The 44,332-nt window shown below is 36.5% G+C and carries 42 protein-coding genes (1 of these 42 only partly in view); 16 read left to right on the top strand and 26 right to left on the bottom strand.

The window, feature by feature from the left end; genetic code table 11:
• Positions 1–146: 146 nt before the first annotated feature.
• Together J2Z82_RS08300 and J2Z82_RS08295 are read right to left on the bottom strand one after the other, a co-directional pair.
• Positions 147–1,208, bottom strand: a complete 1,062-nt coding sequence (locus J2Z82_RS08300) for a CAP domain-containing protein (RefSeq protein WP_209480333.1) — start codon at positions 1,206–1,208, stop codon at positions 147–149.
• 233 nt (positions 1,209–1,441) lie between these two features.
• Positions 1,442–1,870, bottom strand: coding sequence for a CBS domain-containing protein (locus J2Z82_RS08295; RefSeq protein ID WP_209480332.1), 429 nt, complete (start codon positions 1,868–1,870; stop codon positions 1,442–1,444).
• A gap of 157 nt (positions 1,871–2,027) precedes the next feature.
• Between J2Z82_RS08295 and J2Z82_RS08290 the strand changes: the two genes are divergently transcribed.
• Positions 2,028–2,393, top strand: a complete 366-nt coding sequence (locus J2Z82_RS08290) for a YugN family protein (RefSeq protein ID WP_209480331.1) — start codon at positions 2,028–2,030, stop codon at positions 2,391–2,393.
• Between the two features lie 179 nt (positions 2,394–2,572).
• Complete coding sequence (gene ytvI, locus J2Z82_RS08285; RefSeq protein WP_209480330.1) at positions 2,573–3,631, top strand: sporulation integral membrane protein YtvI; 1,059 nt, start codon at positions 2,573–2,575, stop codon at positions 3,629–3,631.
• A gap of 30 nt (positions 3,632–3,661) precedes the next feature.
• On the opposite strand, the gene J2Z82_RS08280 is transcribed toward ytvI, so the two are convergent.
• The 7 genes from J2Z82_RS08280 to cyoE all read right to left on the bottom strand — a co-directional run bounded on the left by J2Z82_RS08280 (position 3,662) and on the right by cyoE (position 10,262).
• Positions 3,662–4,117 carry a DUF420 domain-containing protein gene (locus J2Z82_RS08280; protein WP_209480329.1) on the bottom strand — a complete coding sequence of 152 codons (456 nt, stop codon included), beginning with the start codon at positions 4,115–4,117 and terminating at the stop codon, positions 3,662–3,664.
• A gap of 74 nt (positions 4,118–4,191) precedes the next feature.
• Positions 4,192–5,091 (bottom strand): cytochrome c oxidase assembly factor CtaG, encoded by a 900-nt coding sequence (ctaG, locus tag J2Z82_RS08275; protein ID WP_209480328.1) that lies wholly within the window; start codon positions 5,089–5,091, stop codon positions 4,192–4,194.
• Between the two features lie 250 nt (positions 5,092–5,341).
• Complete coding sequence (gene ctaF, locus J2Z82_RS08270; RefSeq protein ID WP_209480327.1) at positions 5,342–5,665, bottom strand: cytochrome c oxidase subunit IVB; 324 nt, start codon at positions 5,663–5,665, stop codon at positions 5,342–5,344.
• Positions 5,666–5,668: 3 nt separating this feature from the next.
• Entirely contained in the window at positions 5,669–6,292 is a 624-nt protein-coding gene (locus J2Z82_RS08265; RefSeq protein ID WP_209480326.1) for a cytochrome (ubi)quinol oxidase subunit III, read from the bottom strand.
• Between the two features lies 1 nt (position 6,293).
• Entirely contained in the window at positions 6,294–8,147 is a 1,854-nt protein-coding gene (ctaD, locus tag J2Z82_RS08260) for a cytochrome c oxidase subunit I (RefSeq protein ID WP_209480325.1), read from the bottom strand.
• A 54-nt stretch (positions 8,148–8,201) separates the two neighbouring features.
• Entirely contained in the window at positions 8,202–9,254 is a 1,053-nt protein-coding gene (gene coxB / locus J2Z82_RS08255; protein WP_209480324.1) for a cytochrome c oxidase subunit II, read from the bottom strand.
• A gap of 66 nt (positions 9,255–9,320) precedes the next feature.
• Complete coding sequence (gene cyoE / locus J2Z82_RS08250) at positions 9,321–10,262, bottom strand: heme o synthase (protein WP_209480323.1); 942 nt, start codon at positions 10,260–10,262, stop codon at positions 9,321–9,323.
• A 505-nt stretch (positions 10,263–10,767) separates the two neighbouring features.
• Here cyoE and J2Z82_RS08245 point away from each other — a divergent pair.
• Complete coding sequence (locus J2Z82_RS08245; protein ID WP_209480322.1) at positions 10,768–11,676, top strand: COX15/CtaA family protein; 909 nt, start codon at positions 10,768–10,770, stop codon at positions 11,674–11,676.
• Positions 11,677–11,860: 184 nt separating this feature from the next.
• Here the strand turns inward: J2Z82_RS08245 and pyc are convergent, their stop codons facing one another.
• From pyc to J2Z82_RS08230, 3 genes are all read right to left on the bottom strand, one after another.
• Positions 11,861–15,304: a pyruvate carboxylase gene (gene pyc / locus J2Z82_RS08240; protein ID WP_209480321.1), complete on the bottom strand. Its 3,444-nt coding sequence runs from the start codon at positions 15,302–15,304 to the stop codon at positions 11,861–11,863.
• Positions 15,292–16,479, bottom strand: coding sequence for a putative lipid II flippase FtsW (gene ftsW / locus J2Z82_RS08235; protein WP_209480320.1), 1,188 nt, complete (start codon positions 16,477–16,479; stop codon positions 15,292–15,294). Before ftsW ends, pyc begins: the two co-directional genes overlap by 13 nt.
• A 261-nt stretch (positions 16,480–16,740) precedes the next feature.
• On the bottom strand, positions 16,741–17,040 hold the full coding sequence (locus tag J2Z82_RS08230; protein ID WP_245251242.1) for an Fpa/YlaN family protein: 300 nt from the start codon (positions 17,038–17,040) through the stop codon (positions 16,741–16,743).
• 148 nt (positions 17,041–17,188) lie between these two features.
• Here J2Z82_RS08230 and J2Z82_RS08225 point away from each other — a divergent pair, with 148 nt between their 5' ends.
• Entirely contained in the window at positions 17,189–17,677 is a 489-nt protein-coding gene (locus J2Z82_RS08225) for a hypothetical protein (RefSeq protein ID WP_209480319.1), read from the top strand.
• A 976-nt stretch (positions 17,678–18,653) separates the two neighbouring features.
• On the top strand, positions 18,654–19,253 hold the full coding sequence (locus J2Z82_RS08220) for a YhcN/YlaJ family sporulation lipoprotein (RefSeq protein WP_209480318.1): 600 nt from the start codon (positions 18,654–18,656) through the stop codon (positions 19,251–19,253).
• Positions 19,254–19,711: 458 nt separating this feature from the next.
• On the opposite strand, the gene J2Z82_RS08215 is transcribed toward J2Z82_RS08220, so the two are convergent.
• Positions 19,712–20,014, bottom strand: a complete 303-nt coding sequence (locus J2Z82_RS08215; protein ID WP_209480317.1) for a hypothetical protein — start codon at positions 20,012–20,014, stop codon at positions 19,712–19,714.
• Between the two features lie 140 nt (positions 20,015–20,154).
• Between J2Z82_RS08215 and J2Z82_RS08210 the strand changes: the two genes are divergently transcribed.
• Positions 20,155–20,358: a YlaI family protein gene (locus tag J2Z82_RS08210; protein WP_209480316.1), complete on the top strand. Its 204-nt coding sequence runs from the start codon at positions 20,155–20,157 to the stop codon at positions 20,356–20,358.
• Positions 20,359–20,391: 33 nt separating this feature from the next.
• Here the strand turns inward: J2Z82_RS08210 and J2Z82_RS08205 are convergent, their stop codons facing one another.
• The gene (locus tag J2Z82_RS08205; protein WP_209480315.1) at positions 20,392–20,697 is read right to left on the bottom strand and encodes a YlaH-like family protein; all 306 of its coding nucleotides are present in this window, start codon (positions 20,695–20,697) and stop codon (positions 20,392–20,394) included.
• Between the two features lie 159 nt (positions 20,698–20,856).
• Between J2Z82_RS08205 and J2Z82_RS08200 the strand changes: the two genes are divergently transcribed.
• A complete protein-coding gene (locus J2Z82_RS08200; protein WP_209480314.1) occupies positions 20,857–21,027 on the top strand; it encodes a DUF5325 family protein in 171 nt (56 codons plus the stop codon).
• A gap of 14 nt (positions 21,028–21,041) precedes the next feature.
• Here J2Z82_RS08200 and J2Z82_RS08195 read toward each other — a convergent pair whose 3' ends face one another.
• Entirely contained in the window at positions 21,042–21,851 is an 810-nt protein-coding gene (locus tag J2Z82_RS08195) for an inositol monophosphatase family protein (RefSeq protein WP_209480313.1), read from the bottom strand.
• Between the two features lie 162 nt (positions 21,852–22,013).
• Positions 22,014–22,205 (bottom strand): hypothetical protein, encoded by a 192-nt coding sequence (locus tag J2Z82_RS08190; RefSeq protein WP_209480312.1) that lies wholly within the window; start codon positions 22,203–22,205, stop codon positions 22,014–22,016.
• A gap of 209 nt (positions 22,206–22,414) precedes the next feature.
• On the opposite strand from J2Z82_RS08190, the gene J2Z82_RS08185 reads away from it, so the two are divergent.
• Positions 22,415–23,032, top strand: a complete 618-nt coding sequence (locus tag J2Z82_RS08185; RefSeq protein WP_209480311.1) for a YktB family protein — start codon at positions 22,415–22,417, stop codon at positions 23,030–23,032.
• Between the two features lie 364 nt (positions 23,033–23,396).
• Here J2Z82_RS08185 and J2Z82_RS08180 read toward each other — a convergent pair whose 3' ends face one another.
• The 4 genes from J2Z82_RS08180 to J2Z82_RS08165 all read right to left on the bottom strand — a co-directional run bounded on the left by J2Z82_RS08180 (position 23,397) and on the right by J2Z82_RS08165 (position 26,055).
• Positions 23,397–23,669: a UPF0223 family protein gene (locus J2Z82_RS08180; RefSeq protein WP_209480310.1), complete on the bottom strand. Its 273-nt coding sequence runs from the start codon at positions 23,667–23,669 to the stop codon at positions 23,397–23,399.
• A gap of 14 nt (positions 23,670–23,683) precedes the next feature.
• Positions 23,684–24,643 carry an NAD(P)H-dependent flavin oxidoreductase gene (locus tag J2Z82_RS08175; RefSeq protein ID WP_209480309.1) on the bottom strand — a complete coding sequence of 320 codons (960 nt, stop codon included), beginning with the start codon at positions 24,641–24,643 and terminating at the stop codon, positions 23,684–23,686.
• Between the two features lie 264 nt (positions 24,644–24,907).
• Positions 24,908–25,012, bottom strand: coding sequence for a GapA-binding peptide SR1P (locus J2Z82_RS08170; protein WP_209480308.1), 105 nt, complete (start codon positions 25,010–25,012; stop codon positions 24,908–24,910).
• Between the two features lie 158 nt (positions 25,013–25,170).
• Positions 25,171–26,055 (bottom strand): polysaccharide deacetylase family protein, encoded by an 885-nt coding sequence (locus tag J2Z82_RS08165; protein WP_209480307.1) that lies wholly within the window; start codon positions 26,053–26,055, stop codon positions 25,171–25,173.
• Positions 26,056–26,418: 363 nt separating this feature from the next.
• Here J2Z82_RS08165 and J2Z82_RS08160 point away from each other — a divergent pair, with 363 nt between their 5' ends.
• The gene (locus J2Z82_RS08160; RefSeq protein WP_209480306.1) at positions 26,419–27,927 is read left to right on the top strand and encodes a glycine betaine uptake BCCT transporter; all 1,509 of its coding nucleotides are present in this window, start codon (positions 26,419–26,421) and stop codon (positions 27,925–27,927) included.
• Positions 27,928–28,625: 698 nt separating this feature from the next.
• Here the strand turns inward: J2Z82_RS08160 and lpdA are convergent.
• The 5 genes from lpdA to J2Z82_RS08135 form a co-directional block, all read right to left on the bottom strand.
• Positions 28,626–30,032, bottom strand: coding sequence for a dihydrolipoyl dehydrogenase (gene lpdA / locus J2Z82_RS08155; protein WP_092493089.1), 1,407 nt, complete (start codon positions 30,030–30,032; stop codon positions 28,626–28,628).
• Positions 30,033–30,035: 3 nt separating this feature from the next.
• The gene (locus J2Z82_RS08150; protein WP_209480305.1) at positions 30,036–31,349 is read right to left on the bottom strand and encodes a dihydrolipoamide acetyltransferase family protein; all 1,314 of its coding nucleotides are present in this window, start codon (positions 31,347–31,349) and stop codon (positions 30,036–30,038) included.
• A gap of 23 nt (positions 31,350–31,372) precedes the next feature.
• Positions 31,373–32,350 carry an alpha-ketoacid dehydrogenase subunit beta gene (locus J2Z82_RS08145; RefSeq protein ID WP_209480304.1) on the bottom strand — a complete coding sequence of 326 codons (978 nt, stop codon included), beginning with the start codon at positions 32,348–32,350 and terminating at the stop codon, positions 31,373–31,375.
• A 3-nt stretch (positions 32,351–32,353) separates the two neighbouring features.
• Positions 32,354–33,436 carry a pyruvate dehydrogenase (acetyl-transferring) E1 component subunit alpha gene (gene pdhA / locus J2Z82_RS08140; protein ID WP_280922982.1) on the bottom strand — a complete coding sequence of 361 codons (1,083 nt, stop codon included), beginning with the start codon at positions 33,434–33,436 and terminating at the stop codon, positions 32,354–32,356.
• Between the two features lie 411 nt (positions 33,437–33,847).
• A complete protein-coding gene (locus J2Z82_RS08135) occupies positions 33,848–34,540 on the bottom strand; it encodes a YkyA family protein (protein WP_342453612.1) in 693 nt (230 codons plus the stop codon).
• Positions 34,541–34,716: 176 nt separating this feature from the next.
• On the opposite strand from J2Z82_RS08135, the gene def reads away from it, so the two are divergent.
• The 3 genes from def to rnjA all read left to right on the top strand — a co-directional run bounded on the left by def (position 34,717) and on the right by rnjA (position 37,723).
• Positions 34,717–35,268 (top strand): peptide deformylase, encoded by a 552-nt coding sequence (gene def, locus J2Z82_RS08130; protein ID WP_209480303.1) that lies wholly within the window; start codon positions 34,717–34,719, stop codon positions 35,266–35,268.
• A gap of 574 nt (positions 35,269–35,842) precedes the next feature.
• The gene (locus tag J2Z82_RS08125; protein WP_209480302.1) at positions 35,843–36,052 is read left to right on the top strand and encodes a DNA-dependent RNA polymerase subunit epsilon; all 210 of its coding nucleotides are present in this window, start codon (positions 35,843–35,845) and stop codon (positions 36,050–36,052) included.
• Between the two features lie 3 nt (positions 36,053–36,055).
• Positions 36,056–37,723 carry a ribonuclease J1 gene (gene rnjA, locus J2Z82_RS08120; RefSeq protein ID WP_209480301.1) on the top strand — a complete coding sequence of 556 codons (1,668 nt, stop codon included), beginning with the start codon at positions 36,056–36,058 and terminating at the stop codon, positions 37,721–37,723.
• Positions 37,724–38,033: 310 nt separating this feature from the next.
• On the opposite strand, the gene J2Z82_RS08115 is transcribed toward rnjA, so the two are convergent.
• A complete protein-coding gene (locus J2Z82_RS08115) occupies positions 38,034–38,696 on the bottom strand; it encodes a potassium channel family protein (RefSeq protein WP_209480300.1) in 663 nt (220 codons plus the stop codon).
• 318 nt (positions 38,697–39,014) lie between these two features.
• On the opposite strand from J2Z82_RS08115, the gene J2Z82_RS08110 reads away from it, so the two are divergent.
• The 4 genes in view from J2Z82_RS08110 to cydC are tightly spaced (at most 29 nt apart) and all read left to right on the top strand, a layout consistent with a single transcriptional unit that may run on beyond the window.
• Complete coding sequence (locus J2Z82_RS08110) at positions 39,015–40,361, top strand: cytochrome ubiquinol oxidase subunit I (protein WP_209480299.1); 1,347 nt, start codon at positions 39,015–39,017, stop codon at positions 40,359–40,361.
• Positions 40,361–41,374: a cytochrome d ubiquinol oxidase subunit II gene (locus J2Z82_RS08105; protein WP_209480298.1), complete on the top strand. Its 1,014-nt coding sequence runs from the start codon at positions 40,361–40,363 to the stop codon at positions 41,372–41,374. The genes J2Z82_RS08110 and J2Z82_RS08105 overlap by 1 nt, the downstream gene beginning before the upstream one ends.
• A gap of 29 nt (positions 41,375–41,403) precedes the next feature.
• On the top strand, positions 41,404–43,137 hold the full coding sequence (gene cydD, locus J2Z82_RS08100) for a thiol reductant ABC exporter subunit CydD (RefSeq protein WP_209480297.1): 1,734 nt from the start codon (positions 41,404–41,406) through the stop codon (positions 43,135–43,137).
• Positions 43,134–44,332 carry the 5' portion of a thiol reductant ABC exporter subunit CydC gene (gene cydC, locus J2Z82_RS08095; RefSeq protein WP_209480296.1) on the top strand. Its footprint extends 520 nt past the window's final position, so the window shows 1,199 of its 1,719 coding nt (coding positions 1–1,199); its start codon is at positions 43,134–43,136; the stop codon falls past the right edge of the window. Before cydD ends, cydC begins: the two co-directional genes overlap by 4 nt.

Here is a 44,332-nt window from a genome sequence, read left to right as displayed (position 1 = left end):
GCAGGAACATTAATATCGGAAAATTCAATCATCTATCTCAGACATTGAAATTAATTATTTGACTAAGCTATAGTTTTTTTATGCAACGCTAGTGATAGTCGCTAAACAACGAAAAAAACGCATCAAATGCGTTTTTTCAATCAATATTATTTTTTCAAGAAGTTTTGTGTGTAGTAAAATCGAAAAACTCCTACTCCTAAGTGTGTATAATCCTTCTTCAGTAATGCCTCCCTGTGTCCTTCACTATTTAACCAGCCATGCATAGCTGATGGTACATCCGGATATTGTGCAGCAATATTCTCTCCGGCTGCTTGATAAAACACTTCTTGTGTTGCTAACCGCTCTTTTAAGCCATCCCCATTCAAGGCATAATGAGAGAAGTAATTATTCTCAGCCATATCCTTACTATGATGATAAGCAACTTCGCTAACGGTTTCATCCCATTTTAAAGAGGTTTCTCCATATTGATTTCGAAGAACGTTTGTTATATTAAAAACTTGCTTTTCCATTCCTGATTCTATCTTTTCCCATTGTTTATCCGAGTAATTAGGTTTTTCAGGTAAATCACCACGGTATTCCATCTCATAAGGACGGTGCTGTAACAGTATGTCCGCAGATAACACACGAATAGATGACAATTTATTTGTAAATGTATCAAAATATAATTGCATATAGATATCATCTGTTAGCTTGACTAGTGGTCTTCCTTGTATTTCTTCATCCTTTAAGCGAAATGTATAGGAATTAAGTTTCTTACTGTAAGATACCTCATTTGTAATAGAAAGTTCATTCTTCACCGTTTCATAGTCTTGCCCGATTTCAATAGGTTCAAGCGACAAATCATTTCCAACAGCATAGATTGATCTAACTTCATCACCGACTATTCCAAATTGAATATGTTGTTTTTGCTGATCCGTGTATACCCACCATTCATAGCCATATCCGCTCTGATCTCTTCTTACTGGCTCTCCGAATGCTTTAATTAATTCATCCGTTGATTTATCTACCCACTGAAAAAGATCTCCCTTCAAAGGAATAGTTGATCTCTCCTCAGGTATTTGCTTAGTCTCCAGCATATTCTTCTTTGTTTCAAAAATGCTGCTGAAGTCATCTATCGCCTGTTTGGGTGATAGATCATTTTTTTCAAAAAGATAATAGCCACCAATTAAGAGTAATATTAATAGTGCAACTACTTGAATAAACCGCATATACGCTTCCCCTTCTATTCAACCTTTTATTATTAACTATATGTAAGAGATTCCAAGTACATTCTCTTTTCTCTATTTTTTTCAATAAAATGAACTAACCTAAAAGTGTTTTTATCCTCTACTTTGGAGTGCTAGCTACAGTTCAATTATGTAGGAAAATTAGTTATGCTTTATTAACTACCTATTAAAAAACAACCGTATATGGATTATACGGTTGTTTTTATTATACTACATTAATGGAGTTCTGGTCGTTCAGAAATTTCCTCAAGAGCATGGCCTGCAGCATCATTTGATTTATCTTCAAGTGAAAGATCCCCTAACGAAACAATGCCTACGAGTTTACCATTATCAACAATAGGTAAACGTCGAATTTGATTTTCAGCCATTAATCTACTTGCTTCCTCTACTGAAGTATCTGGCGAGGTAAAATGCAGCTTATCACTCATAACTTCTTGTACCTTTGTTGTGTCTGGCTTCTTATCAGCATACCCTCTTAAAACCAAATCACGGTCAGTAATCATCCCCAGAAGTTCCTGATCAGCAGAACAAACTGGAATAACACCAACATTCCTGTCTTTCATCTTTATAGCTGCATCATGTAACGTATCATCTTTTAGACAAACAACTATGTCCGTACTCATAATTTCTTTAGTAGCTTTCATTACACTTCCTCCTTAGCGAATTTTATAGTATCACTTATTATTCATTCCCAAATTAACAAATATCTTTCATATATCCGTTTAATTTTCTTTTCGATTGCAACTTGGGCTATTTAGTATTATTATTATTATGTGAGGAAAAAGATGTGAGGTGGATAAAATGAGATTAGAAAATACAGGAATTGAAGATTCTATTGTTGATGTAAAACCATTAGATCACCTGATGGGAAAACACGCATTTATTCGTGGAGGCCAGTGGGATTACGAACGTGTAACCTATGACTATAAAATTGGTTCCAAAGAAAAAAACATTACATACTATATTCGTATTTTAGGTTATGCAGTTGAAGGTGATGTCGACCGTGGTAATGCTGTTATTAAACTTTCAACACCGTTACTTGGTAAACATTATTACCCACATGGTGTAGAATATGGCGAACATGAAAATTTCCCTGAAAACTTAGTAGAACGTGCAACTAACCTTGTATCAAAAGTAAAAGAAGAAATTGACATATATAAGAAATAAACAAATAAAACATACAGGTATCTAATAATTATACAACCAACTGCTCAGTAACTAACAAGTGCAGTTGGTTTTTTTAATAACACAATCCCGTTATGTTTAACTGTTCAAACCGTGTAATTAGTGCTATATTTTTCATATACATATTTATCCTATATAAAGAAAGGAGACATCAATTCACATTGTTTCGATCTATTTCAAAACGTCAATGGACATTAATTTTTTTAACTATATTTCTTATTCTAGTCTTTTACTTCATACTACCCGTCTCTATACCTTTAATAGTTGCATTAGTAACAGCCTTAATTCTTAACCCTTTAGTACGAATTCTACAGAGAAAGGGAAGAATAAGTCGAAAAACATCAGTAATTATTGTGTTCCTATTATTTTTGGTGTTCATAGGAATTTCTGGATCATTCGTCGTTACAAAAGCAGTTACTCAAGTTGTTAATTTTGTGGAAGATATTCCTACACACTTTAATGAGCTAAACAGTGTATACGCAGATTGGGAATCAGGTTTTGAAAATTATACACAAAGTCTACCGCCAGAATTTACTGATCAGATTTCCGATAGTATTGAGTCACATCTAACTAACTTAAGTAATGCAGCAAAAGAAAAAATCACCATAGAAAATATTGCACAAATCTTTGCCCAAGTTCCACAGTATTTAATCAGTTTTCTTGTCTACATAATTGCACTGTTTTTATTTATGCTCGAATTACCGTTGATTAAAGCAAAATTGTATAATTTAATGACAAAAGAGACTGCTGAAAAGGTTTCCTTCATGAACAATAGGCTATCAAGCGTTGTACTCGGATTCCTGAAAGCTCAATTACTTGTCAGTGTTATTATTTTCCTTGTTACTTTATTGGGATTATTTTTTATAGCACCTGAAGTAGCTATTATAATGGCACTTATTGTTTGGATAGTTGATTTCATTCCAATTATAGGGTCGATTATTATAGTTGGTCCATGGTCATTGTTTATGTTCATCTCTGGTGACACGGTTCTAGGCATTAAGTTAGCGATACTGGCCATTATATTGTTGGCAGTGCGGAGAACAGTCGAACCGAAAGTAATGGGAAAGCATATTGGTCTATCACCGCTTGCTACACTGATTGCCATGTTTTTAGGAATAAAACTATTGGGTATTCTAGGTTTTATATTAGGACCATTATTCCTGATTGCCTTTAATTCAGCAAAAGAAGCCAAAATAATAAAATGGAATATAAAAATATAAAGTGTGCGAGCTACTGCTCGCACACTTTATTTATCCACCTAATATTGCTTTTAACATACTTGTTGTTTGTCCACCATCATAAATAATGTACAAGAATAAATACACCATTACACCTGTAATTGCACTAAAGAACCAAATCACACTTGTTACAGGTCCGATTTTCCTATGAATTTTTATTTTTCGCTTTAATGCTAATGTTATTGTCACGACTCCAAATATAGCCCCTGTTGTTGCCAGAAAAATATGGAAAATCAAAAAGATTGTGTAGTAAATTTTGATATCCTCTGGTCCCCCAAAGCTTGTATTTCCAATAAAGATAGTTCGTGATACATAAATTATAAAGAATAACAAGGCACTAATCGCTGCAGAAATCATCGTTTTCTTATGAGCACTTGTATTCCCTTTAATAATAAATCTCCATCCAAATGCTACTAAAATAGCACTTGTTACGATGAAAAAGGTGCTGATCGTTGGTAAAAACGGCATATTCACACTAATCCTTTCTTTCCTATTGAAAGTAGCACAATTATACAAGCTTCAGATAATTCACATTATAGTTATTAACTATATTCGTTTTCGGGTAACGGATCAATTCGTAAACTCTCTCTATTAAACCAGCCAAAAAAGATTCTGGCTAAGATTACACCATACGTAATTTCCTGTGATATCTTCATAATAATACCACCTAGCTGCTGATCTTCTAATGTAGTCATCGGAGAAAACATTTCAGGACCCGATATAGCATATGTCAAACCTTGTAATACATCATTAGGTACACATAAAGCTAATGCCTGCATCCAAGCTCCATCTTGTGAATATGTGGCATATAGTGGTACATCAGCAAAAATAATCAATACACACGCTGGCGTAATTAAAACACCGTTGGCAAAAATGTAAAAAATCTTCCCAAGAGGAGGCATTCGATTAAATTCTTTAACTGGTGTCAAAACAGGCCACCATACTATAAATGCAGCAATCAAGATAGTAACCGATATCGATGAGTGTGCAATTTGTGATGACTTAGCAAAGTTGAATATGTCAGGTAAATGATACAATGAAAATAATGTATTAAATAACAAAATCGAAATAAGCGGCTTTGAAAGAAACAATAATGCAGGCTTAATAACAGGTCTAAGAACTGCTTTCTCCCACAACCACTTCGGAATTCCCTTGATAATCAGAATAGGAAACACCAAATAATAAATTGCCATCTGCATCATATGCGTTGTTAGCATTATGTGAGTAAGTAAATCTATTGGTGAACCTTTCACTGCATATAACAAAAACAAAGCAATATAAAACATGCTCTGTTGTTTTTTAGATGGTTTATCTCCGCCACCGAACTTCTGTCGGTATGGTCCAGTTATCAAAAAATAGACCAAAGCAAGACCTAATACAAACAAAAGAAAATATGGACTCCACAATGCACGAAAACCAAAAATCTGTAATTCCAACCACATAATATCTCACTCCATAAACGGACTATGTATTTTATTATAACGTATTTATATCAGAATCACACATCTGTAATGTGACAATTTTTGAACAAAGAAAAGGTATTATTATTAAAGAGGTTAGAAAACTTGGCATTCGCCAAGCCTTTGGGCGAATTGCCTTAGTTGCACTTATGCAGTAAGAAAGTAGTTATACTTTCTCATCTGCCAAAAAGAAGATCGGGACTATGTGTCCCGATCCGGCCTCTTTTGAAACTTACCACCAAGTGATTACTCCTAATCCTGCCAATGTAAGCAGTGCTGCCCATATACCACCATAAATCATTAAGGCTGGCATATCATGCCCCTTGTCTTTCATGTGCATGAAATAATAAAACTGAAAAGCTACTTGGATAATAGCTAGAATTAGTAACACCGGAATGACAAACATTTTTTGCATCATACCAGTAGCGACAATCACAAAAGCAATAATAGTAAACAAAATCATTAATGCAAATGTAATTAACTGTTTTTGCATCTCTAATTTATTTTTACGCTTTTGATATGGATTAACTTCGTTGGAATTGGTGTTCTCTGCCATTAATTAACCCACCTTTCCCATTAAATATACAACTGTAAATATAAACACCCATACAACATCAATAAAGTGCCAATATAAACTGAATACATAATACTTTGGCGCGTTGTATAAGTTTAAGCCTCGTTTTGCGTTACGTATCATTAACGCCAGAAGCCACAGTAAACCAAATGTAACGTGTCCTCCGTGGAACCCTACTAATGTATAAAAGGCTGATCCAAATGCTGATGATCGGAATGTAAAGCCATACTCATGTATATAATGATTAAACTCATACAATTCACAACCTAAAAATGCAAACCCAAGTACAGCCGTAATACCTAGCCAAAGCTGCATTTTTTTAAAGTTGTTGTTCTTCATATGATACATCGCATAAACACTTGTCAGTGAACTTGTTAATAACAAAATAGTCATTATGAATACAAGCTCTAAACCAAACAAATCATTTGTTGTTGGACCACCAGCTGTTGATTCTTTTAATGCAAGGTATGTTCCAAACAAACACGCAAATAAAACTGTTTCACCACCAAGAAAGAACCAAAACCCAAGAAATTTATTTTTACCCTCAAGGGTGGCCTTTTCTGGTTCATGCGGCATTGTTTCTGGATTTAAGGAATGATCGTGACTCATATTAGTCAGCCTCCCTTTCAAGTTCTTCTTTTGTAATATGGTAACCATGATCATCTTTTAGTGATCTGATTAACATACTACCAAGTAATATGCCCATACCAACAAATAAAGGAATATAAGCCCAAGTATAGTTGACTTGATAAATGAAACCAAATCCAGCTATAAATAATCCGAATGACATCATGAATGGCAGAATTGATCCGTTCGGCATATGGATATCACCCAATGGTTCTGCAGGCGTCATTTTACCTTTACCCTCTGTTTTTTCAACCCATAGTGCATCTAGACCTCGAACTAATGGGGTTTGTTTAAAGTTATAATGTGCAGGCGGTGAAGCTGTTGCCCACTCAAGTGTACGTCCATCCCATGGATCATCAGGTGCCTTTTCTCCTTTAACTGCTGTGTAAACAACATTATAGAAGAATATAATAACACCAATTGCCATTAAAAATGCACCAATTGTACTAATTAAATTCCCTGTATCCAAACCTTGATCTTCTAAGAATACCCAGTAACGACGAGGCATACCCATCAAACCTAAGAAGTGTTGGATAAAGAATGTTAAATGGAATCCAGTAAAGAATATCCAGAAAGCGATTTTTCCTAGTTTTTCATTTAGGATTCGCCCAAATAATTTTGGCCACCAATAATGTAAGCCCGCTAAGATTCCAAACACGGTACCACCAACAATTACGTAATGGAAGTGGGCAACAACGAAATAAGTATCGTGATACTGATAGTCAGCAACAACTGATGCTACCATTACCCCTGTCATACCTCCAATAGTAAATGTAGGGATAAACCCTAACGCCCATAGCATTGCTGAGTTAATAGTTATACTACCGCCCCATAATGTCGCGAGCCAATTAAATATTTTAATACCAGTTGGTACAGCTATAGCCATTGTCGCAATCGCAAAGATTGAGTTAGCTACAGGTCCAAGACCTACTGTAAACATATGGTGAGCCCAAACCATGAAACCTAAAAATGCGATTAAGATGGTTGCAAACACCATTGCTGTATAACCAAACAAGCGTTTTTTAGCGAATGTAGAGAAAATATCACTAAATAACCCAAATGCTGGTAATATCAGGATATATACTTCAGGATGACCGAATATCCAGAATAAATGCTCCCAGATAATAGAATTTCCTCCCAGTCCAACATCAAAGAATGCTGAACCAAATAAACGATCGAACATTAGCAGGAATAAACCTATTGTTAATGCTGGAAAAGCAAATAAAATTAAAATACTTGTAATAAATGTTGTCCATGAAAACAGCGGCATACGCATGTATGTCATACCAGGTGCACGCATGTTAATAATAGTAACTAGAAAGTTAATACCACCAATTAGCGTACCCGCACCTGATATTTGTAAACCGAGAACATAGAAATCAACACCATGTCCTGGTGACGTGGTCGACAAAGGTGCATATGATGTCCACCCTGCATCAGGTGCTCCACCTAAAAGCCAACTACAGTTTAAAATAAGCCCGCCGAACAAAAACAACCAAAAGCCTAATGAATTTAAAAACGGAAATGCGACGTCTCTTGCCCCTATTTGCAGAGGCATGGCGGCATTCATTAAACCTAACAATAACGGCATTGCCGCTAAAAATATCATCGTTGTTCCATGCATCGTAAGAATTTCATTATACAAACCTGCGCTGACAAAGTCATTTTCAGGTTTGATTAATTGAATACGTATAATCATGGCTTCCAATCCACCGAGTATGAAGAAGAATCCACCACCGAACAGATATAAATGAGCAATCTTTTTATGATCTACAGTGGTTAAATAATCCCATAGCACAGCGCCGAAGCCTCTTTTTTGAGTAGCTGCTATACTCACGAGTTAAACCTCCCTTTAACATCTTCCATCCCTTGATTTATATGTGTATGTTTATTAATTTCCTGCACTTTCAGGTGTAACCTCAGACGGTTTTAATTGCAATAAGTATTCAGCAATTTTACCAGCTTCTTCTCTTGAAACCTCAGGGTAATTACCAGTCATTTTATTTCCTGGCTTAATGGATTCCGGGTCCAAAATCCATTGAACTAGATTTTTCTTCGTTGGATCTTCAGTACCAGCGATTTTAGAACGATCACCAAAGTTAGTAAGGTTAGGTCCTATTTGCGTTGGAGACGAACCAATCGCATGACAACTCATACAATTATTTTGCTCGAATAATGCCTTACCTTCCTGTGCAACAGCATCCTGTGGTTGATCATCTGGATTTACATCTTTCATATCCTGTACCCACTGATCAAATTCCTCTTGGCTGACTACAATCACTTTGAAGTCCATAAGTGAGTGAGACGGCCCACAAAGTTCTGCACATTTACCCCAGTAAACGCCCTCTTCATATGCTTCAATATGCATCTTATTCTCATTCTCTGGCAATACATCCATTTTCCCTGAAATAGATGGTACCCAGAATGAATGGTGTACATCTGAAGATTTCATGGATAAATAAATCTTTTCGCCAACTGGTACATATAAATCCTGACTTGTTTGAATTTCTTGTCCTTCATAATTAAAATGCCACCAATATTGGTTACCAGTAACCTGAATGTTCAATCCATCTTTAGAGCCTGAATTATCCGCTAAATCAAAAGTTGCTGTTACAGTAGGTACTGCAATAATAATTAACAGGATAATTGGGATAACTGTCCAGATTGTTTCAAGTGTTTTGTTCCCTTCAACTTGCTTCGGAATAAAGTCCTCTTGACCTTTTTTCTTACGATAGCGCAGCAGAACTGCTACATATATAAGCATTACAACCGCAAAGACAAACAACATTACCACTGTCGAAATAATGATTAAATCCATAGAGGACTCTGCGCCATACCCTTTAGGTACAAGAGCAGTTAAGTTGTCTTTACCACATGCAGACAACACTAGTGCTAACGAGCCTAACAGAAAAAATGCTCTGAATCTTCCCATCCAACCTTTCATGTATTCATACCTCTCTTTCTCTTTGTAACTTCCTTATATATTAATTTTGTATAAGTAAGGACGAGTTTAACTAAACGGGAACTCAAATGTCACAATGACCATCAGTAAAAATACGATGGTTAAGTAATTTAAGGAATATATAAATATCATATTCGCCCATTTCAAATCATTTTTCGTAAAAAATCCACTAATACCAAGAGCTAACCATCCAACATTCAGTAATGTTGCGATTACCATAAATGTTGTTCCTAATGAAGCTAAAAAAAATGGTAGTGGCAATAAACATGCAATGTAGACGACAATTTGTCGTTTTGTAAATTCGAACCCATGTACTACAGGGAGCATTGGTATGTTTGCTGCTTTATATTCCTTAGATTTTTTCATAGCCAAGGCCAGAAAATGAGGCGTTTGCCATATAAACATAGTAAGGAACAATACAAAAGCTACCATATGAAGACTAGGGTCGATAGCTGCCCACCCGATTAATGGTGGTACTGCTCCGGAAATGCTACCAATTGCTGTGTTTAAGGTATATTTGCGTTTGGACCACATTGTATACAGAACAACGTATGTAAACCAGCCTATAAATCCAATAAACGCTGCTTCAACAGTTGTGAACAATAAGAGGATAAGTCCCAATGTGGTAGACGAAATGCCTAAGAGCAGAACATTTTTTAACGATATATTTCCTGTAACCGTCGGACGTGTCTTTGTTCTCGACATAACAGGATCAATATCGACATCATACCAATTATTCATGATACAACCACCGGCAATAACAAGAGCACTTCCAGCCATAGTTAATAGAAAAACTTCCCAATTAGCTGCAAAAGTACTGTTTGTAAAATAAAGTGCCAACCAAAAACCGGTAAATGTCGTAATTAAGTTTGAATTCACAATTCCTACTTTAATGAGTGATTTTAAATCAGCAAGTAAAGTAACATCCTTTTCCTTTGCTGCAGCTGAACTACCAATCAGAGGTGAAGAAGTTGTCTCCACTTTATTCATTACATATATTCCCCCCTTCTAAACCCAACAAAAGGCACAAATAATTTCTAAGCATACTACTTATCATACCTAAGTATTCCCAATAGTATCCTACATAATTATCCTAATTGTACCACGGAATTGAAATACAATCTATTTACTACATTACTTGATTTCACTTTTTCAAACCCCCAAATGTGACAGTTTTGTGAAAAAGAGGTCTAAAATAAAACAAAAGGCTTTTAAAGCCTTTGTCCAGTAAAATTAAAAATATGTAGTTTACCCATAGCGATGGGCATAGTGATTTGAAGCTTAGCAAATATCCCCTATATTATTTCTAGCAAACAAATCTCGACAATGCAAGAGTTTTTTATTTTTTTATAGTGAAAATGGTAATAAGCCATGATAAGATGACAATTGTGTGATTTTTACTATATGTTTAGCGTTTTTCATTGCTCTATTAACATAGAAGTATTAATATTATTCTATTGAGGTATATTTACTTGACATAAAGTGAGGCAGTCATATGATTAAAATGTTAAAATGGCTCTCTGTAGTTTCTACATTGGGCATGGTATTTGTGTTAATGGGTGGATCCCTTGTTACGAAGACTGAATCTGGTATGGGATGTGGAGCAACTTGGCCGCTATGCCACGGAGAATTCGTACCATCTACTGTTACGCCAGAACTTGTAATAGAACTTAGTCATAGATTAGTATCCGGAATTATGGGTGTCACTGTATTGGCTTTATCCATTTTGGCTTGGAAATTTATTGGTCACATCCGTGAAGTGAAATTCCTAGCCTTTTTATCATCGTTCTTCTTAGTACTCCAAGCGCTAATTGGTGCAGCAGCGGTAGTATGGAATCAATCGGATTTTGTTTTGGCAACGCATTTTGGTATTTCACTTATATCATTTGCATCACTGTTTTTACTGATGCTTTTAATATTTGAAATAGATAAGAAGTTTGATGCAAAATCGTTATTCATACAAAAGAAACACCGTATTGAAATTTATGCACTGACGATATACACATTACTTGTCGTTTATACAGGTGCATTGGTTAGACATGCCAATTCTAGTATGGCTTGTGGCGACTGGCCATTTTGTTCAAATGGATCACCATTTTCACTATCTGACTATAACTTTGAACAGTGGATTCAGATGGGGCATAGACTAGCTGCTAGTATATTATTTATTTGGACGGTTGTGTTATTTATAAAAATCATGAAAAATTACCGAACAAATCGGGTCATGTACTGGGGTTGGATAACTACAGTCTCGCTAATAAGTCTGCAAGTCTTCTTTGGGGCTATGATTATTTTTACTATGTTGAACCTGGGAATAGCATTATTGCACGCGTTTGTAATTTCCTGCTATTTTGCGATGCTTAGTTATTTCATATTGTTATCAACAAGAAGCGCAAAGCATTAGAAAACTTGTCATTCATTAAAGGGGTTCTTACGAAAGCTTATTTTGCTTTCTTAGACCCCCTTTTACTTTGGACTGAAAACCTTTAGTTCAGATAATTCTTAGATGCACGTATGCAGCAAGGAAGTAAATATTATTTCTTGCTGCTGAAAAAAGGGTAATGGAATTGTCCATTACCCTTTTATAACTATTCAAATTCAATTAGTAAATCATTAACTGCTATCGCTTCACCATTTTTCACGTGAATATCTTTAATGACACCTGTATATGGCGCCTGAACAGTTGTTTCCATTTTCATAGCTTCAGTAATTAGTAAATAATCACCCTTTTGGACTTTTTCTCCTTTTTCACAGAGAACTTTAACAACTGTCCCAGGCATGGTTGCACCAATTTGTTTATCATTTCCTTGATCAATCTTTGGTTTTGTTATAAGTTGTGATTTAACATTTTCATCTTTAACGATAACTTCCCTCGATTGACCGTTCAATTCAAAATAAATGACACGGGTACCATCTGAACGTGCTTCAGAAATGGATACTAATTTTACAAATAGCGTCTTACCTTGTTCAATTTCAACCTCAATTTCCTCACCCAGCTTCATACCATAGAAGAATGTGAGTGTATCGAGAACCGACATATCACCATACATTTCGGTAAACTTATGGTAATCCATAAATACTTTGGGATATAGTGCATATGAAATCAAGTCAAAGCTTGTTACTTGGCGATCAAGCGTTTTAAATAATGTTTCCTTTAACTGGGTAAAATCAATCGGATCCAATAACTCACCCGGGCGTACCTTAATTGATTCTTTTCCTTTTAAGATAATACGTTGTAATTCCTGTGGAAATCCTTGATATGGCTGACCAATATAGCCCTGTGCGAATTCAATTACCGAATCAGGGAAATCAATTGATTCACCGCGTTCATATATTTCATCCTCAGTTAAGTCATTCTGAACCATGAATAATGTCATATCCCCTACTACCTTAGATGAAGGTGTTACCTTAACAATATCCCCAAACATATCATTTACTTGCCTGAACATCGTTTTAACTTCATTCCAACGATCTTCAAGTCCTACCGCTTTCGCCTGTTGTTTTAAGTTACTATATTGTCCACCTGGCATCTCATGCATATAAATTTCAGTATGTGGAGCTTTCATTCCACTCTCGAAATCTTGATAGTAATCTCTGATACCTTCCCAATAATGTGAGATTTTTTCATAGGAATCGATATTTAATTTAGGTTGACGGTCTTTTCCTTCTAATGCGTGATATAAAGTTTGCGCACTTGGCTGTGATGTCAAACCAGCCATTGGACCACTCGCTACATCAACCGCATCTACTCCAGCATCAATAGCTCGAGCATACATATAGATACCATTGCCGCTTGTGTCATGTGTATGCAAATGGATTGGCAGATCAATTGTCTCTTTTAAAGTTGAAATTAATTGATAAGCAGCTTCTGGTTTTAGCAAGCCCGCCATATCTTTTATCCCCAATATATGTGCACCAGCCTGCTCTAACTCTTTGGCCAGATTGATATAATAATCTAAATCATATTTCGTACGACCTGAATCCAGTATATCACCTGTATAACACATGGATGCTTCGGCAATTTTATTATTTTCCCGTACTGCCTGAATAGCAGGTTTCATTCCCTCAACCCAATTCAAACTGTCAAATATACGGAAGACATCAATTCCAGCAGATGCACTATTTTCAACAAATTCACTGATTAAATTATCAGGGTAATTTTTATAACCTACTGCATTACTTGCACGTAATAACATTTGAAATAAAACATTCGGCATCTTTTCGCGAAGTTTTATTAATCGCTGCCAAGGGTCTTCTTTTAAAAAACGATAGGATACATCAAATGTTGCTCCACCCCACATCTCTACAGAAAAAAGCTGTGGTAATAAACGTGCAGTCGGCTCGGAAATTTTTAATAAATCCTTTGTTCTGACGCGAGTAGCTAATAAAGATTGATGTGCATCGCGGAAGGTTGTGTCTGTCAGCATCACATTATTTTGTGCTCTTAACCACTCCGCTAAATATTCAGGTCCATGCTCATCCAAAATCTGTTTAGTACCCGCAGGAATTTCTTCCAGTTTATCTATTTTAGGTACAATCGGCGTAACTAACGACGGTTTCTTCTTCCTGGCTATACCTTCAAACCCATTCACTGTAGTATGTCCAATATAAGAAAGCATTTTAGTTCCACGGTCTTTCCGCTTTGGAAATACAAATAATTCCGGTGTCTGATCAATAAACGTTGTACTGTATTCTCCCGATAAAAATTTACTATGCGAAATTACATTTTCCAAAAAAGGAATGTTCGTTTTTATCCCGCGAATACGAAATTCTTTTAAATTTCTGACCATTTTTTGTGCAGCTTGTTCAAATGTCAGTGCCCACGTTGAAACTTTTACTAGTAAAGAGTCATAATGCGGAGAAATGATTGCACCCTGGAATCCGTTCCCGGCGTCCAAGCGTACACCAAATCCTCCACCAGTACGGTAAGCCATAATCTTTCCAGTGTCCGGCATAAAATTGTTTAATGGATCTTCTGTTGTTACACGTGATTGAATAGCATATCCATTGGTCACGATTTTATCCTGGTCAGGGATACCAATAGACTTGTTATGAATATCTTGGCCTTCAGCAATTTTAAGCTGAGTTTGGACAATATCAATTCCCGTTATCATTTCTGTAATGGTATGCTCAACCTGAACACGTGGGTTAACTTCAATAAAATAATATTCATCATCTGTTACTAAAAATTCAACAGTTCCTGCATTTATGTAGTTAACATTTTTCATCAGGTCTACTGCTGCTTCGCAAATTTCAAGGCGTAATTCATCCTTTAACGAGACACTTGGTGCCATCTCAACTACCTTTTGATGCCGGCGCTGTATGGAGCAGTCCCGTTCAAATAAATGAACTGTATTACCATACTTATCACCAATAACTTGTACTTCTATATGTTTTGGGTTTTCGATTAACTTCTCAACATAGACTTCATCACTGCCAAATGCTGCTCTCGCCTCGGACTTAGCTCGATCGTATGCTTCTGAAAGTCCACTTTCATTACGAACGATACGCATACCACGACCGCCACCGCCAAGTGATGCTTTAATAATGATAGGGTAACCATGTTTTTCCCCGAATTTTCTTACATCATCTACTGTTGTTACTGGACCATCACTACCTGGAATGATTGGAAGGCCAGCGTTTATAGCTTGCGTTCTTGCTTTCACTTTATCGCCAAACATATTCAAATGCTCGCTCGTTGGTCCAATAAAAATAATTCCCTCTTCTTCACAACGCTTAGCAAAATGAATATTTTCAGAAAGAAATCCATAGCCTGGATGTATCGCATCAATACCAACATTCTTTGCAAGTTCAATTATACCTTCAATATCAAGGTATGCATCGATTGGTTTCTTCCCTTCACCAATCAAATAAGCCTCATCAGCTTTATAACGATGGTAAGAGCTTGTGTCTTCTTGGGAATAAACCGCAACAGTACGAATATTAAGTTCAGTACAAGCTCGGAAGACCCGTATAGCAATTTCACCACGATTTGCAACTAATACTTTTTCAATACGTTTTACCTCACCCATGTTTTTCCTCCTCTATTTTTAAATGCATTTGTTTCAGGTTCTTCTTTTGTACTTACAGGTACAGGTTGTTCTTCTTTTAGCTTATTTGATTTTGCAATGTTATTCATTATTCCCATTGATATCATCATAACCAGAAGTGATGAGCCACCATAACTCACAAACGGCAATGGTACCCCTGTGATCGGTAAAATCCCACTTATTGCTCCCAGATTAATAAATGCTTGGATTCCAATCATCGAGGAAATTCCTATTGCTAATAATGCACCAAAACTATCGGAACATTTTTTGGAAATAAATAATCCGCGCAGCACGATAATAGATAACATTCCCACTACAATAATGACCCCAACAAAACCAAGTTCTTCAGCTATAACTGCCATTATAAAATCAGTATGAGGTTCTAGTAAATAGCCTAGTTTTTGAACACTTTGTCCCAATCCTTCACCAGTAAGTCCACCAACACCTATAGCTAAATAAGATTGAATCAGATGATATCCATCGTCTTGCGGATCTTCAAAAGGCTTATATGCCCCATCAAACCTGGCAATTCGCTCATCAGTCACCATATTTGGTATAGCAAAAGCGACTAAAGCCAAGCCTACCAACACGAGAATGGATAAATGTTTAAAACGAATCCCGGAACTAAATATCACAGAGCAAGCAATCATAAATATAATTGCTGCTGTTCCAATATCAGGCTGCGAAACAATGAGGCCCAAAATTACTGCAGTTAATATTAAAGGTGGAAGTACTCCTCTATTAAACTCGTTGATATAAGATTGCTTTTTAGAGTATACAGAGGCAAGATACATAATTAATCCTATTTTTGCAAACTCAGCGGGCTGCATACTGATGAATCCAAAATTGAACCACGATCTGGCACCGTTGGCTTCATTTCCAAAAATACTAACTCCCACCAATAAACCAATAATAATTAAAATTATCAATTTCATCAACTTTTGGTAATATTTATACGGAAAAATGCTTGTAAAAACAAACCCTACCATGGCAATTGAAAACCATTGAATCTGCTTAACCAGATAATGTGAACTTTCATTACCTTCTACAACAGCGATCACCATACTAGCACTGTAAATCATTACTATTCCAAACATTGATAGCAGTATTGGTGTAATCATTAACGTAAAATCATAACTCTTTAATCTCTGTATCATCTTACTTCTCCTCAACATATGTATTAGTAACAATAGTTGAAATAGAAATTTTTAATAGTATAACATAATTAATGTAATTGTGTAACATATTAAATTCCTACTTCTACTAGATTAGAGAACTTGGTTTTTCACCAAGCCATAATGATAAACCTTATTTGCGCTTATACAATAAGAAAGTATTTATACTTTCTTAACTGCTTAAATAAAAAAACCTTGCCATTATCCAATTAGGCAAAGTTTTTGCTAAGTTGTAACATGACATTACACCGAATCTTGTGCTGCTTCATGTAATATATTAAGCTGCCTTTCTAAATTCTCAAGTATTGCTTTGCCTTCTTGTTCGCTGATTAAGTTTAAACGCACAGCAAAATCGATCTCTCTTGAAAGACCAAACATTTGTGTATCCAAAACCTCTTCATATAAAGGACATTGCGGCATCGTTAAATTCTCAATTTGAACTTCTATTAGCCTCCGAATTTTGTCAGCATCAGCCTTTAGAAGGGCATAGGCTTTTTCACGATGAGTTTCAGTCACCTCAGGAATCAAATATATCCCCTCCATTTAAAAGACTTTCTTCTATCTTATATTATCGTTTGAACCATGAAAATGCAAATAAAATTAAGGCGAATTTTAAATTAATCATTTCTAGTGAAAAATTTAAAAATCTCTGCTATTCTTGATAAAGATAATTATTGAGAGGTGGTTATACATGATAGTCCCAATTATTGGTAATGTTACATATTCAATCACACTAGATCCAACCGTATGGATCTTTGATGATAGAAAAATACTACTAGAAGAAGCATTCACGGAAAAAGAAAATAAACAAGTTGAGGAAAACGAACTTGAAAATGCATCGAAACGCTGGAGTAGAGCAGTTTATCAACAGAAAATAAATCCACCAGTTAATAAAAGCATTTCCCGGTTTGAACGAGAAAAAATACTAGAAAACTCATATGTAATGCCAATTAATGAGTTTGTAGGTCATGCCGAGGTAAACGAAAGTGCTACAGACGTTACACTTGTAACAAGTAAGGGAGATGAACATATCTCACTTGAAGCTTTGCAAAGTTGCTATTTACTATTTGCTGTTGATGGAAAGCCATTAAAAGAAGAAGGGCCTGTTCACTTATTTTATAAGGACGGTTCCAATAAAGATAATCCTATTACAGGAATTAATAAAATTGTTATCAATTAGATAAAATTAGATAAAGTGGCCGGGACTAAAGCATTTAGTCAAAGCAAAATCCGAACTATGATTCAAAATTCTTGAAATAGAATTCGAATTAGTTCGGATTTTTGCAGTTAAGAATGTATAACTACTTTCTTACTGCATAAGTGCAACTATGGCATTCACCAAAAGGCTTGGTGAATGCCTAGTTTTCTAATATTACAGATCAGATATAAACTGCAAAGTAACTTTATCGTAATTTGCTTCCAACTTTTATAAGTTGAGTACTATGACACCGCTTCGGAAATACACTTCGCGCACCTAGGGCGGCTGTCGAGCCTCCTCGTGCTGCGCACTGCGGGGTCTCGCCGATGCCTTTCCTCCCGCAGGAGTCTACGTGTATTTCCTCCGCTGGGTTTTGCTTAAATTAAAAGCATATTGAGATGATATAAACAAGATTTAAGACCATCTAAACCAGCAGCTGGAATATGCGAGACTCCTGTGGGACAGCGAGCCTAAGAGACCCCACAGGGAGCGTTCTTTGCGAGCGAGGAGGCTCGTGGTGAGCCCTAGGTGCGCGAGTATATTCCAGCTGCGTCGTTAGGGAGCCTCACGAAATACTTCCAATAGGACTCCCTTAGTTACTTCGTAGTTTATAGGAATTACGTATTAGATTCAACCATTGATAATGAACGTTCTAAACAACTTATCCTGTTATTATTCGTCTTTAGAGTAGAGATTTTTAGTTATGTCCCTGCAGCTTTTTTAGTAACTTCAACAAGAATCTAAGAAAGTAATACACGCTTTCTAAGTACCTCATTAGCGGATGCTGCGGTTTCTAATATGTGGTCTTTTCTGTATAGCCATGTACAGAAAAATTTTCTCCATAGATAGCATATTTTTCTTGACCTTGATTTTGTACTTTTGGATGTATATTTTACAGCATTCGACTCAGAATAATAAGACAGTAATTCCGTTTGTACATTTTAAAGGAGGAGTACACATGTTGTTCCGTTTAGGGATACTGTCTTTAATGAGTTTTTTGTTTTTAAATGGTTGTCAGCAAAATGAGGAAGATCAATCCTTATCAACTGAAAAAGAAAATAACCGTATTGTACAGGTAGAAGATTCTGATCCCACAGAGAAACAAAATCCCACTAACAGACAAATCTCTACCCATTTAGCAAATATTGCAAGTGAAGTACCGAATGTCAATGACTCAACATCCATAGTAGCAGGTCCATATGCTGTTGTAGGTATAGATGTTGATAAAGATTTAGACCGTTCACGCGTTGGATCTATAAAATATTCCGTATTAGAAGCATTACAGAATGATCCATATGGGAAAACAGCAGTTGTTGTTGCAGATGGTGATGTTGTCGAAAGGCTTCGTATGATGGGAAACAAAATTAATCAAGGTCATCCTGTACAAGGAGTAGTTGACGAACTTTCAGGGATTGTAGGAAGGTATATGCCAGACTTTCCAATTAATGATAATCAACCACAAGAACCAGATCAAAACAAGGAAATGCTGCCAGAAGAAGACCAGAAAAAGTTGGATGACATAGAGGAAGAACAATCCAATCATCAAAACAAAGAGTAAGTACAAAAGCGCAAGCGCCTGTTCAGCGCCGTATGGACTGGACTGACCCGTGTGAGATAAAGGATACACGAAGAGCGTAAGCGATTCGATGTTGACTTATCGTAGACACGGGGAGGGAAGTCCACTAGGTGCTAGGCGCTGGCCGGTGAGAACGCCACGTCCTGTGGCGTCACCGGCACTAGTACGCCCTGTACGTCGGAGCTGGACGTCGCTGATTCGGAAGTCCAGTTATCCAAAACTGCGGAATTATATAATTTCCTAGACAACAACAAAAGTGTACGTGGCTGTTAAATGCCGTGTGCCCGCGCACCGCAGTTAAAGACCTTGCTTTTGCAGGGGTAAAGGAATTCTTATGAAAGCGTATATTTCTTTCTTAGACCCCTATATGCAGTAGAAAGTATTCATACTTTCTTACCCACCAAAAAAGTGCTTCCCGAAGAAGAAAGGAAGCACTTTTCTTATTTTATATTATTTTCTTCACTTTCTCTTTCCTTAACCTTATTATAATAATCTACTCCAAATTGGGATCCTTCTGATACCATTTTAGAATTTTCTAATTGTGCAGGATCCTTGTTCTCCGCTTGGTCTGGAATACCAGCATCTTCAAAAGTTGAATTAGATTTATTTGTACCTTTCACTTTATCGGTTAAATATCTTACTTTATCTTTTAGTTTATTTCTGTTTTCCTCTTTGTTAAAGATAACTCCCATAATTCCTGCTCCGACAGCTCCAGCCGCTGTAGCTATATACCTTTTTCGCATTTAAACACCCTTTCTAATTTGAATATATTTTATTATTAAACATGTTCCCTGCTTATTCTCTTATAAAACATTCACTTTAATACATAAGAATGTCATGTTATAGTTAATAGGTAAACAGCCTAATTTTTAGAGGTGATGAGATGCAAGTACAATGTGTATTATGTGACACTATAGAAGATATTAAAGATAGTTCATTGCAAGCTAAACGATTAAGGAATCGCAGAATCCATATGTATTTATGTCAGCAATGTGATCAGCGAATATATAGTAACACAAAAAAGAGACATGAAACTGGAAACTTCCACTTATATGAAGGGAAGAAACAAAAAAAGGATTTAATATAACAAAAACTCCCAAATACGGGAGTTTTTGTTATATTATGATTTACTTTTGTTTTTTCTATCTTGATACAGTCTGAATCTGTATAATCCTAAAATCAATGACATAATGAGTAAACTCTCTGTAATAGGATAACCAACTATACTAAAAAACGTTATGATTATCGAACCAAATGCTAGCATTAAATAAACTAAAAATGATTTTAAAAATGGTAATTTGCGAGCAAATCCTAACTTATATGCAATTGCTGCAAAAATAAAATTCAAGACATAAAAAATTATTAGTTCATGACCATGATAATTCTCTACAATAAAATCATATAGCAAACTAAAATTAGTATCCATCCATATCCTCCATTACCAGCAAACATTAAAACTCATTTTCTATCATACTAAATCTTTTTGCTATATGCTAGTTAAAAATTTGTCTGTTTTCTTAAAATTAATTTTTTGAACAATACCCGGAATTAATATATACTAGTTCAAGTAAAAAGAGGTGTAATAATGAAAAATATTAATATTCCCATGCTATCATTGGCGACATTGGTAATTCTCATGTTTGTTCTCGTTGGGATTTCCATTGCATTTCGCAATATTTGGTTTGTCTTATTATTTATATTGTTGGGATTCGGATTTATGGGATACGGTTTATCACTCAAGCGAAAAAGAAAGTGACTTCAAATTTGGAGTCACTTTTTGCCTTTCAGCATATAATCATCTACAATATCACTTTTTATAGCCGGATTACATGTTAATATCGAATTTTTTTCTAGCATGTTAACTTGATCGCCATAGATAGTTGTCGTCACGCCACCTACTTCATTGACAATGACTACTCCAGCAGCAATATCCCATGGAGATAAACTCATGGTTAAATATCCATCCATAATCCCTTCAGCGACATAGGCAAATTCAAGTGCTGCAGAACCATAAGTTCTAGTGCCCCTAATTGTTTTTACAAAATCCTGCATCACCTGTTCATCCACAAATCTATTTTCACAAAGCCAAAAGTGATTTAAACCAACGATTGACTCCAACAAGGATTTTTTATTGGTAAGCCTTGGTAAAGGCTCATTATTTTTAAATGCCCCTTCATTGTGTTTGGCGCTATAAAGCACATCAGCCATTACATCATATATAAAGCCAATTTCTCCTACACCATCATGATAAATACCTACAGATATTGCAAAATTTCTCTTTTGATGGACGAAATTCATCGTCCCGTCAATCGGGTCAATAATCCAGACAGTCCCATTAAGTGTTTCCAATTGATCACCATATCCTTCTTCACTAATTATAAAGTGATCAGGATATGTTTTCTTAATATTAGTTACAAAAAAGTTTTCGGTATTTTGATCCATTGTAGTAACAAGGTCATTTGGATTGGATTTCGTATTTATTTCAAGTCTATCATGTATTTTATCTCTAATCGTATCGCCCGCTTTAAGTACCCATTCTTTTGCTTGGTTGTATATTGCATCACGCGTTTCCAAATTCATTTATAAGCCTCCATTACATTTCATCTATATCAATGATACCAAATTGGAAGCTTTTAATCATTTTTTTAATCCGATGGTTTTAAACCTATACATACAAATGACCCCAAAAGTGTTCATCAACAAACAATGAACATATGTAAACTTTGGGGTCATTTTCCGTTATTAATCATTTTCAATCTCCAGCATTTGCAAACGTAATTGCTCTAAACGTTCTTTTGACTTTATCATTTCAATTTTATCATTGGCTTGCATTGCATCATGTAGTGTTACAAGTTCATAATCAATTTCCATTCGAATAACGGGCAATTTTTCTTGTGCTTCTTTCTTTCTCAGTGCCTCCATTACATATTTCACTTTACCCACAACCTTTCAGTTGGCTTTTATTATATATATGAAATATTTTCCCAAATAGTTCATGGTAAATAGTAACTTTTGTTTTTACATTCCCCAATTTTCAATCTTTTTAAACATTGTTCGCAGGGATAAAACTTGACTGAATCCTATTTTTGCTTAATAATAATTATTATAATCTATGATAGTGCACCGTAGAAAGGATGATTTATATGGGATTTAAGGGATTTACGGAAAAAGATTTTAAAATCTTTACAATTGATGGACTTGATGAGCGGATGGAAGCCATCAGAGAAAACATACAGCCAAAATTTAAGGCTCTAGGTGAAGAACTGACTGAACCTGTTTCAGAGATGACAGGCAGTGAAATGCATATACATATTGCACAGCACTTGAGACGTACAAAGAACCCGCCTAATGATACATGGATGGCTTTTTGTCATAATAAGCGAGGTTACAAAAAACATCCACATTTTCAAATAGGGTTATTTGATGACCATCTATTTGTATGGCTTGCATATATTTATGAACTGCCTGGAAAACAGGAAATGGCTAAAACATTTTTAAATCACATGGATGATATTAAGCAGACAGTTCCTGATGATTATGTTGTTTCCTTGGATCACACCAAAAAAGATGCTACACGTTTTTCTGAAATAAACTTGGAAAAGGCGCTTACCCGCTTTCAAAATGTTAAAAAAGCAGAATTTCTAATTGGCAGACATTTCAAACCTGGTGACCCGGTTTTAAAAGATGGACAGGCATTTTTAAAGGAAGTTGAAGATACATTTAATAATCTGACACCCCTTTATAAAATCTCAATGGATTAATAGAAGCGAGTACGAGCCTTATTAGTATTAGAAAATTTGGCTTATCGCCAAGCCTTCAATGGTAAAAAGCCATGACAAAAATCCGAACTATGATTCGAAGTTCTTAAATAGAATTCGAATTAGTTCGGATTTATATTTGTTGCTGATTAAAGTTAAAATACGACACAACTAAAAATCACTTCCTGAGGGAAATTCAGCTGTTGCTGCGACGGACAGGACGTGACTGTTTTTAGCCGGTGTTCCAGTGTGAGAATTCGTGTATTTCATGCGCTTAGTTTTGCTCATTAGAACATGATAAAAACAAAATACTATATCACTAAACTGTGCGGTAAGTGATGCCATAAATACTATGTCGCTGTCTCTTTTACTTAGTTACTGTAAATGTTTTTTGTTCAGTTTCTCTAGCTTTCTTTACAACAGGATAACTTGCATATCCCGAAGCTTTTTCAAAATCAGCAAAATAGGTCTTCTCTTCACTTTTAGATGGTACTACATCCTTGAATTTTCGGTATGCTGCCAGGATATCTTCCCGTTTAACTTGCTGTTCATATGCTTCTTCTATCAATGTAAAAAAATTAACCACCTCAATGATTTCCTCTTTCGACCATGATTCGTCTAGTGGGTAATGATAACTCATCTTTGTTAATCACCTCAATCTGTCCATTTTCCCTTAATTAAATCTGCTTCACTTATTATTGAATTAAATAATTTCTTTACAGAGGGTATATCCTGAATCCTTGCTGCGCCTTGTCCAGCCCAGCCAAACCCTTCTGCTTCTTCGCCTTTATGGATGTATTGTTTATTAGCTTCCCCACTTATGTATGTTTTAAGTGCTTCAAAATCACCATGTTCTTGCTCAATACCTAATATTTTGTCCGTCCATGTATTTTTTAAAGCTCTGGCTGGAGTTCCTAATGTCCGTTTAATAACGACTGTTGCATTTTCATCAGCTTCAACTAGTGCCTGTTTATATACAGGATGTGCATCAATACATTCTTTCGTCGCAATAAAACGTGTACCCATTTCAATACCTTCTGCACCTAATGAAAGTGCGGCCATCATGCTTCGTCCATCCACAATTCCTCCTGAAGCAATCACCGGGATAGAAACAGAATCAACAACTTGTGGTGTTAACACAAATGTACCAACATCACCACGTCCAAGATGCCCCCCTCCTTCTTGTCCTACTACCATGACAGCGTCCGCGCCTAGCTCTTCTGCCTTTTCAGCCTGCCTGCGCGCAGCAACAAGCACAAGTTTCTTTATTGGAAAATCTTCTGCCATGTCAAGCACACCTTTTGGATTACCACCAGTTACTGATATGACTGGTACTTTTTCATCAATAGCCACTTGTACCATATGCTCAAATGGCCGTCCATGTTGTCCAATAGCAAAATTCACACCAAATGGTTTATCTGTCATTGTTTGGACTTTTCTTATCTCATTACGTAATTCATCTGGACCAGGTAGACTCATTGCCGTTATTTGTCCAAGACCACCAGCATTTGATACTGCTGCCGCTAAATCTGCATATGCTAAATATGCAAGTCCCCCCTGAATAATAGGATACTCGATTTCCAATAGCTCTGTAACTTTTGTTTCCCACCTCAATATAGTCACCTCTTTTTCTTTTTATTCTATCATTTAGTAATTAGTAATTGCTAATACAATATATTAGAAAACTTAGCTTATTGCCAAGTCTTAGTCGCACTTATCCAGTAAGCTTCTTAATTCCTTAGAAAACTTGGCATTCGTCAAGCCTTTGGGCAAATTGCCCTAGTTGCACTTATGCAGTAAGAATGTAGTTATACTTTCTTAACTGCTAAAGAAAAAGCTGCATGGCTATCCATGCAGCTATGATGTATCAATATTAATTTATTTTTTATTACAAGTCGGACATGTACCATAAAGAGTAGTTACTTTTTCATCATCATAATGATCAATTACTTTCTGGCAATCTTGACAAATGATTGTCCCCACCTGTCCCAACTCCTTTTTATGTTAATTATAACACTGTATTAATATTATAATGTGTCACAATTAAAGAATCAACCCTTAATTAGTATAACATATTAGGTTATATATGTTTTTGTGAATAAATAAACAGCCAGATATATTAATATCTGACTGTTATATGTTTACTCTTTTGTTTGTATTAATGATGGGTCTGCCATTTCGTATCCTTTTTCCCGTAGTCCAATTACAATGTCTTTCAATGCCTTAGCAGTCCATTCACGGTCGTGCATTAATAAATTGGCCCCTGGCTTAAGCAAACTGTAGGGAACATCCACTTCAGGCCCTTCACCTGTTATCATCGCCTTTTTCAATTTATCAGCATCCATGTATGGCTTGAAATAGTCATAACCATACGTCCAATTCATGACAACCATGCCTTCATCCTTCGCTACTTCTTTTGAAAAGTCAGTGTTAGCACCAAATGGGGCCCTGAAAAATTCTGGTCTTTCTCCAATAATCTCTTCAACCCTATCATTTAAGCTGATAATTTCCTTTTTTTGTTCTTCCTGAGACGAATCTGGTAAAGAAGCATGATTATATGTATGATTTCCGATTTTGAAACCCATATCATGAATTTTCTTTAAGATCTCTTCATCCTCAGTAGTATCCAGAAAATGTCCATTTACAAAGAAGATTGCATTTGCACTCAATTCATTTAACGTTTTCGCCATCTCCAATGAATAGTTATGTGGTGCATCATCAATAGTTAACAATACTATCTTTTCATTTATGCTATCATTCAACGGCATTACCAAAGAGTTCTCCTCATTAATTGCATACTGTGCTTCGATCGGCTTGTCTTCTTTAGGTTCACTCATTTTTTCTTTATCTGTATCTTCCTTTTCGCTTGTTTCTTCAGCTTTTACTTCCTCATCAACATCTTCCATTTGTTCCTTAGTATTTTCCTGATCCTGACCTTCATCTTTTGAGTTGATTGCTTTACTCTCCTCACAAGCTACTGTAACAAATATAAGTAATACTAACATTAGCCATATCAATTTTTTCATAGCTGTCCCCCCCTATTATATGCGTATATGACATTATATTAATTATATATGATATCAGCAGGTAATGACTATACTTTTTCAGCAGATAAAAAAATAAATATTCTTACTGCATAAAGCATTCGCGACAGAGACTTAGTAAATTCGTAGTGTTCTAAGAGTTATTGTTTAATTTTTCCTAGTTTGGGAATACGTAAAAGGATATATATACAGAGAATTATATTAAATCTAAAGGAAACAATAAGCACATTGTACTAATTATTTGCGTAAGAATTGAACTATTTATTATCGTATGTTTCAATACGTAAGTGCTTTATTCCTTACACATACTTTGTGAAAATAATCTACATAGAGAGGATTGTTCATATGAAAAAAGTGACAAAGGTATTCTACATTTCAGCCATCGTGGCAGTATTATTTATTATTTGGGGGATCCTTCCAAATAGTAATATGAATGATGTAACATCAAATATCCAAGGGTATTTGGTAGAAAAATTTGGCTGGTTCTACTTGATGAGTGCAACAGCATTCTTGGTATTTGCAATCTATTTGATCTTTTCCAAATACGGCAATATAAAACTGGGAAAACCAGGGGACAAGCCTGAATATTCCTATTTAACTTGGTTTGCAATGCTTTTCAGTGCAGGTATGGGAATTGGATTAGTATTCTGGGGTGCTGCAGAGCCATTATCACATTATCACACTCCTCCATTTGGAGAACCTAACACAAGTGATACCGCTAAAACTGCTATGCGTTACAGTTTCTTTCATTGGGGACTGCATCCATGGGCAATTTACGCCACAATTGCATTGGCCTTAGCATACTTTAAATTCAGAAAGCAATCTCCAGGAGTTGTAAGTGCAATTCTTGAACCTTTATTCGGTGATAAGGTTAAAGGGGCATGGGGAACTCTTATTGATTTTATAGTTGTATTCGCAACAATTTTTGGGGTTTCAACTTCACTAGGTCTTGGGGCAATCCAAATTTCTGGAGGTATATCGTATGTATTTGGTTTAGACAAAAACATTTCACTGCAGCTAATTATTATTGGAATTGTTACCGTTCTTTATATGACGTCTGCCATGACAGGCCTGAATAAAGGGATTAAATATCTTAGTAATACAAACATAATTTTAGCAATTGCTTTAATGCTGTTTCTCTTATTTGCAGGCCCTACAAACTTCATCATGAATCTATTCACAACAACCTTTGGCAGTTACGTACAAAACCTGCCAGGCATGAGCTTCCGATTAACACCTTTTGATATGGATGACTCATGGATACAGGACTGGACTATTTTTTATTGGGCATGGTGGATCGCATGGGCACCATTTGTAGGTACATTTATTGCCCGAGTATCTAAAGGCAGAACGATTCGAGAATTCGTATTAGGCGTTCTGTTAGTACCAACCATATTTGGTGCTCTTTGGTTTTCCGTATTCGGTGGATCGGCAATCAACCTGGAACATTTTCAGGGTGCAGAAATTCAGCAGGTAGTAGATAACCTCGGCAGTGAAGCAGCACTCTTTGTGGTCTTGGAACAATTTCCATTTGGCACTGTAATGTCTATCATTGCGATTTTATTAATCAGTACATTCTTTATCACATCGGCAGACTCTGCAACATTTGTATTGGGAATGCAAACGACTGGTGGAAGCTTATATCCACCAAATACTGTTAAGTTTGTATGGGGAATTATCCAATCAAGTGCTGCAGCGGTGTTGTTGTGGCAAGGCGGACTCGGAGCTTTACAAACAGCCTCGATAATAGCAGCCTTTCCATTTGCTATAATCATGATTTTGATTATATTTTCGTTAATGAAATCATTTAGAGAAGAGGCCAGAGAAATCGATTTACGGCGGAAAAGACAATAAATATTAGAAAACTTGGCATTCGCCAAGTCTTTGGGCGAATTGCCTTAGTTGCACTTATACAGTAAGAAAGTAGTTATACTTTCTTATCTGCTAAATTTACAAGCAGTTCAGTTTTAGCACAAAAACGATTTTTGTACCTTTAACTGAACTGCTTCTTTTTGGGCTGTATGTAAAACAACTTTAAAAATAAATCAGTTAATACATAGCAACGAATGCATAGTTGGCATGAAACAGAAGCAACAAGATAAGAAGAAGAAAATTACTTAGCGGTCAAGTATGTGCGCTAGCAATAAATAGTACTCTTACTTAAACAACTCCCTTCTTCTTCGTTATTGACCTTTTACAATTGGATGATAGTTTTGTTAACTGGAAGAACAAAAGCGCAAGCGCCTGTTCAGCGCAGTATGGACTGCGCTCAGCGCTGCGGGTGGGTCGACGTTGCCACAGGATGTGGTGGTTTTAGTCGAACATCCTTTATTTCTTATCGTAGACACGGAGAGGGAAGTCCACTAGGTGCTAGGCGCTGGCCGGTGAGAACGCCACGTCCTGTGGCGTCACCGGCACTAGTACGTCCTGTACGTCGGAGCTGGACGTCACTGATTCGGAAGTCCAATTATCCACAGCACTTAAATTTTATAATTTCCTATACAACAAAAAAAGAGAACTGCACTATGGCAGCTCTCTTTAAAAATCTTGAATTACATTGTGTGTATTGGCATTCCTAATGCTACATCAGCAGCTTCCATCGTAATTTCACCAAGACTTGGATGGTTATGAATTGTCAACGCTATATCTTCCGCTGTCATTCCTGCTTCAATTGCCAATCCAACTTCTGCTATCATTTCACTAGCATTTGGACCAGCAATCTGAGCTCCAATTACCAGACCATCTTCCTCTCTGGTAATTAATTTCATAAATCCATCACTATCATTTAATGATAATGCACGGCCGTTAGCAGCGAATGGAAACTTAGATGCCTTTGCATTGTACCCAGCATCTTTTGCTTCTTGTTGACTATAGCCAACTGTAGCTAACTCAGGATCTGAGAATACAACTGTAGGTATTCCAATATAATCGATTTCTGATTTCTCTCCACCGATTACTTCTGCTGCCACTTTTCCTTCATATGATGCTTTATGAGCTAATGGAGGTCCATCAACAATATCACCAATTGCATAAATATTGTCTATGTTTGTACGGCATTGTTTATCAATTTTAATAAGTCCTTTATCATCTACATCAATACCTACTTGCTCTAAACCAATTTCTGCTGTATTAGGACGGCGACCAACTGTTACCAATACGTAGTCAGCGTCAACGGTTTCTTCTTTCCCGTTAACTTCATAGGTCACTGTTACACCATCTTTAGATTCTTCAACACCTTTTGCCATTGCTTCTGTAGTAACTGTTACACCTTTTTTCTTAAGACGTTTGCTTACTACTTGCTGCATTTGTTTTTCGAAAGCGCCAAGAATCTGCTTTGTGCCTTCAAGGATTGTTACATCAGTTCCAAAGTTAGCATATGCAGTGCCTAACTCAGTACCAATATAACCGCCTCCGATAACTACCATTTTCTTAGGAATTTCTTTTAGATCTAATGCACCGGTAGAATCAATAACGCGATCCGTGAATTTGAAACTAGGAATTTCAATTGGTGTTGAACCCGTTGCAATAATACAGTTGTTAAATGTATAAGTCTGTGAATTCTTTTCATCCATAACTTTTACTGTATTTTTATCAACAAAGTATACTTCGCCTTTAACTATGTCCACTTTATTGCCTTTCAATAGACTTTCAACGCCAGAAGTTAATTTGTTAACAACTTTTCCTTTCCATTCCTGAACTTTGGAAAAATCAACGGATACATTTTCCGTTTTTATACCTAATTCTTCATTACCATGAGCGTTTTCCGTCAAATGACCAGCTTGAATCATTGCTTTAGATGGGATACACCCAACATTTAAGCAAACACCGCCAAGTGCACCTTTATCAACAATTGTTACATTTTGACCAGTTTGGGCAGCACGGATGGCAGCTACATAGCCACCCGGTCCTGCTCCAACTACTAATGTGTCTAACTCAATTGGAAAATCTCCTACTACCATAATCTACGCCTCCATCATAATTAATTGTGGATCGTTCAATAATCGTTTAATCTGATTTAATGCAAGTTGTGCTGTTGCACCATCAACGATTCGATGATCAAAGCTAAATGACACCGCAAGAACAGGAGCAACAACAATCTCACCATCACGTACAATTGGTTTTTCAGCAATTCTTCCAATACCAAGAATAATTGCTTCTGGATAATTAAGAACAGGAGTAAACCATTGTCCACCAGCTGAACCAATGTTAGTAATTGTGTTTGATGCGCCTTTCATCTCATCAGATGCAAGTTTACCACTACGAGCCTTTTCTGCCAATTCATTTATCTCTTGTGAAATGGTGAAAATTGATTTGCGATCTGCATCTTTTACAACTGGGACTAATAAACCTTTATCAGTATCCGCTGCAATTCCAATGTTGTAATAATGCTTGTGAATAATTTCATCGGTTTCATCATCAACAGCAGCATTTAATATTGGATATTTCTTAGATGCTGAGACTAATGCTTTTGCAACGTAAGGCAGATAAGTTAATTTAATATCCTGCTCAGCTGCTACAGCTTTAAATTTCTTACGGTGAGCAACAAGCTCTGTTACATCTACTTCATCCATTAGTGTTACATGTGGTGCTTTCGTTTTCGAATTAACCATTGCTTTTGCAATCGACTTGCGGATGCCACTCATTTTCTCGCGTGTTTCGGCGTATTCACCTTTTGGAACTTGCGTTTCTTTAGATGCTGTTGTTTCTTCTTCTTGCTCTTGTGAAGCAGCATCTGTATCTGCTTTTTGGTCACCGCTTAAGTATTTGTCTATATCTTCCTTTAGGATGCGTCCATTTTTACCGGACCCCTGTACATCCTGAATAGATACTTCATTTTCACGAGCATACTTACGTACAGAAGGCATTGCAATTACGCGTTTATCGTCGGAAGATTTATCTTTCGTTTCTTCTTTATCGTCTGACTCATTATTCTTTTTTTCTGCAGATTCTTTTTTATCAGATTCCTGATCACTACTAGCTTTTGACTCTTCCTTTGATTCTTCCGTTTCTCCAGCGTCATCTTCCTGATCCTCATAGCCTTCTGCATCAATTGTAATGATAGTATCACCAACAGTTGATACTGTGCCCTCTTCAACATGAACCTTTTCAACAGTTCCTTCAACTGGAGAAGGGATTTCAACGACAGCTTTATCATTTTGCACTTCACAAAGCACATCATCTTCTTTAATTTCGTCGCCTTCTTTAACAAACCATTTTACAATTTCGCCTTCATGAATTCCTTCACCAATATCAGGCAGTTTAAAATTGTAAGCCATTATTACTACCTCCAATCCTTTAATTAAAAGTTAATTACTTGATTTACTCTTTCTACGATGTCTTCATGATTTGGTAGCCATATTTCCTCAGCTTGTGAGAATGCATAAACAGTATCTGGAGCAGTAACTCGTAAAATAGGTGCTTCCAGATGGAGTATTGCTCGTTCCTGAATTTCTGATATTACGTGTGCTCCAACTCCAGCTTGACGCTGAGCTTCCTGAACCATAACCATTCGATTGGTTTTCTTAACCGACTCAACAATTGTATCTACATCAACCGGTGATACCGTACGAAGATCAATAACTTCAGCGTCAATATTATCCTTTTCAAGTTCATCCGCTGCTTTTAAGGCTGCATGAACCATTGCGCCATAAGCAACAAGTGTAACGTCTTTACCTTCCCGTTTTATATCCGCCTTATCAAGTTCAACTGTATATTCCTCATCTGGAACTTCACCACGGAAGGAACGATATAATTTCATGTGTTCTAAAAATAGTACGGGATCATTATCGCGTATAGCTGAGATTAAAAGTCCTTTTGCGTCATATGGTGTTGATGGAATGACAACTCTTATACCAGGTTGCTGTGCAATTAGCCCTTCAAGCGAATCAGCATGAAGTTCAGGTGTGTGCACACCACCGCCAAATGGAGAACGTATTGTTATTGGCATTGGTTTCGTACCGCCAGAACGATAACGCATCCGCGCCATTTGGCCATTAACAGCATCCATTGCTTCATAGATGAAGCCGAAGAACTGAATTTCCGGTACCGGACGAAAACCTTGCAGAGCAAGACCAATCGACAGTCCACCAATTCCTGATTCGGCTAGTGGCGTATCAAATACACGTTCTTCGCCAAATTCATCTTGTAACCCTTCTGTGGCACGGAACACACCGCCATTTTGACCGACATCCTCACCATATACAAGCACATTTTCATCATTTTTTAATTCGTTGTGCATTGCATCAGTGATTGCTTGAATCATAGTCTTTTGTGCCATGGTCTACTTCGACTCCTTCTCTTTATATTCTTCCAATTGCTCCTGCAAATTCGATGGAAGTTCCTCATGCATATTTTCAATTAAGTCAGTTACAGTCTGTTTCGGGTAATCATCTGCTTTTTTGATAGCTTTCTTAATATCTTCTTTTGCCTCGTCAATAACTTTGTTCTCTTCCTCTTCCGACCATAAGTTTTTCTCTTCTAAAAACGTACGGAATCGGACGAGAGGATCTTTTTTCTCCCATTCATCATTAAGATCATCAGAACGATAGCGTGTCGGGTCATCCCCAGCCATGGTATGGGGTCCATAACGATATGTTAACGTTTCTATTAATGTAGGACCTTCCCCTTTTATTGCTCGTTCACGTGATTCTTTAGTAACGGCATAAACAGCTAATACATCCATACCATCAACTTGAATTCCTTCAATTCCGGCAGCAACCGCTTTTTGTGCCAAGGTTTTGGCATTTGTTTGCTCTTCAACAGGTACTGAAATTGCAAAGTGGTTATTTTGGATAAAGAAAATTGCTGGCGCGCCATATGAGCCTGCAAAATTAATACCTTCATAGAAATCACCTTGGGATGTACCACCATCACCTGTATATGTTACGGCAACTGATTTCTTTCCACGTTTCTTCATTCCAAGTGCAACACCAGCAGCTTGTGTATACTGAGCACCGATGATTATTTGCGGGCTCAACCCTTTTACTTCCTCAGGAAACTGATTACCATGGAAATGCCCTCTTGAGAATAAGAAAGCTTGATATAATGGAAGACCCTGCCAAATAAGTTGTGGAACATCACGATATGCTGGAAGTAAAAAATCATCTGCTTCTAACGCATATTGACTCCCTAACTGTGATGCTTCCTGTCCTGCAGTAGGAGCATAAAACCCTAAACGTCCTTGACGATTCAGTGCAATAGAACGCTGGTCAAGTATACGAGTATAAACCATCCTGCGCATAAGCTCTTTCAAATCATCATCTGAAAGATCAGGCATTGCGTCTTTATTAACAATCTTTCCATCTTCATTGAGAATCTGGAACATTTCGAACTGACTTTCAACACTTTCAAGTACGTGTTTCAAAATAGTTCACCTCTTCCTTTCTGAATACCTATTTTGTATTTTCTTTTTTAGCCTTCCCAAAATATGAAAAAATCTGTACCCTTTTCCTCTTATTCTTGTTCCCTTAATTAAATTTTACTAATCACATTTAAAAATAAAGGCTAAACTGTTACATAAGAACAGGAAAATTTAATGGTACAATTCATAATCTAGTTAAAGTTTAGCTTATATATACCAATTTGGTCAATCACTTTGTTTTATTTATTTATATTTAATAAAAGGATTGTACCGCTTACATAAAATTCACTCTTTTAAAGCATCATCTGTTATAGTAACAAACTGAAACTGTATTAATAGACTACTAATAGTATACACATAAAAAAGAACCAAATGAATTTCATTTGGTTCTGCCTGCTTGCGATATTCACTTGATTATTCTGTACTGTTTTTTTCGCCTGTTGGTGCATTATTTTCATATTCCGCATCTATTCCCGCAGCAGAATAAAACTCTTCTTTTAATGCATTATATTCAGTAGTACGTTCATTGAATGTTTCGTTCGCTGCAATCACCTGTTGATAACTATCATTGACCTTTGTTATATGCTTAGTTAGTGTTTCTTGCTCCAAGTCTTCCTTTTGCAGCATTGTATACAAATCTTTTTCAAGCTTTAGCGTTTCGGAGTATGCTTGATATAACTTATCATATGCGTTATACCGATCGGTCATTACACTATACATCTCTTTCGCGTTCTTCTGTGCATCCTCTTGTTCCAAGTCTTCAATCATGCTTTCAATTTTTGTGAATTCCTCTTTGGAAGCTGCAATACTTTCCTTTTCCAGCTCTATTTTCTCTTTTCTCTTTTCAATGTTTTCAATTGCCTGATTGGAAAGTTCCTTTATTTGTTCAAACTCATTCATGCCTAGGTCAATAATTTGGCTATATATTTCCTGTTCCTTCTTTTCCAATTCCACAATTGGATCCTGCTGCTTAACAAAGGTATCTTCTAGCTCCACTGCCTTTTCCAAATGATCATAAATCTGCTCTGAGGTTGATGCCCCACTACAAGCAGTGAGTATAGCTAATATAAATAATAATAAAATTAAGAACGACTTTTTAAACACCACGAGTCAATATCCTCCTTCAATCTAAGCTGCAAATTTTATACCTTAGTATAACACATTTTTTTAACAAAATAGGGTTCAAATTAATTAATTTATACTTGTCCTATAGTAAATTTATGATGTAAAAATTCATATTATGTTAAAATATTATCATTATGAACTGTAAGGAGTGTCAATGCATGATAACTATGGATGATATAGTCAGAGAAGGCCATCCATCATTACGCGAAACAGCAGATGAGGTACCAGTTCCTCCATCTGAGGAAGATAAACAGCTTTTAAATGATATGCTTACCTTTTTAAAGAATAGTCAAGATGAAACAATTGCAAGCGATTATGACTTAAGGCCTGGTGTAGGGTTGGCCGCACCACAATTGGCAATAAATAAACGAATGGTCGCAATTCACTTCGAAGATTTAAAGGGAAAATTATATAGCTATGGCTTAATAAACCCTAAAATTGTCAGTCACTCGGTTGAAAAAGCATATTTAACTTCTGGAGAAGGCTGTCTGTCAGTAGATAGAAATGTAGAAGGATATGTACCTAGATACGCAAGGATTACCGTTAAAGCAACTGGTTTGGATGGTACAGAACTTAAATTGCGTCTAAGGGATTATGCAGCAATAGTTTTTCAGCATGAAATCGATCATCTGAACGGTGTTATGTTTTACGATCATATTAATAAAGATAATCCATTTACTGTGACAGATAACGCCAAACCCATTGAATAACTTTCAATATATGGGGACTTTCACACGTCCCTATTATTATATTTTGGTATAAGAATCATTTATAGGCTAAAAATATACATAAGAAAAAGCGTAGAAATTAATCATTAATATAGAAAAATAAGCCTTTTTTAAAACAATTGCAGTGTTTTTATTTCAAATTTACTCAAACAGTATTATACTATAAATAAGAGGGTTGGATCGGTAGAACGTTTTTTGGTGCTTTTCTTAAATAATCGAAAGGAGATGTAGACCTCATGTTAAAACGCCTAAAAGAAAAGCTTAAAAAGCGCTGGAAGGATTTTTTAGGCAGAGGACGTGTACCTACTACTTGTAAAAAGGACTACCACCAGAGTTAACCATCATGTATTAGAGAAATCAAATTTACTGCGAATTACTCCATTGCATATTATTAAAGCGACTGGATCGGACACACATGTGAATGTTATGAAACAGCTGTTCGCCTAAATGCCATCAGCTTATTAAGTAATGGTCAGTATTATCAAATGGATAGGGATTTATAATTACGGAATGCAAATTTTAAAAATAGACTAAAAAAGAAGTAAGGAGAGATGAAATGATTTTTAAAGTTTTTTATCAAGAATTACCAGGTGAAGTCCCTGTACGCGAACGGACCCAAAGCCTATATGTTGAAGCAGATTCAGAAAAAGAGGTACGAAACAAATTATACGATCGCAAGTATAATATAGAATTTATCCATCCATTGGACGAGGCACATTTAAACTATGAAAAGCAATCCGAACATTTTAAACTGGAGACTGTCTAACCAATGAAATTCGTAAAGAATGACCAAACAGCAGTTTTTGCATTAGGTGGATTAGGTGAAATTGGAAAAAACACGTATGGTGTTCAATTTCAGGATGAAATAATTTTAATCGATGCCGGAATTAAGTTTCCTGAAGATGAATTACTTGGTATTGATTATGTTATTCCAGATTACACCTACCTGATTCAAAACCAAGATAAAATTAAAGGATTATTCGTAACACACGGGCATGAGGACCATATCGGAGGAATTCCGTACCTCTTGCGTGAAATAAATGTGCCAATTTATGCTGGAAAACTTGCGATCGGATTAATCAGAAACAAATTAGATGAACATGGCTTATTAAGAAATGCCAAATTGCATACAATTCAAGAAGAAGATGTTATTAAATTCCGTAAAACATCCATTTCCTTTTTCCATACAACCCATAGCATTCCTGATTCATATGGTGTTGTTGTAAAAACACCACCTGGGAATATAGTTCATACAGGTGACTTTAAATTTGATTTCACACCGGTTGGCGAGCCTGCTAATATAGCAAAAATGGCTGAGATAGGTAAAGAAGGCGTACTTTGCTTACTTTCAGATAGTACAAACAGTGAAATCCCAGGATTTACAATGTCCGAAAGTGTTGTTGCTGATAACATTAATGATATTTTCGCTAGAGCTGATGGACGACTAATCTTTGCAACGTTTGCATCAAATATCTATCGCCTGCAACAGGTGGTTGAAGCAGCTGTTAAACACAACCGTAAAGTAGCCGTCTTTGGACGGAGCATGGAAACTTCTATTCGAATCGGACAGGAACTAGGCTATATCCAAGCTCCAAAAGATACATTTATTGAAGCTAATCAGATCAACCGCCTTCCGGCAAATGAAGTCACCATTCTTTGTACAGGCTCACAAGGGGAACCAATGGCAGCATTGTCTCGAATAGCTAACGGTACACACCGCCAAATACAAATTATTCCTGGTGATACGGTTATCTTTTCATCTTCCCCTATCCCTGGAAATACTGTAAGTGTAAGCCGTACAATTAATAAACTTTACCGTGCTGGAGCCGAGGTAATTCATGGCCGTCTAAGTAATATTCATACATCCGGACATGGCAGCCAGGAAGAGCAGAAGTTAATGCTAAGACTTATACAGCCAAAATACTTCATGCCGATTCATGGTGAATACAGAATGTTAAAAGAACACACAAAGCTTGCTGAAGCGTGTGATGTAGAGCCAGCAAATTCATTTATAATGGATACTGGTGATGTACTTGCCTTAGGCAAAGATAATGCAATGGTAGCAGGAAAAATACCATCAGGTTCTATATATGTAGATGGGAGCGGCATCGGTGATATTGGGAATATTGTATTACGTGACCGCCGTATTCTATCAGAAGAAGGACTTGTCATGGTCGTTGTAAGTATAAATATGAAAGAATTTAAAATTGCATCAGGTCCTGACATTATCTCACGTGGATTTGTCTATATGAGAGAATCGGAAGACTTAATCAATGAGGCGCAAAAGCTTGTTTCAAATCATTTAGACAAAGTAATGGAACGCAGAACAACACAATGGTCCGAAATCAAAAATGAAATAACAGATACTATTGCACCATTCCTCTATGAAAAAACGAAACGCAGACCTATGGTATTACCGATTATCATGGAAGTCTGATCAAATAATTGGGATGACATTGTTTATGAAGCCTATCACATCTAGTAGTTGTGGGTGGCTAACAAATAATGTCATCCTTTTTTATTAGGTAGGAAACTGTAAAATTTAAGTGCTGTGGATGACTGGACTCCCGAATCAGCCACGTCCAGCTCCAGCGCCTGTTCAATCCTTCTTCACTAATACAATCGAATCTGCATTAAAAAAAGTGGCATTAAAATTAAATTTTAATGCCACTTTTATTTGTTTAGAAACGATAATAGTAAAAAGAGAGCTCATTAACAATTTCAAGCCTGTACAATTAGATAAAGGCTTAGTCGATAATAAGATGCTTCTCAAATCTGGATATGTCCTTATCTGCTCCAATAACAATAAGGATATCTTCTTCCTCTAGAACTTCATCTGCGGTTGGTGAAACATTTATATCTTTTCCATGCTTAATTGCGACAACGTTACACCCATAATTTGCTCGAATATCAAGATCAACTAGTGTTTTACCGCGCATTTTTTCACCAGCTTTCACCTCAACAATACTATGGTCATCGGATAGCTCCAGATAATCAAGTATGTTGTTCGAAATTATATTATGCGCGATCCTCTTCCCCATATCTCGTTCGGGGTGAACAACCTGATCAGCACCAATTTTATTTAATATCTTCTCATGGTAATCATTCTGTGCCTTTACTGTTATTTTCTTAATACCAAGGTCTGTTAAAACAACAGTTGTGAGTATACTCGCCTGGATATTATCACCTATTGCAACAATTACATGATCCAAGTTTTTGATACCTAGCTCTTTTAAAGTAACCTCATCTGTAGAATCTGCGATAACTGCATGTGATGCAATATTTTTAAATTCATTTACTTTATCTTCATCAATGTCAACTGCGAGCACTTGCATACCTTCCATGCTTAATTCACGGCAAATACTTCCGCCAAATCGACCTAAACCAATAACTGCGAATTCTCGTTTCATAATATTTCCTCCATCACTCAACGTACTTTTTCTTAGTCTACCACACTACTATTACAAGTGAAATTGATTAAAGATAATTTAAACCTTTATTATTAGTTAGAATTAAAAAATGTCATTTAACTGTCATAGGCAAGGGGCTTTTACCATATCAAAATGTTTTATACTATTTACATAGGGAAAACTAAATTCGTTATCCTAAACGGATTATCTCCCTTTAGCTCAATCAAGGTCAATTTTAAATAAATAGATCGTCAACTACACTTGCTCAGTATTGAATATGTGTATAATAAATACTTTATTGCTAAGGAGGCATACACAATGGATATTGATACAGTCTTAATGAGTAGATTGATTACGGCAATGACATTAGGATTTCATATAATATTTGCAACAATCGGCGTTGGGGTTCCCTTGATGATTTCGATAGCAGAGTTTGTCGGAGTTAAAAAGAATGATCCGCATTACAAGATGATGGCTAGGCGATGGGCGCGAGGGTTCGTTATTACAGTTGCGGTGGGTGTTGTAACCGGAACAGCAATAGGGTTACAATTATCATTAGTATGGCCAAACTTTATGCAAGTTGCAGGAAATGTCATAAGCTTACCGCTCTTTATGGAAGTCTTTGCGTTTTTCTTTGAAGCTATATTCTTAGGTATCTATTTATACACTTGGGATAGGTTTAAAAAACCATTTACACATTGGTTTTTATCTATTCCAATAGTAATTGGTGGAGGACTTTCGGCCGTTTTTATAACAACCGTAAATGCTTTTATGAATACACCAGAAGGATTTGCAATGGAGAATGGCTCATTCTTAGCTGTTAATCCACTTGCCGCTATGCTAAACCCTGCTACTCCATCAAAGGTGTTACATGTGTTAAGTTCTGCATATCTAGCATGTGCTGCACTTCTTGCTGCTATAGCTGCTTTTACAATTCTAAAGAAAAAAGCATCAGCCTACCATAAAAAGGCGCTAAAGCTAACTGTAACGATTATGTTTATATTTGCGGCGGCAAATTTGCTCACAGGAGATACCTCCGCTAAGTTCCTTGCTGAACACCAGCCGGAAAAACTGGCTGCTGCAGAGTGGCATTTTGAAACAGAACAAGGTGCAGACCTGGTAGTGTTTGGCTGGCTGAATGATGCCCACGAAATAACAGGTGAAATTCGAATACCTAAATTCTTAAGTTTCCTCGCGCACGGTGATTTCAATGCTGAGGTAACAGGGCTGGAAGAAACGCCTGAGAAAGAAAGACCACCACTTTGGATACATTATATGTTTGACTTAATGGTGACTATCGGAATGGCTCTCTTAGGAATTTCATTTCTTTACCTTGTATTTAGTATGGTGAAAAAATGGAATGAACTGAATAAATGGTTCTTATGGTCTCTCCTATTTAGTGGTCCTCTTGCATTCCTTGCAATAGAGTTTGGCTGGATTTACGCTGAAGAAGGACGACAGCCATGGATTATACGAGGCTATATGACAGTAGACGAAGCAGCTACTTCTTCCCCTTATATAGGTCTGATGTTCTTTTTGTTCTTAGGTTTATATATCGTATTAGGTACTTTGTGTATTATCACATTACGTAAACTCTTCCGTAACAATCCGGTCGAAGTAGAACTTGAAAAACAGTATCCATCTATAGAAAAGGGTGATGAATAATGAGTTATGAATTAATTGGAATTACCGTATTATGGCTGTTCCTATACGGCTATTTAATAGTAGCTTCGATTGACTTTGGTGCAGGTTTCTTTGCATATTACGCCAAAATCTCAAAAAAAGACCATATTATGAATCAATTAATTTCAAGGTATTTATCTCCTGTATGGGAAGTAACTAATGTATTCTTCGTTTTTTTCTTTGTTGGTATTGTTGGATTCTTCCCGGAAACGGCTTATTATTATGGGACAGCCTTACTAGTCCCTGGCAGTATTGCAATCATACTGCTGGCGATACGAGGTTCGTTCTATGCATTTGAAAACTATGGTTCAAAACAGAGCAATATTTATATGTTTTTATATGGTGCGACCGGGTTGTTAATACCTGCCTCATTATCTACTGCATTAACGTTATCAGAAGGCGGCTTTATTGTTGAGAAAAATGGAGAAGTATCATTAAAGTATTTAGAACTATTTACAAGTCCATACTCATGGAGTGTGGTATTTTTGGCAATTATGTCAGTACTTTTTATCAGTGCTGCATTCTTAACATTTTATGCTGCTCGCGCACGTGACTACCCGGCATTAAAGTTAGTAAGAACTTATGCGTTATTCTGGAGTGTACCCACAATAATCGCTAGCTTAACAACCTTTATTGCATTAAGTCAGCACAATGAGAGACATTATGAAAAAATGCTTGACCTATGGTGGATGTTTGGCTTATCAGTCGGATTCTTCATGCTGGCAATAGGGCTAATTTATCAAAGGAAGTATTATGGTATTGCGTTTATTAGTGTAATGTTCCAGTACCTCTTTGCCTTCTTTGGTTATGGAATTGGCCATTTACCTTATATTCTTGATCCTTACATTACTATAGTAGAAGGAGCTACCCACGAGTCGATGGGGATTGCCCTGATCGCAGCATTCATTGGCGGACTGTTTTTATTAGTACCTTCACTCATTTTACTATTGCGACTGTTTTTATTTAATGCTGAATATGTTAAGGGTAAAAAATAACCTGTCTTAGTTAGGAGACTGCTGCCGATATGAGTACGTTAAAAAATATTGCCTTTACTCAGAAAAAAAGCATATCACTTCTGTTTGCCTCGTCTATAATTACAGGTGCGATGATCATTTTACAGGCATATTTCTTTGTTGCAGTTATCGACGGAGTTTTCCTGCAAGGAATGTCATTTTCTGACGTCCTTCCTATGCTGGGAGGACTATTAATGACTCTTTTGGCTAGAACAATACTGACTTATATAAGTGGTCGTGAGGGAGTGCAAATGGCCGCCAAAGCCAAGGCGTATTTTCGAAAAACACTTTTAAGTAAATTTTCAGGAAATCCCGTACAAAATTCATTACAGGGACAATCAGGACAAAAGGTAAGTGTCATGATGGATGCTGTTGATGAAATAGACAGCTATTTCAGTCAATACCTTCCTCAAGTTATTCAAACAGCATTTATACCACTTTTAATTCTTGTAGTAGCCTTCACGCAGCATGTAAACACCGGTATCATATTGATAATTACTGCCCCATTTATACCTCTCTTTATGATTATTATTGGAATGCAAACAAAAAAGAAATCGGAAGAGCAATTAGATAAGCTCGCATCCTTCTCCGGAAAATTCCTGGATACATTACAGGGGCTTACCACTCTGAAATTATTCAGCCGGGCAAAGCAGCAAAAGGAAGCTATCAAGAAAAGCAGTCTTGGGTTCAGGGACGCTACAATGGAAATATTGAAAGTTGCCTTTACCTCTTCCTTTATGTTAGAGCTTATTTCCATGCTGAGTATTGGAATTATAGCGCTGGAACTAGCGATTCAACTAATAATTTATAAAAGTATATCTTTCTTTACTGCATTTTTTATTTTAGTATTGGTTCCAGAGTTCTATACATCACTTAAGGAGTTAGGCAGCAGTTTCCATAATAGCCGCAGCAGTATGGGGGCAGCTAATAAAGTAGCAGAGGAATTGGAGGAAACGGAACAGATTATTCCATGGGGAAATAAAACGTTATCAGAGAATTCTCCCCCAGCCATTTCACTTCAAGGAGTGGCTTACAGTTATGGAGAGGATCAGTTTTCTTTGAGTAATATAGATACAGTTATCCCACCTTACGATCAAATAGCAATTGTTGGTCAAACTGGTTCTGGAAAATCAACCCTTTTACATTTAATTTCGGGTCTAATTACTCCTTCAGAAGGAAAAATAGTCATAAATGATACGAATTTAATGACTGATTATCAAGAACAAGATTGGTTTAATCATTTAAGTTATATTTCCCAGCACCCCTATATTTTCTCGGGCTCTATTGCAGAAAATATTGCTATTGGCGGAAAAACCGATGCATCACGGACAAGTATCGAGCGAGCTGCTGCAAAAGCCGGAATCGCAGAAATGATACATTCACTTGAGAATGGTTATGATACACAAGTCGGCGAGGCTGGTAGAGGTCTGTCGGGTGGAGAAAAACAAAGGGTCGCCATTGCACGGGCATTTTTGAAAAAGCCATCAATAATCCTATTTGACGAGCCAACAACAGGGCTAGATCTATACACAGAAAAGATTCTGCAGGATTCTATAAATGAGTTATCGCAAAATTCAACTGTTATCACAGTTGCACACCGCCTTCATACGATTAAGAACGCCGATAAGATTCTTTTCCTGGAAAACGGAAGATTAATTTCTCAGGGAACCCATAAAGAGCTTATTGAATCGGTAGCGGCCTACCGTGATATGGTAACTATCCAGCAGGGAGGAACCTCAAAATGAGAGATTTAACACTTGTCGTGAAGTTAATGATGATTGAAAAAAAAGACATACTCTATTCAATTATTTTTGGCTTTGTTGCTGGTATTGCTGCTGTTGGTCTCTTCGCTGCTAGCGGATATTTAATCTCCAAGGCAGCATTGGCCCCTCCTTTATATGCCCTAATTATTCTCACATCTACGGTGAAGCTGCTTGGATTTACAAAAGCAATAAGCCGCTATGCTGAAAGATACTTTTCTCATCGGGCAACATTTACGATTTTAAGTAATCTCCGTGTCTCTTTTTTCGAAAAACTCGAGCCCCTAGCTCCAGGAATATTTCAAAAATATCGCAGCGGAGATCTCCTATCAAGAATTGTTGGAGACGTCGAAAGTCTTCAGAATTTCTTTTTAAGGGTCTTTTATCCGCCAATCGTTTTAGTGATCGTCTTTTTATGTACGATTTTGTTCACGTCTTTCGTGTCAATTTATATAGCGATTGTATTACTTATTGGCCTACTATTAACAGCTTTTGTCGTCCCTGCGTTGTTTGCTGTAAGACAAGCTAAAATTGATAGTCATGTGCGAGAAGGACGAGGAAATTTAACAACAGAAGTTACTGAATTTCTTCACGGCTTTCGTGATTTAAAGATATACCAGAAGCTTCATGAGAAAGAAGAGAATCTATTGCAATCGTCTGACGCTTATATTAAAGAGCAAGAACGCGAAAACATCAACACGCTATATAGTCAATCTATGAACACATTTGTAGCGCTTTTTATATCCTGGCTAGTACTAGCATTAGGAGCCTATTTAGTAGTAGACGGTCAATTGGATGGTATCTTCTTGGCAATGCTCATCATGATTTCCCTTACTGTTTTTGAAGATGCTTCTCCAATGGCAGTTTTCCCAATTCATATACAAGACAGTAAACAAGCCGCAACACGCTTATTTTCTGTAGTTGACTGGGAAAGTAAAAACAAAGTAAAACAAGATTATAAGGAGCAATTACAGCAAAGTAACCCTCATTCCATTGAAATGACTAATGTTTCTTTTTCATTTCCGGAAGAAACCAGACCAACCTTGGAAGAAATTTATTTAAAGCTACCAGCATGTTCGAAGACAGCTATTGTCGGGCCAAGCGGTTCTGGTAAATCAACATTACTACAGCTGCTGTTAAAAATCAGCCCAGCAAATCAAGGGGATATTTATTTAGATGA

Origin of the sequence: Virgibacillus litoralis, assembly GCF_017873675.1 — a bacterium.
GTDB lineage: Bacteria > Bacillota > Bacilli > Bacillales > Amphibacillaceae > Lentibacillus > Lentibacillus litoralis.
The sequence above is the reverse complement of the archived record's forward strand: the minus strand, read 5'-3'. Positions and strand labels throughout refer to the sequence as shown.

Coding starts and splice junctions, on each gene's coding strand:
- J2Z82_RS08215 (WP_209480317.1), bottom strand. CDS start 20,014: ATGCGAAAAAGGTATATAGCTACAGCGGCTGGAGCTGTCGGAGCAGGA.
- J2Z82_RS08295 (WP_209480332.1), bottom strand. CDS start 1,870: ATGAAAGCTACTAAAGAAATTATGAGTACGGACATAGTTGTTTGTCTA.
- J2Z82_RS08205 (WP_209480315.1), bottom strand. CDS start 20,697: ATGGATACTAATTTTAGTTTGCTATATGATTTTATTGTAGAGAATTAT.
- pyc (WP_209480321.1), bottom strand. CDS start 15,304: ATGGGTGAGGTAAAACGTATTGAAAAAGTATTAGTTGCAAATCGTGGT.
- cydD (WP_209480297.1), top strand. CDS start 41,404: ATGAGTACGTTAAAAAATATTGCCTTTACTCAGAAAAAAAGCATATCA.
- J2Z82_RS08160 (WP_209480306.1), top strand. CDS start 26,419: ATGAAAAAAGTGACAAAGGTATTCTACATTTCAGCCATCGTGGCAGTA.
- lpdA (WP_092493089.1), bottom strand. CDS start 30,032: ATGGTAGTAGGAGATTTTCCAATTGAGTTAGACACATTAGTAGTTGGA.
- J2Z82_RS08210 (WP_209480316.1), top strand. CDS start 20,155: ATGCAAGTACAATGTGTATTATGTGACACTATAGAAGATATTAAAGAT.
- J2Z82_RS08300 (WP_209480333.1), bottom strand. CDS start 1,208: ATGCGGTTTATTCAAGTAGTTGCACTATTAATATTACTCTTAATTGGT.
- J2Z82_RS08225 (WP_209480319.1), top strand. CDS start 17,189: ATGATAGTCCCAATTATTGGTAATGTTACATATTCAATCACACTAGAT.
- J2Z82_RS08180 (WP_209480310.1), bottom strand. CDS start 23,669: ATGAGTTATCATTACCCACTAGACGAATCATGGTCGAAAGAGGAAATC.
- def (WP_209480303.1), top strand. CDS start 34,717: ATGATAACTATGGATGATATAGTCAGAGAAGGCCATCCATCATTACGC.
- ctaG (WP_209480328.1), bottom strand. CDS start 5,091: ATGTGGTTGGAATTACAGATTTTTGGTTTTCGTGCATTGTGGAGTCCA.
- J2Z82_RS08245 (WP_209480322.1), top strand. CDS start 10,768: ATGATTAAAATGTTAAAATGGCTCTCTGTAGTTTCTACATTGGGCATG.
- J2Z82_RS08185 (WP_209480311.1), top strand. CDS start 22,415: ATGGGATTTAAGGGATTTACGGAAAAAGATTTTAAAATCTTTACAATT.
- J2Z82_RS08110 (WP_209480299.1), top strand. CDS start 39,015: ATGGATATTGATACAGTCTTAATGAGTAGATTGATTACGGCAATGACA.
- J2Z82_RS08125 (WP_209480302.1), top strand. CDS start 35,843: ATGATTTTTAAAGTTTTTTATCAAGAATTACCAGGTGAAGTCCCTGTA.
- J2Z82_RS08195 (WP_209480313.1), bottom strand. CDS start 21,851: ATGAATTTGGAAACGCGTGATGCAATATACAACCAAGCAAAAGAATGG.
- J2Z82_RS08200 (WP_209480314.1), top strand. CDS start 20,857: ATGAAAAATATTAATATTCCCATGCTATCATTGGCGACATTGGTAATT.
- J2Z82_RS08220 (WP_209480318.1), top strand. CDS start 18,654: ATGTTGTTCCGTTTAGGGATACTGTCTTTAATGAGTTTTTTGTTTTTA.
- J2Z82_RS08105 (WP_209480298.1), top strand. CDS start 40,361: ATGAGTTATGAATTAATTGGAATTACCGTATTATGGCTGTTCCTATAC.
- J2Z82_RS08280 (WP_209480329.1), bottom strand. CDS start 4,117: ATGCCGTTTTTACCAACGATCAGCACCTTTTTCATCGTAACAAGTGCT.
- ctaF (WP_209480327.1), bottom strand. CDS start 5,665: ATGGCAGAGAACACCAATTCCAACGAAGTTAATCCATATCAAAAGCGT.
- J2Z82_RS08145 (WP_209480304.1), bottom strand. CDS start 32,350: ATGGCACAAAAGACTATGATTCAAGCAATCACTGATGCAATGCACAAC.
- rnjA (WP_209480301.1), top strand. CDS start 36,056: ATGAAATTCGTAAAGAATGACCAAACAGCAGTTTTTGCATTAGGTGGA.
- J2Z82_RS08165 (WP_209480307.1), bottom strand. CDS start 26,055: ATGAAAAAATTGATATGGCTAATGTTAGTATTACTTATATTTGTTACA.
- J2Z82_RS08265 (WP_209480326.1), bottom strand. CDS start 6,292: ATGAGTCACGATCATTCCTTAAATCCAGAAACAATGCCGCATGAACCA.
- coxB (WP_209480324.1), bottom strand. CDS start 9,254: ATGAAAGGTTGGATGGGAAGATTCAGAGCATTTTTTCTGTTAGGCTCG.
- ftsW (WP_209480320.1), bottom strand. CDS start 16,479: ATGATACAGAGATTAAAGAGTTATGATTTTACGTTAATGATTACACCA.
- J2Z82_RS08115 (WP_209480300.1), bottom strand. CDS start 38,696: ATGAAACGAGAATTCGCAGTTATTGGTTTAGGTCGATTTGGCGGAAGT.
- J2Z82_RS08150 (WP_209480305.1), bottom strand. CDS start 31,349: ATGGCTTACAATTTTAAACTGCCTGATATTGGTGAAGGAATTCATGAA.
- cyoE (WP_209480323.1), bottom strand. CDS start 10,262: ATGAATAAAGTGGAGACAACTTCTTCACCTCTGATTGGTAGTTCAGCT.
- J2Z82_RS08290 (WP_209480331.1), top strand. CDS start 2,028: ATGAGATTAGAAAATACAGGAATTGAAGATTCTATTGTTGATGTAAAA.
- J2Z82_RS08230 (WP_245251242.1), bottom strand. CDS start 17,040: ATGGAGGGGATATATTTGATTCCTGAGGTGACTGAAACTCATCGTGAA.